This is a genomic window from Clostridium sp., assembly GCF_017888565.1.
Classification (GTDB): domain Bacteria; phylum Bacillota; class Clostridia; order Clostridiales; family Clostridiaceae; genus Clostridium.
Window position 1 is genome coordinate 1 of sequence record NZ_JAGHFX010000005.1, and the last position, 57,671, is coordinate 57,671.

The 57,671-nt window shown below is 28.0% G+C and carries 54 protein-coding genes (1 of these 54 running past the window's edge); 6 read left to right on the forward strand and 48 right to left on the reverse strand.

The window, feature by feature from the left end:
• The 31 genes from J7M87_RS01005 to J7M87_RS01155 form a co-directional block, all read right to left on the reverse strand.
• The coding region (locus J7M87_RS01005; RefSeq protein WP_291647792.1) for a flagellin at positions 1-769 on the reverse strand (769 nt) is incomplete at its 3' end.
• A gap of 167 nt (positions 770-936) precedes the next feature.
• A complete protein-coding gene (locus J7M87_RS01010; RefSeq protein WP_291647794.1) occupies positions 937-1,257 on the reverse strand; it encodes a flagellar protein FliT in 321 nt (106 codons plus the stop codon).
• A 12-nt stretch (positions 1,258-1,269) separates the two neighbouring features.
• On the reverse strand, positions 1,270-3,330 hold the full coding sequence (gene fliD, locus J7M87_RS01015; RefSeq protein ID WP_291647795.1) for a flagellar filament capping protein FliD: 2,061 nt from the start codon (positions 3,328-3,330) through the stop codon (positions 1,270-1,272).
• Positions 3,331-3,382: 52 nt separating this feature from the next.
• Positions 3,383-3,766, reverse strand: coding sequence for a flagellar export chaperone FliS (fliS, locus tag J7M87_RS01020; RefSeq protein WP_291647797.1), 384 nt, complete (start codon positions 3,764-3,766; stop codon positions 3,383-3,385).
• A gap of 14 nt (positions 3,767-3,780) precedes the next feature.
• Positions 3,781-4,071, reverse strand: coding sequence for a hypothetical protein (locus J7M87_RS01025; protein ID WP_291647799.1), 291 nt, complete (start codon positions 4,069-4,071; stop codon positions 3,781-3,783).
• A 14-nt stretch (positions 4,072-4,085) separates the two neighbouring features.
• Positions 4,086-4,436 (reverse strand): flagellar protein FlaG, encoded by a 351-nt coding sequence (locus J7M87_RS01030; protein ID WP_291647800.1) that lies wholly within the window; start codon positions 4,434-4,436, stop codon positions 4,086-4,088.
• A gap of 157 nt (positions 4,437-4,593) precedes the next feature.
• Positions 4,594-4,812 carry a carbon storage regulator CsrA gene (gene csrA, locus J7M87_RS01035; protein ID WP_035285103.1) on the reverse strand — a complete coding sequence of 73 codons (219 nt, stop codon included), beginning with the start codon at positions 4,810-4,812 and terminating at the stop codon, positions 4,594-4,596.
• A gap of 16 nt (positions 4,813-4,828) precedes the next feature.
• Complete coding sequence (gene fliW / locus J7M87_RS01040; RefSeq protein WP_291647804.1) at positions 4,829-5,251, reverse strand: flagellar assembly protein FliW; 423 nt, start codon at positions 5,249-5,251, stop codon at positions 4,829-4,831.
• 13 nt (positions 5,252-5,264) lie between these two features.
• Complete coding sequence (gene flgL, locus J7M87_RS01045; RefSeq protein WP_291647806.1) at positions 5,265-6,260, reverse strand: flagellar hook-associated protein FlgL; 996 nt, start codon at positions 6,258-6,260, stop codon at positions 5,265-5,267.
• A 13-nt stretch (positions 6,261-6,273) separates the two neighbouring features.
• Positions 6,274-8,109, reverse strand: a complete 1,836-nt coding sequence (flgK, locus tag J7M87_RS01050; protein ID WP_291647808.1) for a flagellar hook-associated protein FlgK — start codon at positions 8,107-8,109, stop codon at positions 6,274-6,276.
• 21 nt (positions 8,110-8,130) lie between these two features.
• Positions 8,131-8,541, reverse strand: a complete 411-nt coding sequence (gene flgN, locus J7M87_RS01055) for a flagellar export chaperone FlgN (protein WP_291647811.1) — start codon at positions 8,539-8,541, stop codon at positions 8,131-8,133.
• Between the two features lies 1 nt (position 8,542).
• Positions 8,543-8,818 (reverse strand): flagellar biosynthesis anti-sigma factor FlgM, encoded by a 276-nt coding sequence (locus J7M87_RS01060; protein WP_291647812.1) that lies wholly within the window; start codon positions 8,816-8,818, stop codon positions 8,543-8,545.
• 243 nt (positions 8,819-9,061) lie between these two features.
• Entirely contained in the window at positions 9,062-10,168 is a 1,107-nt protein-coding gene (fliY, locus tag J7M87_RS01065; protein ID WP_291647814.1) for a flagellar motor switch phosphatase FliY, read from the reverse strand.
• Positions 10,161-11,156 carry a flagellar motor switch protein FliM gene (gene fliM, locus J7M87_RS01070; protein ID WP_291647817.1) on the reverse strand — a complete coding sequence of 332 codons (996 nt, stop codon included), beginning with the start codon at positions 11,154-11,156 and terminating at the stop codon, positions 10,161-10,163. Before fliM ends, fliY begins: the two co-directional genes overlap by 8 nt.
• A gap of 16 nt (positions 11,157-11,172) precedes the next feature.
• Positions 11,173-11,571, reverse strand: a complete 399-nt coding sequence (locus tag J7M87_RS01075; RefSeq protein WP_291647819.1) for a chemotaxis protein CheW — start codon at positions 11,569-11,571, stop codon at positions 11,173-11,175.
• 22 nt (positions 11,572-11,593) lie between these two features.
• Positions 11,594-11,953: a response regulator gene (locus J7M87_RS01080; protein ID WP_291647822.1), complete on the reverse strand. Its 360-nt coding sequence runs from the start codon at positions 11,951-11,953 to the stop codon at positions 11,594-11,596.
• Between the two features lie 15 nt (positions 11,954-11,968).
• Positions 11,969-12,568, reverse strand: coding sequence for a chemotaxis protein CheC (locus J7M87_RS01085; RefSeq protein ID WP_291647824.1), 600 nt, complete (start codon positions 12,566-12,568; stop codon positions 11,969-11,971).
• A 14-nt stretch (positions 12,569-12,582) separates the two neighbouring features.
• Positions 12,583-14,616, reverse strand: coding sequence for a chemotaxis protein CheA (locus J7M87_RS01090; RefSeq protein WP_291647826.1), 2,034 nt, complete (start codon positions 14,614-14,616; stop codon positions 12,583-12,585).
• Positions 14,617-14,628: 12 nt separating this feature from the next.
• Positions 14,629-15,393 (reverse strand): protein-glutamate O-methyltransferase CheR, encoded by a 765-nt coding sequence (locus J7M87_RS01095; protein ID WP_291647828.1) that lies wholly within the window; start codon positions 15,391-15,393, stop codon positions 14,629-14,631.
• Positions 15,394-15,401: 8 nt separating this feature from the next.
• Entirely contained in the window at positions 15,402-15,992 is a 591-nt protein-coding gene (locus tag J7M87_RS01100) for a CheB methylesterase domain-containing protein (protein WP_291647830.1), read from the reverse strand.
• Positions 15,993-16,007: 15 nt separating this feature from the next.
• Positions 16,008-16,508 carry a chemotaxis protein CheD gene (locus tag J7M87_RS01105; RefSeq protein ID WP_291647832.1) on the reverse strand — a complete coding sequence of 167 codons (501 nt, stop codon included), beginning with the start codon at positions 16,506-16,508 and terminating at the stop codon, positions 16,008-16,010.
• Positions 16,505-16,957 (reverse strand): chemotaxis protein CheW, encoded by a 453-nt coding sequence (locus J7M87_RS01110; protein ID WP_291647834.1) that lies wholly within the window; start codon positions 16,955-16,957, stop codon positions 16,505-16,507. Before J7M87_RS01110 ends, J7M87_RS01105 begins: the two co-directional genes overlap by 4 nt.
• Before the next feature lie 7 nt (positions 16,958-16,964).
• On the reverse strand, positions 16,965-18,734 hold the full coding sequence (locus J7M87_RS01115) for a flagellar assembly protein A (protein ID WP_291647836.1): 1,770 nt from the start codon (positions 18,732-18,734) through the stop codon (positions 16,965-16,967).
• 114 nt (positions 18,735-18,848) lie between these two features.
• Positions 18,849-19,661, reverse strand: coding sequence for an aminotransferase class IV (locus J7M87_RS01120; RefSeq protein WP_291647838.1), 813 nt, complete (start codon positions 19,659-19,661; stop codon positions 18,849-18,851).
• Between the two features lie 15 nt (positions 19,662-19,676).
• Positions 19,677-20,315: an HAD-IB family hydrolase gene (locus J7M87_RS01125; RefSeq protein ID WP_291647840.1), complete on the reverse strand. Its 639-nt coding sequence runs from the start codon at positions 20,313-20,315 to the stop codon at positions 19,677-19,679.
• Positions 20,316-20,492: 177 nt separating this feature from the next.
• Positions 20,493-21,686, reverse strand: coding sequence for a pyridoxal phosphate-dependent aminotransferase (locus J7M87_RS01130; protein WP_291647842.1), 1,194 nt, complete (start codon positions 21,684-21,686; stop codon positions 20,493-20,495).
• A 14-nt stretch (positions 21,687-21,700) separates the two neighbouring features.
• Positions 21,701-22,525, reverse strand: coding sequence for a PHP domain-containing protein (locus J7M87_RS01135; RefSeq protein ID WP_291647844.1), 825 nt, complete (start codon positions 22,523-22,525; stop codon positions 21,701-21,703).
• A 262-nt stretch (positions 22,526-22,787) separates the two neighbouring features.
• Entirely contained in the window at positions 22,788-23,126 is a 339-nt protein-coding gene (locus tag J7M87_RS01140; RefSeq protein WP_291647846.1) for a DUF1292 domain-containing protein, read from the reverse strand.
• Positions 23,127-23,271: 145 nt separating this feature from the next.
• Entirely contained in the window at positions 23,272-26,784 is a 3,513-nt protein-coding gene (nifJ, locus tag J7M87_RS01145) for a pyruvate:ferredoxin (flavodoxin) oxidoreductase (RefSeq protein WP_291647848.1), read from the reverse strand.
• A gap of 173 nt (positions 26,785-26,957) precedes the next feature.
• The gene (locus J7M87_RS01150; RefSeq protein WP_291647850.1) at positions 26,958-27,383 is read right to left on the reverse strand and encodes a flavodoxin; all 426 of its coding nucleotides are present in this window, start codon (positions 27,381-27,383) and stop codon (positions 26,958-26,960) included.
• Between the two features lie 163 nt (positions 27,384-27,546).
• Positions 27,547-28,632: an undecaprenyldiphospho-muramoylpentapeptide beta-N-acetylglucosaminyltransferase gene (locus tag J7M87_RS01155; RefSeq protein WP_291647852.1), complete on the reverse strand. Its 1,086-nt coding sequence runs from the start codon at positions 28,630-28,632 to the stop codon at positions 27,547-27,549.
• A 304-nt stretch (positions 28,633-28,936) separates the two neighbouring features.
• On the opposite strand from J7M87_RS01155, the gene J7M87_RS01160 reads away from it, so the two are divergent.
• Positions 28,937-29,125, forward strand: coding sequence for an alpha/beta-type small acid-soluble spore protein (locus J7M87_RS01160; protein WP_291647854.1), 189 nt, complete (start codon positions 28,937-28,939; stop codon positions 29,123-29,125).
• A gap of 75 nt (positions 29,126-29,200) precedes the next feature.
• Here the strand turns inward: J7M87_RS01160 and recJ are convergent, their stop codons facing one another.
• The 10 genes from recJ to J7M87_RS01210 all read right to left on the reverse strand — a co-directional run bounded on the left by recJ (position 29,201) and on the right by J7M87_RS01210 (position 44,444).
• A complete protein-coding gene (gene recJ / locus J7M87_RS01165; RefSeq protein ID WP_291647856.1) occupies positions 29,201-30,982 on the reverse strand; it encodes a single-stranded-DNA-specific exonuclease RecJ in 1,782 nt (593 codons plus the stop codon).
• Positions 30,983-31,001: 19 nt separating this feature from the next.
• Positions 31,002-31,541: a DJ-1 family glyoxalase III gene (locus J7M87_RS01170; RefSeq protein ID WP_291647858.1), complete on the reverse strand. Its 540-nt coding sequence runs from the start codon at positions 31,539-31,541 to the stop codon at positions 31,002-31,004.
• 18 nt (positions 31,542-31,559) lie between these two features.
• A complete protein-coding gene (locus tag J7M87_RS01175; RefSeq protein ID WP_291647860.1) occupies positions 31,560-34,466 on the reverse strand; it encodes a DNA topoisomerase IV subunit A in 2,907 nt (968 codons plus the stop codon).
• 20 nt (positions 34,467-34,486) lie between these two features.
• Positions 34,487-36,436 (reverse strand): DNA topoisomerase IV subunit B, encoded by a 1,950-nt coding sequence (locus J7M87_RS01180; protein ID WP_291647862.1) that lies wholly within the window; start codon positions 36,434-36,436, stop codon positions 34,487-34,489.
• Between the two features lie 452 nt (positions 36,437-36,888).
• Positions 36,889-38,283, reverse strand: a complete 1,395-nt coding sequence (locus tag J7M87_RS01185) for a glycosyltransferase family 2 protein (RefSeq protein ID WP_291647864.1) — start codon at positions 38,281-38,283, stop codon at positions 36,889-36,891.
• Positions 38,284-38,830: 547 nt separating this feature from the next.
• Positions 38,831-40,177 (reverse strand): NADP-specific glutamate dehydrogenase, encoded by a 1,347-nt coding sequence (gene gdhA, locus J7M87_RS01190; RefSeq protein ID WP_291647866.1) that lies wholly within the window; start codon positions 40,175-40,177, stop codon positions 38,831-38,833.
• 263 nt (positions 40,178-40,440) lie between these two features.
• Positions 40,441-41,064, reverse strand: coding sequence for a hypothetical protein (locus tag J7M87_RS01195; protein ID WP_291647868.1), 624 nt, complete (start codon positions 41,062-41,064; stop codon positions 40,441-40,443).
• A gap of 90 nt (positions 41,065-41,154) precedes the next feature.
• A complete protein-coding gene (locus tag J7M87_RS01200) occupies positions 41,155-42,132 on the reverse strand; it encodes a rhomboid family intramembrane serine protease (protein ID WP_291647870.1) in 978 nt (325 codons plus the stop codon).
• 76 nt (positions 42,133-42,208) lie between these two features.
• Positions 42,209-44,011, reverse strand: a complete 1,803-nt coding sequence (gene pepF, locus J7M87_RS01205; RefSeq protein ID WP_291647871.1) for an oligoendopeptidase F — start codon at positions 44,009-44,011, stop codon at positions 42,209-42,211.
• 34 nt (positions 44,012-44,045) lie between these two features.
• Complete coding sequence (locus J7M87_RS01210; RefSeq protein ID WP_291647873.1) at positions 44,046-44,444, reverse strand: DUF6762 family protein; 399 nt, start codon at positions 44,442-44,444, stop codon at positions 44,046-44,048.
• 248 nt (positions 44,445-44,692) lie between these two features.
• Here J7M87_RS01210 and J7M87_RS01215 point away from each other — a divergent pair, with 248 nt between their 5' ends.
• Positions 44,693-45,364, forward strand: a complete 672-nt coding sequence (locus J7M87_RS01215) for a metal ABC transporter ATP-binding protein (protein ID WP_291647875.1) — start codon at positions 44,693-44,695, stop codon at positions 45,362-45,364.
• Positions 45,365-45,390: 26 nt separating this feature from the next.
• Entirely contained in the window at positions 45,391-46,188 is a 798-nt protein-coding gene (locus tag J7M87_RS01220) for a metal ABC transporter permease (protein WP_291647877.1), read from the forward strand.
• A gap of 102 nt (positions 46,189-46,290) precedes the next feature.
• Here J7M87_RS01220 and J7M87_RS01225 read toward each other — a convergent pair whose 3' ends face one another.
• Positions 46,291-46,701 carry a Fur family transcriptional regulator gene (locus J7M87_RS01225; protein WP_291647879.1) on the reverse strand — a complete coding sequence of 137 codons (411 nt, stop codon included), beginning with the start codon at positions 46,699-46,701 and terminating at the stop codon, positions 46,291-46,293.
• Positions 46,702-46,763: 62 nt separating this feature from the next.
• The gene (locus J7M87_RS01230) at positions 46,764-47,318 is read right to left on the reverse strand and encodes a manganese efflux pump (protein ID WP_291647881.1); all 555 of its coding nucleotides are present in this window, start codon (positions 47,316-47,318) and stop codon (positions 46,764-46,766) included.
• A gap of 189 nt (positions 47,319-47,507) precedes the next feature.
• On the opposite strand from J7M87_RS01230, the gene J7M87_RS01235 reads away from it, so the two are divergent.
• On the forward strand, positions 47,508-48,725 hold the full coding sequence (locus J7M87_RS01235) for a 6-phosphofructokinase (RefSeq protein ID WP_291647883.1): 1,218 nt from the start codon (positions 47,508-47,510) through the stop codon (positions 48,723-48,725).
• A gap of 390 nt (positions 48,726-49,115) precedes the next feature.
• Complete coding sequence (gene abc-f, locus J7M87_RS01240; RefSeq protein ID WP_291647885.1) at positions 49,116-51,035, forward strand: ribosomal protection-like ABC-F family protein; 1,920 nt, start codon at positions 49,116-49,118, stop codon at positions 51,033-51,035.
• 137 nt (positions 51,036-51,172) lie between these two features.
• Here abc-f and dut read toward each other — a convergent pair whose 3' ends face one another.
• The 4 genes from dut to J7M87_RS01260 form a co-directional block, all read right to left on the reverse strand.
• The gene (dut, locus tag J7M87_RS01245; RefSeq protein ID WP_291647887.1) at positions 51,173-51,613 is read right to left on the reverse strand and encodes a dUTP diphosphatase; all 441 of its coding nucleotides are present in this window, start codon (positions 51,611-51,613) and stop codon (positions 51,173-51,175) included.
• A 272-nt stretch (positions 51,614-51,885) separates the two neighbouring features.
• Positions 51,886-52,557, reverse strand: a complete 672-nt coding sequence (locus J7M87_RS01250; protein WP_291647889.1) for a prealbumin-like fold domain-containing protein — start codon at positions 52,555-52,557, stop codon at positions 51,886-51,888.
• A 96-nt stretch (positions 52,558-52,653) separates the two neighbouring features.
• Complete coding sequence (locus tag J7M87_RS01255; protein WP_291647891.1) at positions 52,654-54,885, reverse strand: bifunctional diguanylate cyclase/phosphodiesterase; 2,232 nt, start codon at positions 54,883-54,885, stop codon at positions 52,654-52,656.
• 167 nt (positions 54,886-55,052) lie between these two features.
• Complete coding sequence (locus tag J7M87_RS01260; RefSeq protein WP_291647892.1) at positions 55,053-56,330, reverse strand: solute carrier family 23 protein; 1,278 nt, start codon at positions 56,328-56,330, stop codon at positions 55,053-55,055.
• Between the two features lie 322 nt (positions 56,331-56,652).
• Between J7M87_RS01260 and J7M87_RS01265 the strand changes: the two genes are divergently transcribed.
• A complete protein-coding gene (locus J7M87_RS01265; RefSeq protein WP_291647894.1) occupies positions 56,653-57,399 on the forward strand; it encodes a polysaccharide deacetylase family protein in 747 nt (248 codons plus the stop codon).
• A gap of 57 nt (positions 57,400-57,456) precedes the next feature.
• Here J7M87_RS01265 and J7M87_RS01270 read toward each other — a convergent pair whose 3' ends face one another.
• Positions 57,457-57,671: the 3' portion of a tryptophan transporter gene (locus tag J7M87_RS01270; protein ID WP_291647922.1), read on the reverse strand. Its footprint extends 304 nt past the window's final position; the window shows 215 of its 519 coding nt (coding positions 305-519); its start codon lies beyond the right edge, outside the window; it ends in the stop codon at positions 57,457-57,459.

Here is a 57,671-nt window from a genome sequence, read left to right on the forward strand (position 1 = left end):
CAAGCATAGCTTGTGCAGCTTGTTGTAATATGTTGTTCTTAGAGAAATTCATCATTTCTTTAGCCATATCTACATCTCTTACTCTGCTTTCTGCTGCTGTTAAGTTTTCTGATGTATTATTTAAGTTACTTATAGTATGTTCTAATCTATTTTGTAGAGCTCCTAAGCTTGATCTATGAGTTGATACATTTTCTATTGCTGAATCTAAAGCATCTGTAAGATCATTTGCTTTAGTTGTAGTTGTAACATCTAAAGTTGTACCTACAACCTTTAATGCAGCAGCATCCATAGTCTTTAATGAAATAGATATTGTTTGTCCTGAATTTGCTCCAACTTGAATATTTACTGTTGAAGATCCTGCTAATATATCTTGTTTATTGAATTGAGTTTGTTTAGCTATTCTAGTTATTTCTGAAGATAATTGATCTAACTCAGTTTTTATAGCAGCTCTATCAACTGATACATTTGTATCATTAGCACCTTGTACTGAAAGTTCTCTCATTCTTTGAAGAATGTTGTGAGTTTCATTTAAAGCACCTTCTGCTGTTTGAATTAATGAGATACCATCTTGAGAGTTTCTTGACGCTTGATCTAATCCTCTGATTTGTCCTCTCATTTTTTCTGATATTGCAAGTCCTGCAGCATCATCACCAGCTCTGTTTATTCTTAAACCTGAGCTTAATTTTTCCATTGACTTTCCTGCTGAATTTGTGTTCATTCCCATGTTTCTATGTGCATTTAATGCATTCATATTGTGGTTAATTATCATTTTTTATTCCTCCTTGATTTTAACTTGACATCCTTGTCATTTAATTTTATATTTAGAACTCCTACCATTTTGGTGGATAAATTCTCTATATAGAGTTTAAGTTGCTTAAGCTTATATTATAAATATCGTATATATTTACATAACTTTATATATTTTTATAAACTTTTTTATATTTTTGTGCTAAAAAAACTATTTATTCTTCTATTTTTTTCATAGGCATTATTAGCATTTTTAATATTATGAAGATTTCTAATTTCTTCTTTAACTTTTAATTTTTGATCCTCTATTGAAATCTTCAACTTACTATCCAAATCTAATAATCCCTTTGATATATATAAATCCTTTATTTTTTCTTTATTTATATCCTGTTGATCAAATAATTTATATATTAATGCTTCTCTTTTATCCATCAATTCATCAATCGGCAATTCATTTCGTAAATTAGTTATTATATCTTCAGTTACTTTTTTATAATCATCTAATATCATATGTATCATCACTTAATTCATTCCTAATTGCTGCATAAGATAACTTTGTTGAGAATTATATTTATTCATAATTGTCTCTAAAGTTGCATATTTACTATATAAAGCTTGCTCTCTTCTAGAAAAATCCTTTTCCATGTCCTTCATCTTTTGCTCATATTTTTCGATTGATTTAGTCAGTTCATTAGTATAAGCAGTAGAAGACCCCTCTAATCCAGCTTTATTCATTAATGGAGAAGAAACAGTTACAGATTCTTTATATAGGATATCTTTAACTCTTTGCATTAATCCTGTTTGTGCATACTTTTTACTATCTGAAAGACCTTCTGTAGTTGGTTTCGCTTTTATAAATAAATTCATTACTTCTTCGGTATTTTCTTCTAATGCTTTAGTTAATTTATCTTCATCTATTGTAAATGTTCCATTTTTAGTTCCTTGATAATCTTCTGTTGGTTTTATCCCTATCTTTTCTAAATTTAAACCAGACCCTTCAACAAAAGTCCTCATAGCTTGCTTTAAACTATTTGAAATTCTTGTTAAATCTGAATCTCTATTCAGTTGTCCCTTTTCAACTTTTTCATTCCATAGCTTAACTTCACTTTCTGACATTTCGCTTTTTTGCTCTGATGTTAGAGGATCGAAATCTCTATTCCTTTTTTCCATAGTTAAAGTGTTTAATTTTTCAATTAAAGTATTATAGTCATTTATAAAAGTAACTAACTTATCCTTAATATCTGTGACCTTTGTTTTTCCATTAACAGTAATTCCTTCTGATGGTATTTCTCCAGAAAACTTAAAAGTTACTCCATCTAATGTCACTAAGTTAGAATTTCCAGTATGAGTATATACCCCACCCTTACTATCCTTAAATACAATTTCTGCATCTTTACCTACAGAAGGTTCAATTGCATTTCCTAATGATTTATCCTTATCCATTACACTAACATTGACATCATAATCAGCACCAAGTTTGTTTGATGTTATCACTATATTACCACCAGCATTTATACTAGCTGTAACATTAGTGTTTTGATCTTTTAGCACTTTATTTAAATGATTCAATATATCATTGCTATCATTTTTGCCTGTTAAATCAATCATATTTCCATTAACAGATATTTTCCTATCCTTGATTGAGTTAATATCTAATGTATTAGTAGTTGAAGTCGCATCTACTCCTTTTTCAAATGCTCCGCCTTGTCCATTTATAAATATTTCTGGATCATCAACTCCACTTCCTAAAACTGTGCTACTAAAAGTTATCTTTCCATTATCATCTACTTCAGCTGTTAAATTCTTATCTTTTATTTTAATTTGTAATAATTTCTCTATATCTGAATATAGAAGAGTATCATCAATATCTATAGTAATTTCTTCACCTTTTATAAATATTTTTCCACCAGTTGCTTTTAAAGCATTAATTGTAAAATCAGAGCCAGTTACAGTTGCCGCTGTAGCATTTATCCCTTTATTAACTATTCCTTCATTATTAAAAGTTCCTCCAATTGTAAAAGTACTATCTTTTCCTAATACTGTAGATTCAAATATAAAACCTTTTTTATTTTTTTCTTCTCCTTCTTCTGTTCCTGCAAAATCACTATATCTTACAGATACATTTATTCCAGCCTCCCTTAATTCTTTATTTAAATTTTCAGCCCTATCTTTTTCTGTATCTCCGTTTAATTTAAACTCCTTACCATTTATATTAATTTTATCATCCTTATTTATTCCAGTTGTCAAAACTGTTTTAGCAGCTTTTGCAGTAGTCCCAGTTATAGTATAACTTCCTGGCTTTGCATCACTATTTCCTGTAACTGTTATTACATTTTCATTAGAAGAAGTAAATTTAGTAGTTGCCCAATTCTTACTTAATAGCAAACTATCACTTTTTGTAACATCAAAATATTTATTATAAAACTCCCTAGAATCTTTAATAACTTCTCTATAAAGTTTTTGTTTTATTTCTAAAATTTCTTTATCTTGACCTTTTCTATCTATCTTTACTCTATAAGGCTTCATGGAATCCTTAACTATTTGATCCATATCCAAGCCTGTTGCTAAACCTGTTATTCTCACTTATACACCCCCGATTTACAATTAATAATTCTTTCATTTTTTCAATTTTCCATTACTTCATTCTTTTAGATATTTCATATGCTTCATGCCATGTATTTCTCACATCTTCAATAACTGGCATAAGCTCGTCCATCATAACTAAATCTTTTTTTAGGTTTACTTCAAATAATCTTGTTTTTATAAATTCATATACTTGATATATTTGTTTTGCCCACTCACCTGCATTTTGATCTAAGCTTATCATTAGTTCTGTAAATATATCTTGAACTTTAACTAGATTTTCATGACTTTTTTTAATGTCTTTACTAACTAAAGCCTCTCTTGCTATTTTTGCAAATTTTACAGCTCCATCTACTAACATTAATAGTAATTGTTCTTTTGATGCGTAGTTTACGCTATTATTTTTATACACATTTAATGCATTATTGCCATACATTTTATTGTTTCCTCCTACTTTTTAACATCTAAAAAGGTGCCATAACCTATTGCATTTAAGTTTTCTTCTTTTTCACTATGAAGACTTATAGTGGGCTTTTCTAACTTTGTAGCATCAACAGTAAACTTATTTTGCTCCATTTGTTTTCTTTCTTCTTTTACATATTCATTGAAAAACTTTTTCTTTTGCTTTTCGCTATCTTTATTAATTGCTATGCTAGATTTTCTATGAACCTTACCATCTTTTGTTTTTTCATAAACCTTTTTCCTAAGATCTGTATCTATTTTATTTAGTAAGAAATTCATAGCACTTCCCCCTATTAAGCTTTTTTATCTATTGAAACACCAACTAGCTCCATCATTTTGGCTACTAGATCTAGTATCTTCTTAGGCGGACACTCCATAATAACTTCTTTAGTATCTTCATTTATTATTTTTACCATTACATCTCCAAGCTTTTCATGAACTGAATATTCTGCATAGGTATGCTCATCTTTTAAAAACTCATTTAATTTATCTATTGCTTTTATTACATCTTCTTTTTTATAATTTTTATCTTTAGCACTTACAGCTTCTACTACATCCTTGTTTTCTGAAACTTGCTTTATTTCTGGATTTTTAACTGTACTTAGGTTAACTTGTCCTCCTTGACTTGCAACCTTCATTTCCATTTTTAAAACACCACCTTGTTAATAATGAAAGAATTAGGAATGAAAAAATTGTGGTTATAATTCAGCAGTGCTGAATTATTTGATTAATTTCTTCAAGTTATTTGAAAGATACTTCAAATAACTTTTCATTTTTTCATTTTTCACTATTTCATTTCTCTTATTTTTTTCCTAGCATTTTTAATAGTTCTATATTCATTTTTGTTGCTTCTTTATTTTCATTTTGAACTTCTTCATAAAGTTCTTTTCTTAAAATAGTCATTTCTTTAGGTGCTTTTATTGCTAGTTTTACGCTGCCATCTTCTATTTTTGAAATGGATATTTCTATATCGTCACCTATTAAAATAGACTCTCCTTTTTTTCTTGTTATGACTAACAAATTTAACACACCTTTCTTACTTAAATACTTTTTCTTTTATGTTATATATTTCTTTATCTGAAATATATTGTTCCCCTTTTTGTTTTTTTATATTTATTACTAAAGGTGCTTTTAAATTTGCCGTTATTTCTTCTGCTTTAGAGTTTAATGTCACAATTGAATATAACATTACATCTTCTGGATTTTCTAAATTTAAGCTTTTTATTACTTCATCATTTAGTTTTATTTCATACTTATCATTTATAAAAAATGGAGAAATAATTATAAATCCTAATTCTTTATCTTCTATTGATTGTAAAATTTTAAATGGACTTTCATTTCCAACTTCTTTTATTATATATTTTTTCAAGTCATCGAATCCTGGAACTCCTTTTTCGAAACATATTATTTCATTTTCTTCATATATCATTTTCCCATGTATTGGTGATATTAATTCCATATTATATCTTCTCCTATCTTAGGAAATCTAAAAGTGATGGTTGTATTATTTTTGCACTTACTTGAAGTGAAGCCATATATACACTTTGTGCAACTGTTGCTTCTATATTCTTTTCAGCAAAGTCTATATCTTCTGTTTGTGATAAGATATCTTTTAAATTAAAATTTTGTTCTTCATTTTGATCTCCAGCTGATTCCATTCTATTTTGCTTTGCACCAACCTCTGCTCTTATCTTTAAAAGATTAGATATAGTTTCATCCATAGTTTTTAGATTTTCATTTGTTACTTTTCCACTAATACTTGGATCTTCTGAATCTATGTTATTTGTTATTTCTTTTAATAAGCCCATAACATTAACATCTGCTCCATTTTTATCTTTAAATAATAATAAATCTGTAGCTGATACATTGTAATCCATAGTTACTCCTTGTGAAACCTCTATCGTAAGCTTTTTATTTATCATGTTTATTTGATTTTGTACTGATTCATCTAAATTATCTAGTTCTAAAACTTCTCCATTACTTCCACTAAGATGAATAGAATTGTTACCAGTAGTTATATCTTTATTAGTTCCTATTGGTTTTGTACTTCCTTTAGTACCTGCAAAAATATATTTACCGTCAAAACTACTATTTAGTATTTGAGCTATCTCATTTACTTTTTCGTTCATTTCATCTTTTATTGCTTTTTTCTCATCACTTCCATATGCAGCATTACCAGCTGAAACCATTAGTTCTCTAAATCTTTGAAAGCTGTTACCTAATTGCTCTAGAGCAGTATCAGTAGTATCTAACCAGTTTGTAGTATCTTTTATATTCTCATTATATTGAGTATTAGCTCCTATATCTCTATGTAGCTGCATACTTCTTGCAACCTTGAAAGGATTATCAGAAGGTCTTCTAATTTCCTTTCCTGAAGTAAGCTGATCATTTAGTTTTTTCATATAACCTTGATTTCTACCAAGATCTCTTAAAAAGCTTTTACTCATCATTTGATTAGTAATTCTCATTTACTTCCTCCCCCTATCTCTTTAGTCCATTTATTATAACCTCTAAAAGTTCATCAACAGTTGCTATTATTTTTGCATTTGCATTATAGGCATGTTGGAACTGCACAAGATTTGCCATTTCTTCATCTAATGAAACACCTGAAACTGAAGCTCTACTTTCTTCTATGCTATATAATAAATCTTCTTGGTTTATTACCATTCTTTGAGCTTCTTGTGCTTGAACTCCTAATCTATCAATCGTATCCTTAAAGTAAGAATCCATTTTCATCCCTGATGTACTATTTTCAATTTTCAATCCATTATTTATAAGTGAATTACCACCTTTACTATTATCAAACAAATCTTTTCTAGATATTACTGTTTCATTTATATCTTGAATTCTTATTAGTGAATCTCTAAGTTGTGCTATTGCTAATGCTCTTGATCCATCACTATCTCCATCCATATTATTTTCATGAGTATATGGAAATAAATCATCATGAGTCTTAGTTTTTATTTTCATTACATCTTCTAGAATCTCTTTATTTACAGATATATTCTTAGCAGTAATTCCAGATTCCCCCACTAAAGTTTCATCTAAATTACTTAAGATACCATTACTTTTATACCTAGCAACATCTTTATTAACAAAGAATGGCATAAAGTCTTTTTCTGCTCCAGCAGTATTACTTAACGGATCCTCCATACCACTATGTATAGCATTTACTGAAAAGGCTATTGATTTTGCTAATTTATTTAATTGATTCATATAATCTTCTATATCTTTTTGTACTGATACTAAACCATTAACACTACCATTTTCAGGTTTAAACATCATAAGTTCTGAATAACTTACAACATCCCCATCCTTTATTGGATATCCATCCCCTCTTGCTGCCTGTCCAGACTTGTCAGCCCATATTATTCTATTATCTTTAATTTCTTTAGCTTGCTCTGGTGTTATCCCTGTTACTTTTAATGTTTGCTTATTAGATTCACTATCCATATTACCATTTTTATAATATGTAACTATATATGTCTTTCCTGAAAAATCACTTGAATCTAATTCAACATCTGTTACATATGAAAATCTTGCAACATCCCCATTTGGACTTGAATTTACTAAAAGGGGTGCTTTCATACTTCCTGTTTCTGTTGGCTTTAAATCTATTCCATTAAATTCTCTTTTATCTACTTGTATTCCAAACTTATAACTTAATTGATCTAACAATAAATCTCTTTTATCCATTAAGTCATTTGGTGTGTTTCCAGAAACAGTTACGCTAATTATTTCTTGATTTACTCTATCTAATTGCTCTAAAATACTATTTACTTCTGTAACAGAACTTTTTAACATATCTTGAGCATTAACTTGTAAGCTTTCAAGCTTTGTATATGTTGCATTTAAAGCATCTGTCAAAGCTGCCGTTTGCTGAGCTACTACAGTTCTTGCATTAGAACTGTTTGGTTGCTTTGATAACTCTTGAAATGCATCAAAGAATTTTCCCATTAAAGTTGATATACCAGTTTCTGATGGTTCATTAAAAACGCTTTCTACTTCATATAAAAAATTATTTCTTATATCATATTTCCCTAAAACAGCACTTTCGCCTCTTACTTGATAATCTAAGAAATTATCTCTTACTCTTTCTATTGCTTGAATTTGTGCACCTGTTCCAAGTTGCCCTGCTTGTACAGATGAACCCATTGATGTTCCACCAAAAGGTCTACTTGTTTCTATTTTTGCTCTTTGCCTTGAATATCCAACAGTATTGGAATTTGCAATATTATGAGATGTTACATCTATACTTTTTTGTTGTACATTCATTCCTCTTTTTGCTATATTAAATGTTGAAAATAATCCTGACATTTATTCACCTCCAGCTTCTTATTATCTTTTTATGCTTCCATAAGAGTTATAGGTTGGTATATCCCTTTTAGGATTTATTAAATTCAAAAGTTTATTTGTAAAACTTAGTTGTTGCTTTATTAACAAATCATTTGTATCTTTTTGAAGAATCATTTCATTCAATAGATTTTGTATCCTTCTATATCCATTTTCTAATTCTTCATCTTTAGAATTTAGTATAACTTCTTTTATGGACTGATTTCCTAATAATCGTCTTCTTCTTACTTCAATTTCAGCTACCTCTTTATTCTTTTGTTTTATATCTTCTACTATTGCTTCCATTTTAAATATATCTTTAGCTATAATTAATTTATATTGTTCATCTAATAGAACTAATAATTCTTTTAACTCTTTTTCTTCATCATTAAGTACATCTTTCAAATTGTTTATCATACTATTCTTTTCCTCTCATAGCATCTAACATACTTTTAGCAATAAGTTTTGCATCATAAGTATATGTTCCGTTATAGATACTATTTTTAACTTCTAAAACTTTTTTTCTATTATCAAAGTTTTTATTATCTATTGAATAATCATTTAATATCTTTGCTTCTTCTGATAATTCAATTCTGTCATAGTTTTCTTTCTTTTCTAACCTTTCAATTTTATTAGAAGTTACTTTATTATAATAGTTAATTCCATTTGTATATCCTATACCTTTAATATTCATAATTTCCTCCTAATAATACTTCTTATATTTATTTATCGGAATTGTTATTTATAAGTTTAGACGTTAATTTAAAAATGTTAAATCTATATTTTATATAGATCTTTAATAAGACCTTAAGTATTTTAACAATATTAATATATTTATCTTTGGATTATCTTGAAATAAATAAAATGAAACCTATATATAAACTCTTTTCAAGTGTCTATTATATAAGTTCCATTTTAAAATACTTAATTTTATGTATTATTTAAGTGTCCTTATTCTGTCAGCTCCACTTACAATGCTCGTTATTCTAACTCCAAAGTTCTCATCAACAACAACAACTTCTCCATAAGCTATCTTCTTACCATTTATTAATACCTCTACTGGTTCTTCTGCAAGTTTATCTAACTCTATTAAAGATCCTGTACTTAAATCTAATATATCCTTAATACTCTTTTTAGTTCTTCCTAAAACAACTGAAACTTCTAATGGAACATCTAATATTAAACCTATATTTTTATGTGATTCTCCAACAACATCTTGTGATAGAGGCTCAAAAGTAGCTCCGTGAACTTCTACAGGTTTTTCCACAATATTTTTAACTGCTTTTTCTTCCACAGCATTCATAATAGTTTTTTCTTCTATCTTATATTCTTCTTTATAAATATCTGAAGAATCATAACTATCATCTATTTCATTTGCAACTTCTTGATCTTCACCCATCATTATTGAAACTATCTTCTTTGCAGTATTTATAGGAAGTATTTGCATCATATTTGATTGAAGTAATCCTTCTATAGTTAAATCAAAACAAACCTCAACTATAGGTTCATCTTCAGGAATAGTTTCTGATATATTTTCATTAATATCCTTCCAAATCTTTGATTTAGGAGGTGATATATTAACTTCCCTTGCAAACATAGTTGCCATAGAAGTTGCTGCTGAGCCTATCATTTGATTCATTGCTTCTTGAACTGCACTAACTTCGATTTCTGATAACTCAGATGTATCAACCTTTCCATCTCCACCCATCATAAGATTAGCAATTACAGCTGCATCTATAGTTTGCATTATTAATATGTTTCTCCCAGTTATTCCAGAAACATATTCAACATCTAATATTATATTAGGATAATCAAATCCATCCTTTATTTCTTTTAATGTTGTAACCTTAACTTTAGGGGTTGTTATGTTTACTTGCCTATTTATAAGTTGATAAAGAGCTGTTGAAGCTGACCCCATGGAAATATTCCCTATTTCACCTAACAGATCTTTCTCTATTTCTGATATTAACTCTGGTTTTATACTATCTGCACCGCCATTTAACAATGAATCTATTTCTTCTTGAGACAAAAACCCATTACTCATTCTCAATCACATCCTTATCTAAAATATCTAAAAGTTGTATTCCCATATTTTTGCCTATAATTCCTGGTTTAGCTATAAAGCATTCTTCATTTTCTACAAAAACCCTTACAGGATCACTGTATTGAGAATTTAGTACTAAGACATCTCCATTAACTAACTCTAAAAAATCATCAACAGTTATCTCTGTTTTTCCAAGTTCAACATGCATATCCACTTCTACAGGATTTAAACCCTTTTTAAGCTTTTCTCTTGCTTCATCCTCAAACTCTGATTCATCAGTCTTAAACCAATATTGAACAACAAGCTTGTCTAGTACCTTTTCTACACTTAGGTAAGGAATACATAAATTCATATATGTTGTACTTTTACCTAACTCTACTAAAAAGCTAAGCAAAGCAACAGGCTCATTTGGTGCTAAAGTTTGATTAGCCGATGGATTAGTTTCAAGACCTTCAAATTCTGGTTTTACTTCTAATATCCCATCCCAAGCTAAAATTAAAGACTTAATCATTTCTGAAGTTATATTTGATAATATATTTTTATCTATTTCTGAAAACTCTTTTGCCTTTTCATCTCTATCGCCTGTTCCTCCTAAAAGTATATCTAATATTTGAAATGAAAATTGTGGATTCATTTCAAGCAATATATTTCCTTGTAGTGGTGGCATCTTAAATATAGTAAGTATAGTGGGATTAGGAATAGAGTGAACAAACTCTTCATATGTTATCTGCTCCACACTTTGGATATCTACTTTAACATGCTTTCTAAGTTGACCTGAAAGGTAATTACTTATTATTCTTGCAAAAGCATCATGAACCATTTCTAAAGTCCTAATGTGATCCTTAGAAAATTTCTGAGGACTTCTGAAGTCATACTTTTTTATTTTATGTTTTTCTTCTTTTTCTTTTAGCTGTTCTGGTTCAACATCTCCTGTAGATAGGGCAGAAAGAAGAGCATCTATTTCACTCTGACTTAAAACCTCTGCCATTTCTCTCCCTCATTTCCTAGTAATTTAGTAGCTTTTCTATATCTATAACTGTTAGTAATCTTCCTTCTAAGTCAATTACTCCTCTTATATAAACTTCGGTATTATGCGTTTCTAATCTTTGAAGCTTATCTTCATCTATATCTATTACTTCTTCAACTTCGTCTACAGATATACCTATTTCTTCTTCATCAACCTTTAATATTATTATGTTATTTTGTTCTTTTTTTGATTCTATATTAAGCAATAGATTAACATCAACTAAAGACTTTATGCTACCTCTTAGATTTATTAAACCTTTTATATAATCTGGAGCTTTTGGCACCCTTGTTATAGTCATCATATCATTGATACTTAATATTTTATCTGTCTCTACTGCAAAATGTTCTTCTCCTAATTTAAATATTACAAATTGCATTTAACTTGCCTCCTAAATAGTTTTAACCAACTACCTTTCTTATTGCTTCTAATACTCTATCTGCTTGGAATGGCTTTACAATAAAATCTTTTGCACCAGATTTAATTGCATCCATAACCATTGATTGTTGTCCCATTGCTGAACACATTATTATCTTTGCTTCTGAATCGAATGATCTTATTTCTTTCACTGCTTCAATTCCATCCATATCTGGCATAGTTATATCCATTGTAACAACATCTGGCTTTTCCTTTTTATATAAATTTACTGCTTCTATACCATTACAAGCTTCACCTACTACTTCAAATCCATTTTTTTGTAGTATATCCTTTATCATCATTCGCATAAAAGCTGCATCATCCACTATTAAAACTTTTGTCATTTTAATCCCTCCAAATTATCTTATTCCTAATGATTCTAAAATTTTTTCTAACGATCCTGGAGCCGGAACAAAATAAAAATGACCTTCTATTTTGTTATCTCCTTCTCCTATAAATAATGTTTCTATATCTAAAACATACTCTTCATGCTGTCCTGTTTCAACAAATGTTGAAATAAGTATTGCACTTAGCATATCATTAGCTACTGCAGGTACAGAGGCGGTTGCCTTTAATCCTGTAAAATTTGCAATTGCATTCATAAAAGATGAGGATATAATATTCCCAATTTCACCTATAACTGAAATGCCCATTTCAGTAAAGGTTTTTTCATCTTTATAAGTCATTTTTGATATCATATTTAATGCTACGTCTTCTTCAAATATATAAAGAACACTTCCAGGAATATCATCAAGCACTTTCACCAATACAGCTACAACTTCATTTTCTTTGCAACTATTAAATAGCTCATCGAATTCTATTATGTTCATATTAGGAACTGACATATCAATCTTAGTTCCAAGTAACATTGACAAAGCCGTCGCTGAATTTCCTGCTCCTATATTAGAAACTTCCCTTAATGCATCCAATTGAAATGAAGTTAAATTCTTGTATTCCATAAAAATCCTCCCTTCTATATCAATGCCGCCACATCAAGAATTAATGTTACTAATCCATTTCCAAGTATTGTAGCTCCAATATATTCTTTTAAGGATCTTAAAGTCTTTCCTAAAGGCTTAATTACTATTTCTTGTTGACCGAATAATGAATCAACAAGTAATCCTACTGTTTTTTCTCCAATTTTTACTATAATAATAAATTTCTTTTTACTTTCTTTATTATCTATTCCAAGTCTTTCATTTAATCTTATAAGAGGTATAATACTATCTCTATAAACTATTACTTCCTCTCCATTTGTCTTTTTAACATTTTCTCCTTTATAGTCTATAACTCTATCTATAAATCCTAATGATATAGCAAGAGTTTCATTACCTACCTTAACTAAAAGGGCTTGTATTATTTGAAGTGTTAGAGGTAATTTTATAATAAAGCTTGATCCTTCTCCTTCTTTACTAACAACATCTACAGTACCTCCTAGTGATGAAATTTTTGTCTTAACAACATCCATTCCAACGCCTCTACCTGATATATCCGTAACCACAGTATTTGTGCTAAAACCTTGAGCAAATATTAAGTTTCTAATATCATTATTACTTAATCCCTCTGTATTTATTCCAACTTTTTCAGCTTTAGCTTTTACTTTTTCAAGATTTATTCCTGCCCCATCATCAGTAACCTTTATTAAAGCCTTAGTTCCTTCTTGATAAGCAACTAATTTTATTGTTCCAACAGGATCTTTTCCATTTGCAATTCTTTCTTCTTTACTTTCTATACCATGATCTGCAGCATTTCTTAAAAGATGTATTAATGGTTCTCCAATTTCATCTATAACAGTTCTATCTAATTCTGTTTCAGATCCTTCTATAATGAAATTTATCTCTTTTTTAAGTTCTACAGATAAATCTCTTATCATTCTAGGAAATCTATTAAATACTACTTCTAAAGGAAGCATTCTTATTTTCATAACTAAATCTTGAAGATCCGATGTAGTCCTCTCAACTTGCTCTAATGTTTCTATAAGTTCCTGAGATTTATCATTTATTACAATTTGCTCTAACCTAGTCCTATATATAACAAGCTCTGATACCATGTTCATAAGCTTATCTATTCTTTGTAAATCAACTCTAACTGATTGATGAGCTTTCTTATTATTATCTTTTTTCTTTTCTTGCTTTTCTACTTTATTGCTTGATATATTATCCTTTATGTGAATTTTCTCCAGCTCACTTACTATTTCATCTTGTACATTAATTTTCTCATCTTGATTAACATCTTCAATAGAAACATAAGATGTTACTACTTTTCTTACTTCTGAAATATTATTTGTTATTTCTTCAATTTCTTCTTTTGATTTAGTAGTTATTAAAACAAATATTAATTGTGTATCAAACTGCTCGTTTTCTATATCTTCTGTAGAAGGAAAAGATTTTAATATTTCCCCTTGTGTTTCAAGCTCTTGAACTATTAAAAACGCTCTCGCTGATTTTAATAATGTATCCTCTCTTAATGTTATTTCAACATTAACTCCATTAAATCCATTTTGCTTTGCTTGCTTTAAAACTGATAAATCATATTCATTTAATGCTATATTAATAAACTCTTTTGATACTTCATTATTTTTATCATTATTTTTTTCTGTTATTTCTTCTTGTTTATTTGTTGATACCTTTTCATTGCCAACGTTTTCCAAGGAATTCATTATATCTTCTATTTCAACTTCTTCGTCATTGCCTTCCTCTATATTGCTAACCATTCTTTCTAAAGTATCTAAACATTCAAATAAAACTGTAACGACATTTCTACTAACTTGTAACTTTCCCTCTCTAAACTTTGATAGCACGTCTTCCATCTTATGAGTTAACTCAGCTATATTACTAAATCCCATAGTTGCAGCCATACCCTTTATCGTATGTGCTACTCTAAATATTTCATTAACTTTATCTATATTATCAGGTTCTTGCTCTAAATCTAATAAAGCTTCATTTAAGGTTTGTAAGTTATCCATTGACTCTTCTAAAAACATTCCCATATATTGAGATACATCCATTTTATTCACCCCTTATACTCTTTTATAAATAAAAGTAGAAACTTTTTCTAATTCATACTCTTTATAGTTATAAATACTTTCTGTGGCTCCAACAAATAGAAGCCCACCTTTTTTTAAAGAGTTTGAAAAATTTTTAAATATCTCTTTTTTAACATCATTTTTAAAATATATTATTACATTCCTACATACTATCAAATCAAAATCTTTTTCATAATTATCTAAAATCAAGTCATGTTTTTTAAATATAACCATAGATTTTATCTTATCATTTATTATGTACTTATCTTTTTCTAATTTAAAATACTTTTTTTTATAATCTTCGCCTATATTTTTCATTTCTGCTTCTACAAATTCCCCAAGCTTTGCCCTTTTTAATATAGTATTATCTATATCAGTTGCAATTATAGTATTCCTTCCTATGGGATTTAGATCATTTAACATCATTGCAATACTATATGGCTCACAGCCTATGGAACATGCAGCACTCCAAATCTTCAACTTATCATTATGTAAAAGATAAGATTTCAAAGTTTTTTCTAATTCTTTGAATAATTCTGGATTTCTAAAAAATTCTGTAACATTTATAGTTATAAAATCTAAAAATCTTTGTCTTTCTTTATTATCAGATCGCAAAAGTTTTTTATAATCCTCTAATGATTTTATATCTATTCTTGACATTAAGCTTCCAATTCTTCTATTTAATTGTTCTTGCTTATATGCATTTAAATTAATATTGAACTCTCTATATATCCAATTGTGAAATTCCGTAAAGTCCATATATCCTCCTAAGTTGCATTAACTAAGCCTCTTATCTTTGCTGCAATATTGTTTATAGAAAGTACATAATCTACACATCCTGTTTCATAAGATACTTTAGGCATCCCATAAATAACAGAACTTTCTTCATCTTGTGCTATAGTTATGCCTTTATTCATTTTTACAACTACAGTTCCTTCTGCTCCATCTTTTCCCATACCTGTTAGTACAACAGATATTACTCTACTACCATATATAGTGGATGCTGATATAAATAATTTATCTACAGCAGGCCTCACTCCCCAGATTGGCGCCTCAGTATTAAGCTTTAAAATACCCAATTTTTGGACCACCATGTGAAATCCACCTGGAGCAATATATATTTTATTTTTCTCTATCTTCATTCCATCTTCAGCTTCTAAAACATTTAATGAGCATTTCTTATTTAACCTTTCAGCAAATGCTTTTGTAAATCCACTTGGCATATGCTGAACAACTAAAACAGATACATTTAAGTCTGTAGTTAATTCTGTAATTAATCTTTCTATGGCCTTTGGTCCACCCGTTGATGAACCTATTAAAATTATATCCCGCCTGTTATTTATGTCATTATGTATCAATAGTGCATCCACCCCCTATAGTCTTTTTAGACTATTCCCAATACTCTTAATTGTAACTGCACCATCTTCACTTTCTAAAATCATAGTTCTTCCTTTGTTTCCTCCTATATCTTCTCCTATTATCGGAATAGATATTTTTTTTATAGCTTCAATTGCAGCAACACTATTTCTTTTCCCTACATCACTAATTATCTTTTTATCAGGGAAATTAAACATTGATGCTCCACCTGCAATCTTAGCTACAATATTATCTTTTCTACATCCAAGAGATAGCATTTTTTCTAGTAAAGTTTGAACTCCTAAATCTGCATATTTAAAAGGATTTAATATATTCTTGAATTGTGTACTATCTGGCAACATTATGTGAACAAGTCCTGCGATTTTTTTTTCTTTATCATATAAGGCTATTCCAACACATGATCCAAGTCCCATAGTTATTAGTTTATCTGGGGCAGATACAATAGCTCCATCAGCTATGCCAACTCTAACCTCTTTTTTATCTTCCAATTTTGTCACCCCTGAAAAATACTCTCTTCTTCTTCTAATGTTAATATTTTTTCTAAATCTAACATTATAATTATACTATCATTTTTCTTTATTAACCCTTTTATATATTTCTTTGATATTAAAGTTGAAAGACTCTCTGGATTATTTATTTCCTCATCAAATATACTTAGAACTTCACTAACACTATCTACTGATATTCCAAATTTCCCTGTATCTCTTTTTACAACTATTATTTTCTTGTCTAAACTATTTTCTAATTTTAATTTAAATTTATTTACAAGATTTATAATAGGTAAAACTCCATTTTCATAGTTAATTACACCATCTAAAAAACTTGGTGAATCTGGTAAAATTGTCGGTTGCTCATAACCTAAAATTCTCTCTACTTCCATTATATCAGTAGCATAGAATTCATGACCTAGTTTAAAAACTAAAATTTTTATCTCCTTCATTTCCATTTTCCTCCTATAGAAGTAATTTATCTACAATTAAACTACCATCCTTATCTATATATGCATGTACATTTTTAGATGGCTTTTCTAAGATATATTTTTTATTTCCTATAATAAAAATAGTGTTGTGATATGCAACATCTACATTTATCTCTCCTTTTTTATCTACCTCTAACTTTGTAAATACGCCTGAATCACTTCCTACTATTGAAGCCTCAATTAATTTTCCTGCCTTCAAGTGACCCCCTCTACAGACAGAAGACTTAAGATAAAAATTAATATTACCAGATGAATTCAATTGACTAGTGAATAGTCCTTTTCCCATTATATTTATATCTCCTGTAACACTTATTTCAGATTCTTGAGCATACTCAATTGTTAGATCTGCTGTTGTTATAACATCCTTTTCTAAATCTTCTAACTCCTTAGCTATTTCATAAATTATATCTTCTATTTCATTAATATCTTTTATAGTGCTAGGAGCTGCTCCCATAAGTTTTCCCTTAACTAACTTTACAACAGTAGAGTCATAGCAATTATCTTGCATAGAATTAGAAATTATCTTAATACATGCTTTAGGAATATTTTTATATTTTGTCTCAATAAGCAACTTAATTATCATTCCATCTGTTATATTTTTATTAATCAAATTATTATCTTTTAGATATATAGAGCTTTTCAACAAAGATTCTAAATCTTCTTTAACCTCTTTTAATGTTTTAACTCTCTTTTCTTTAATTAAATCTGTTCCTCCAACTTCAACTACAGAATCAACTATATTCCCCATAATTTTAGATGTATCTTTTGCATCAACTAACCCATTAAATACTCCATCTTTTACATCAAGGCTGCCACCTGCAGTAACTTTCATACCTTCAGTTATCTTACCATTTATTTGTACACTTGATGGAAATCTAATATTTCCTGTTGAAATTTTAACGTCATCATTTAATACATATATAGGTTCAACATTTATAGTATTTTTACTAAAATATGGTCTTCCAGCAATAGTTGAAATTATTAAATTATCTTTTATCTTACATCCTTGTCCCGCCGAAAAATTACTTTTTTTCTTGGCCTTCCCTGGTATTTGTTGTGAAAAAACATTTTTTCCATCAACACCATTCTCTCCTTTTATAATCTCGGCTAAAACTTCGTTAGCTTTAACACTTGTTATAGAATTAAAATCCCTATAATCTACTTTTTCTGTATTTTTATCTATTTCTAATTTATTATTTGATTTAAAAAACACCTTTATTTGGTCTTCAATAGGAGGTTTCGCCTTTACACCCTGTGCTATCAATTTATTTTCAATATTTCTGTTAGACACTATCTTTTTTAAAGCATCATTATCTATACCATAAGATATACCCTTATCTTTCAATTCAGTAACTAACTCAGATTCCGTTATTATTGGCGGCTCTATTCCATCTTCTATTTCTACATCTAATGATAGAATATTACTTTCATTTGAATCTTTTAAATAATAAATTAATTCCTTCTTATAAGTAATTGAAATATAAGCTTCTGTTTTATCATCGTTAAATCTTACATCAATAAGACGTTGTCCTTTTTCTTTAAACTCTTTAAACTCTACAACATCTTCCTCTTTTACACTAGACTGATTAGTTACTTTTTCTCCATTTATATATAGTTCCCCATTTAAAGGCGGCGAAATGCTTGCATATTTCCCATTTCCAACTGGATTTTTAATTATTATTTTCTTATCCTTAACATAAATACTTCCATCAATGTTATTGATTTTCTCATAATTCTCTCCCATACCCCCGCACCCCTTTTACATAAATATGGTAATTAAATTACCAGTTTAATAATATCATAATTTAAATTTTTTTGAATATACACAAATCTCTTAAAAATATAAAAAATGATTATTTTATCTAAATTTATTAACGTATATTTTTATTTCTTCATCGAAGCTTTTAATTAATTTTTGCATTACTTTATTTTCAACATTAAAATTAATATTATCAACTTTAGAAATTGGTAATATTTTAGGTGATGTGCCCGATATAAACATTGCATCAATATTTTCTAACTGCTCAAAATTTATCTTTTTTTCTTCAAAACTTATACCTAAGCTTTTAGCTAATGATATAATCCTTCCTCTTGTAACTCCTGGTAAAACATCCTCTAATGGAGAAGTATATAATGTATCTTCTTTAATCATAAATATATTTGACTTACTTCCTTCAGTTATAAATCCATTTGAGTTTACAAGTATTGCTTCAAAAGCACTTGCTTTATTAATTTCGTCTGTTACTTTTTGTCTAAAGTTACTATCAATTACCTTTGCATTTGGATTTGTTCTTTCTCCATGATAAAGTATAGTTGCTACCCCATTTTTATACATATCTTTATTTGGATAACTATGCTTAACACTAAAAACTTTCATAGTATCACTTTGTATATCAAATGTAAGTTTAATATTTCCACACTCTATATTATTTGCTTCGATTAATCTTACTAGATAATCTTTTATTTTATCATATTTATAAGAAAATGTTTTTTCCATCAACCTAAAAGATGATTCTAATCTCTTTATATGCTCTTCATAAAATAATGGAACTCTATCTATAACTCGTATAACTTCATATATGATTCTATCTTTTTCTGTTGAATCACTTGTATAATTATCTATCCCCTCTAAATGTCCATCTTCTAAATAATATTTTGAAATAGCTTCCATAAGTAATTCCTCCCTTTATTTCCATCTTAACACTTCAAAACTATTTTTCTTTTTATAATTTATTAAATAAGCATTTCCAACTAAATCTAATAACGGCTTATCTGATAAGGAATCAGAAAACATATAAGAATTTTTAAAATCAACTTTGATATTTTCCTTTTCTAGAACTTCATTAAGCCTTCTTACTTTTTCTTCACCTTTACAATTTGCACCTTCCATTTTTCTTATAAACTTACCGCTATCTATAGTAAACTTTGTTCCTATAACCATATCTACTTCTTTTATAGCGTAAAACTCTCTTAAATAAAATTCTGGAGATGCAGATATTAAATATACTTTATACCCTTGACTTTTTAAATTTTTCATCATTTTTATAGCATCTTTATATAATATATTCTCTAAAACATCACTATAGAAATTTTTTACTAATATAGCTAAATCATTTTCATCTATACCATCTATAAATTTAAGAAAGCTCTCCTTTACTCTCTTTTCATCATAAACTTTTATAGAATACATAATTCCACTATATAAAGCTCTTGGAAGAAATTTAATATTTCTTATATCTTTTTTAATAACATATTTATATAATTGCATTAAGGTTTCTTTTTTAGTTATAGTATAGTCTACATCAAATATTGCTAATTTATCCATTATCATTCCTCCTAAGCTAATTCATTATTAATTATATACTATAATTTGCTATAGTTAAACAAATTAGTATCTGAATAGACTTAAATATAAAATAATATTATATTTATAATAATTATTATTTTATATAAAAAAATATTACCACAGGATTAGTGTAGTAATATTTATATTTTCCATCTATTAAACTAATTTTTTTAAATATTTTTCTAATCTATTTAATCCCTCTTCAATTATTTCCATCGATGTTGCATAAGATAATCTTATATAATTATCTAATCCAAAGGCAATTCCTGGTATTACTGCAACATTTTCTTCGTTTAATAAACTTTTTGAAAAATCTAAAGATGAATTAATTATATCTCCATTAAATTCCTTACCGAAATACTTTTCTATACATACCATTATATAAAAAGCACCTTTAGGCCTTATAATTGATAAACCCTGAATTTTATTAATTCTATTAATCATATAATTTCTTCTTTTTTCAAATTCTTTTATCATTATCTTTATGCTATCTTGTGGTCCATTTAATGCTTCAATTGCAGCATATTGAGATATAGAGTTTATATTTGATGTAACATGACTTTGAACACTACTCATTAACTTAGCAATTTCCTTACTAGATGCTGAATATCCTATTCTCCATCCTGTCATTGCATATGCTTTTGATAACCCATTAATAACTATGGTTCTTTCATAAGAATCTTTTGATATAGATGCTATACTAATATGTTTTTCATTATCATATATTAATTTTTCATATATTTCATCTGATACTATTAATAAATCATACTCCTTAGCTAGCTTTGCAATTTCAGTTAGTTCTTCTCTTGTATATATACTCCCTGTAGGATTATTGGGACTGTTGACCAATATAGCTTTTGTTTTACTTGTAATTAAATTTCTAAGTTCTTTTACTGAATATTTATAATCATTTTCCTTATTTGTATTTACAAATATCGGTACACCACCAGCTAACTTTACTAGTTCTGGATAGCTTACCCAATAAGGCGTAGGTATTATTACTTCATCACCTTCGTTTAGTATAGATAAAAAGGTGTTTGCCAAACTTTGCTTAGCTCCTGTAGATACTACTATCTGATCTACAGCATAATTTAATTCGTTATCTTTTTTTAATTTATTACAAATAGATTTTCTTAAATCTAAAATACCACTCGTAGGAGTATATTTGGTTTTTCCATCATTCATAGCTTTTATAGCAGATTCTATTATATTTTCTGGAGTATTAAAATCTGGCTCTCCTGCCCCAAAACTTACTACATCGATTCCTAATTCTTTTAATCCTTTTGCTTTTGCTGTAATTTCTAATGTTATTGATGGATTAATTTTCATTGCTTTATTAGATAAATCCATTTTGATACCCCCATTTACTTTTTATAATTTATCAATTTATTTAGTAAAGCTTCATTTATCCCATAGCTTCCTATTAAATTTTCATTATAACATTCTTTACCATGATAATCGCTTCCACCAGTTATAAATAATTTATATTTCTTACATATATTATAGAAACTGTTAGTTTGTTCTCTACTATGGCTAGGATGATATACTTCTACACCTCTTAGACCATAAAATTTAAGATCCTTAATTATGTTCTCAATTGCTAATCCTTTATATATCTGACCCGGATGAGCTAAAACTGCAATTCCACCTGAATTATTTACAACTTGTATAGCATCTTTATAATTAATTTTGAAACCTTTAACATATGCAGGCTTTCCTTTAACTAAAAAATTAGTAAAAGCAGCTTTATAACTATCAAAATATCCTTTTTTCACCATAGCATTAGCAACATGACTTCTTCCAATTACTGTAGAATTTAAATCAATAGCTAGCTCATCTAATGTTAAATGAATATTATTCTTATTTAACTTAAAAAGAATTTCTTCTATTCTTTCTATTCTTGCTTTATTTAATTTATTTACAGTTTCGTTTAAAGATTTATCTTTTATATCAATAAAATATCCTAATATATGAATTTCTAAATCATCATATTCAGTACTTAGTTCTATTCCAGATATAATATTTATGTCATTATAATTATTTTCAACTATATATTGTGAAGCTATTGAGTCATGATCTGTTATAGAAATACTTTTCACCCCTAGACTTTTTGCTTTATCCACAATTTCTTCTGGTGTCATACTACCATCTGAATAATTTGAATGAATATGTAAATCTGCATAGTTCATTTTAACACCTTATTTCTTAAGTATATATTTAAAATATATCATTATTAATATAAAATGACAATTAAAAAGTTAACATATTATTGCCTATTTCACCTTTTAATAAATTATATTATTCACTTGTTTCCTAAAATAGAAAAATGTGAAATAAGTCTATTATCAAAATAGAATTCCCTAAAATCATATTATAATATCTAAAATAATTCAAAACTTTTGTATTTTCTTATAAATAAAAGAAGTGCCAAATTTGGCACTTCTTTTATTATTACTCAGCTAAATCTTCGCTATAGAACTTTGATACTCTATCAAATTCTTCTTCTTCTGGAATTATTAATTCCCCATCTTCATTTGATCTAAATAAGTAAACTGAATCTTCATTTGGATCTTGAGCTAAAATATACTCATTTTCTTCAAATTCAAAAGCATCTATAATTGGACATGAAATAACATTTCCATTATCATCTTCTAAGTCTACAACAAAATGTTCGTGATGATCTTCTCCACAACCACATCCTTCATGATGTTCATGTTCATGTTCATGATCGTGACCGCATCCACATGCCTTTTCTTCTTCGTTGCATCCACATTTCTTTTCGTTATCCATTAAAATAATCCTCCTTCAATAGATTATGATTCTATTTAATTCTACCCTTAATTAGTAAAAATTAAAAGAAAAATATTAAATTATTTTTATTTTTTTGTTAATAATATAAAAAATGAGGAGCTTTATAGCTCCTCACCTATAAAAATTATTGTTGTTCTGCTAATCTCTTATAGTTTGCTAATCTTTCCATAGCATCCTTTTCTGTCTTTTCGAATAAAGCGTCAGCTGCTTCTGGGAATGCCTTAGCAAGTGATGCGTATCTTACTTCACCCATTAAGAATTCTCTGAAATCAGCTTTTGGTTCCTTAGAATCTAATGAGAATGGATTCTTAGTTCCAATTAAGCTTGGATTATATCTATATAATCCCCAATATCCGCATTCAACAGCTTTCTTAGCTTCGTCTTGGCTATTAGCCATACCATTCTTAATACCATGGCTTATACATGGAGCATAAGCAATGATTAATGATGGACCATCATAAGCTTCTGCTTCAGCTATTGCTTTAAGAGTTTGGTTCTTGTCAGCTCCCATAGAAATTTGAGCTACATATACATATCCATATGTCATAGCCATCATTCCTAGGTCTTTCTTCTTAGTTCTCTTTCCTGATGCAGCAAACTTAGCTATTGCAGCAGTTGGAGTTGATTTTGAAGATTGTCCACCAGTATTTGAGTATATTTCTGTATCAAATACAAGAACATTTACGTCTTCTCCTGAAGCAAGAACATGGTCTAATCCACCGTATCCGATGTCATATGCCCATCCGTCTCCTCCGAATATCCATTGAGATCTCTTAACTAGGAATTCCTTATCCTTTAAAATTTCTCTTGCATAATCAGCATCAACATTTTCTAAAGTAGCAAGAACTCTGTTAGCTCTATCTCTAGTTCCTTCTCCACTGTTCATGTGATCTAACCAGTCTTGAAGCACAGCTTTAACATCTTCTGAAGTTTCTATTTCTAAAGCCTTCTTCATGTTATCAGCTATTCTTTCTCTTATAGCCTTAACTCCTAAGTACATACCTAATCCAAATTCAGCATTATCTTCGAATAATGAGTTAGCCCAAGCTGGACCATGTCCTTCATTATTTACTGTATATGGAGTTGCAGGAACTGATCCACCCCAAATTGATGAACATCCAGTAGCATTAGCTATCATCATTCTATCACCAAATAATTGAGTTACAAGCTTAGCATATGGAGTTTCTCCACAACCAGCACAAGCTCCTGAGAACTCAAATAATGGTTGTTCAAATTGGCTACCCTTAACTGTATTCTTGTTCATTGGGTTCTTCTTAGGTGTAACATCTTTAACTGCATAATCCCAAGCTTCGATTTGTTCTTCTTGAGTGTCCATTGGTTTCATTATTAATGCTTTACCTGGTGCTGGACATACTTGAGCACAGTTTCCACAGCCTGTACAATCTAATGGAGTAACTCCAATTGTATAGAATGTTGGTTCTTCTGTCTTTAATGCCTTTGCAGGAACAATTTTCATTGATTCTGGCGCATTTTCTTTTTCATTTTCATTTAATAAGAATGGTCTTATAACAGCATGTGGACATACATATGCACATTGGTTACATTGGATACATTTATCTTGTTGCCATTCTGGAACATTGATAGCTATACCTCTCTTTTCATATGCAGCAGTACCTGCCATAAATGTACCATCTTCCATTCCATCAAATGCTGAAACTGGAAGGTCAAATCCTTTTTGAGCATTGATTGGTTCTACTATGTTCTTGATGAAAGCTGGAACTTCATTCTTATCTTCCTTAACTTCTTCAACAGCATCTTTCCAATCTGCTGGAACTTCTATTTTAACTATAGACTCAACACCCTTGTCTATAGCAGCATAGTTCATATTAACAACTTTTTCACCTTTTTTACCGTATGACTTAACTACAGCGTCTTTTAAGTATTTAACAGCATCTTCAACTGGAATGATGTTAGCAATCTTAAAGAATGCAGCTTGCATTATCATGTTGATTCTTCCACCAAGACCAATTTCTTGTGCTATCTTAACAGCATTTAAAGTATAGAAATCAATGTTGTTTTCTGCTATGAATTTCTTCATTGATGCTGGTAATTTTTCATTAACTTCTTCTGGAGTCCAGATTGTATTTAATAAGAACTTACCATTTTTCTTTAATCCTTCTAATACGTCATACTTGTAAACGTAAGCTTGGTTGTGACATGCTACGAAATCAGCTTTGTCAACTAAATATGGTGACTTAATTTGTTTCTTACCAAATCTTAAGTGAGATACTGTTATACCACCAGATTTCTTTGAATCATAAGAGAAATATCCTTGAGCATACATATCTGTATGGTCTCCAATGATCTTAATAGCACTCTTATTAGCACCAACTGTACCATCTGATCCTAATCCCCAGAACTTACATGCTTTAGTTCCTTCTGGAGTAGCATCGATATCACCAACTACTTCTAATGAAGTATTAGTTACGTCGTCAACAATTCCAATTGTAAATCCATCTTTTGGATTTTCTGATAATAAGTTAGCATATACAGAAGCTATATGTGCTGGATTTGGATCTTTTGAACCTAGTCCATATCTTCCTCCAACTATAACTGGAGCATTTTCTCTTCCATAGAATGCACTCTTAACATCTAAGTATAATGGTTCACCGATTGAACCTGGTTCTTTTGTTCTATCTAAAACAGCTATAGATTTTACTGTAGCTGGTATAACCTTTAATAATCTTTCTGTTGAGAATGGTCTGTAAAGTCTTACTTTAACAACCCCAACCTTTTCTCCTTTTGCATTTAAGTAGTCAACAGTTTCTTCAGCAACATCAGTTGATGAACCCATTGTAATTATTACTCTATCTGCATCTGGAGCTCCATAATAGTCGAAGCAGTGATATTCTCTTCCTGTTAACTTAGTTATTTCAGCCATGTAGCTTTCTACAACTTCTGGAATATCTTCGTAGAATCTATTTACTGACTCTCTAGTTTGGAAGTATATATCAGGATTTTGTGCAGTACCTCTTGTTACTGGATGATTTGGATTTAAAGCTCTCTTTCTGAAAGCATCTAAAGCATCATGATCAACTAATTTAGCTAATTCATCATATTCTAAAACTTCTATTTTTTGAATTTCGTGTGAAGTTCTGAATCCATCAAAGAAGTTCATAAATGGTATTCTAGTTTTTATTGAAGTTAAGTGAGCTACTGCTGATAAATCCATAACTTCTTGAACTGATCCTTCTGCAAGCATTGCAAAACCAGTTTGTCTTGCAGCCATAACGTCTTGATGGTCTCCAAATATACTTAATGAAGATGTTGCTAAAGCTCTTGCTGATACATGGAATACTGTTGGAAGCATTTCCCCAGCAATCTTGTACATATTTGGAATCATTAATAATAAACCTTGTGATGCTGTATATGTTGTTGTTAATGCACCTGCTTGTAAAGATCCATGAACTGCACCAGCTGCTCCTGCTTCTGATTGCATTTCCATAACCTTAACAGGTTGTCCGAATATGTTGTGTCTTCCTTGTGCTACCCATTCATCAACGTGCTCAGCCATTGGTGATGATGGTGTAATTGGGAAAATAGCAGCTACTTCTGTGAACGCATATGATATATGAGCCGCAGCCGTATTACCATCCATAGTTTTCATTTTTCTCATCGTGTTTGACCTCTCTTCCTTATATATAAAATTTTATAAATACGCTAAATACAGAAATTTAATACTGTATTCAATAGAAATAAATTATTGGTAAGAAAAGATTCAATCGCTTAATTACGTCTCCGTACCTAACCCCTAAGGTACTTACCTGAGTCTTTACCCCCTCAAAGAATTTATTTAGTTAATTCCTCACCAAGTTCTTTTGCTTTTAATAATTCTTCTTCGCTTGGTGATTCCTTAACGGCGATGTGTCCTACAACATTAAAGTCGTAATCATTCATACGTTGAACCCAATCAACCATGAACTTTCCATCATCCCATCCATATGATCCAAATAATACTATCTTCTTTTGTTTGTTCGGTAATAATTTGAATTGGTTGATAAATGGTTCCATTTCATGTTGTTCAATTCTATTATTATCCATTGATGGGCTTCCGAAAGCTACTGCATCGACTTCTGTTACATCTTCAACTGTTGCATCATAAACATATTTTATATTTACATCTGCATTGGCACACTTAGCACCTTCTGCAATTGAATTTGCAAGAACTTCTACGTTTCCTCCATTGCTCCAATAGATAATAGAAATTTTCTTCATAATTACATCACCTCATCCTTTGACTAAATTAAGTCACATTGCTGGATATATATTACCTGTATTTTTACTCACTATTTTATTATATAACACTATTTTTTTTTTGCAAGTTTTATACAAGCCATATTACTTCAATATATCCTTTTCAATTAAAAAAATTCTTATTTTACTTGTTTAACTCTATACTTTGGTTAATTACTCCTAAAATCGCATCTACACCATTAGTTATACCACTTTTTTTCATATTTTTTACTAAACCACTACTTTTTTCTTTTAACTCATTAATTTTTGTAAGTAACATTTCTTTATTTTCCATCATTTCATCTTCATCAAGGACTACTGAGTATCCTTCCTTCTCAAAAGATTTAGCATTTAATATTTGATCTCCTCTACTTATCTTTTTAGATAATGGAATTAAAAGAGTTGGTTTATTTAATGCTAGTAATTCAAATATAACATTAGCACCTGCCCTAGATATTACATAATCAGCTGCTTTTAATAAATGTGGAAGTTCATCTTTAACATACTCATATTGCACATATCCTTTTAAATTGTTTAGTTTTTTATCTAAGTTACCTTTTCCACATATATGAATAATATTAAAGCTTTTTAATAAGCTTTTAATATTTTTTCTTACTTCCTCATTAATACTTTTAGCACCTAAACTTCCTCCAATAATAAATAAAATTTCCTTATCATCATCAAAACTACATATCTGTTTTCCTTTAATTGCACTACCGCTTAAAATTTCTTTTCTTATTGGTGTTCCAGTTAATACGCCTTTACCTTCCTTTATATAATTTAAACTTTCTCTAAATGTAACACATAATTTTGAACAAAATGGTGCTGATAGCTTATTGGCTAAGCCTGGAGTTAAATCTGATTCATGTGATACAACCGGAATTTTCTTCATAGAGGCTGCTATTACAACTGGAACCGCAACAAATCCACCCTTAGAGAATATTATATCTGGTTTTTCTTTTTTAATAATTCTATTAGCTTCTACAACCCCCTTCATAACTTTAAAAGGATCTGTAAAATTTTTAATATCAAAATATCTTCTAAGCTTCCCTGACGAAATTTCATAATAAGGTATTTTAGCATCTTTTATTATTTCTTTTTCTATTCCATCTTTACTTCCTATGTATTTTATATCAAAGCCTTCTTCTTTTAATCTTGGTACTAATGCTAAATTAGGAGTAACATGGCCTGCTGTTCCTCCCCCAGTCATTATTATTTTATATTTACTCATTTAAACACCCCACTTATTTAATTGACAATTGATAATTTTGGAATAAAACTCTCAAACAGTTTTATATATTATAATTCAAAAAAGTCAAATTATTTTATAATCTATTTACTTTTAGCTATAATCTTTAATTGTTTTTTCTCCTTAAATAATATCATATTATTCAAAACAAATTAAATGTTATTTAATTTATTATAAAAAAATTATCTCTTCCACTATTATGTCCAATTACCTAAAGTTACATATCATATTTTTTTTAAATATACACAAGCTATAATTACAAAAGAGACAAGGAGGTGTAAAAATCATGGCAAGTAACAGAAGTTTAATACCAGAAGCAAAAAATGGATTAGCTAAATTCAAAAATGAAGTAGCTAACGAAATGGGAGTACCATTCTCTGATTACAATGGAGATTTATCTTCAAAACAATGCGGAAGTGTTGGTGGAGAAATGGTTAAAAGAATGGTAGAACAATATGAAAACGGATTAAAATAGTTTTCATATGTTAATTTAACCTAAATAAAAGGAGTTACCTTAACGTGATTTATATCATATTAAGGTAACTCCTTGTTAGTTTATTCTTATATTTTTTATCATAAGTTGAATGTTTCTTTTACCATTAAATTCATTAATATTAGGATAATAAATCAAATCTGCCTTTATATTTATATAACTACTGTCACAAGCTCTAATAAATTCTTCTTCCCCATATTTATTTATTACTTCTTCTTTAAAAGTTTCTAATTTATCAAAACTCACTCCATCTATATATAAAAATCTTCCATTAGATTCAAATTTAAATCTAAGCTTCAGAAAATTCTTTTCTTTTCCTAGTAACCATATTCTTTCTATATTAACATTTTTAACAGCAAATAAAGGACTAGAATTTCCTTTTCCATAAGGTCTTAAGCTTTCAATAATATTTATTAAGTCTTCACTTAGATAATTTAATCCAAGAGGTGAATCTATCTTAACAACTGGAATAATATCATCATCAGATAACTTACATATATTATTTAACTTATTTCTTAAAGGAATTATATTTTCTTCTTTAAGAGATAAACCTGCGGCCATTGGATGTCCACCAAACTTTTCTAAAAGCTCACTACATTTACTAAGCTCTTCAAATATGTTATATCCCTCTATTGACCTTGCAGATCCTTTAGGCATTTCCTTCCCTTTAGTTAAAACTATACAAGGCATATTATATCTTTCTTTTACTCTACCTGCCACTATTCCTGCAATACTTTCGTGTATAGTACCATCATATACAACTATTACTTTTTCTTCTTTCTTTTTTTCACTTTCTATTTTTTCAATAATTTTCTCAGAACTTTCTTTAGTTAGTTCTTGTCTTATTGTATTTAATTCACTTAATTGATTTGCCAAATCTTTAGCCTTATTAATATCTTCTGTTATTAATAATTCAACTGATAAATCTGCTGTTTCTAACCTTCCTGTAGCATTTATGCATGGACCAATTACGAAACCTAAATGATATTCTTCAATTTTTTTATCACTTAATCCAGTTGACTTTTTCAATTCTTGTACACCAAAGTTCTTTGTTTCATTTAATAACTCCAATCCCTTTTTAACAATAATTCTATTTTCATCAACTAAATCTACAACATCACAAACTGTTGCAATAGCAGCAAACTGTATTAAATCTAAAAACTTTTCTTCATCAATTTTAAACTCGTCATATAAACACTTAGAAAATTTTAGTGCTACTCCAGCTCCACAAAGTTTTTTAAATGGATATTGACAATCACTTCTCTTTGGATTTATTACAGCATCTGCACTAGGTATTGTTTCTTTTAATTCACCCTTATCATTTTCTCTAATTGGTATATCATGATGGTCAGTAATTACTATTTCCATACCAAGTTCTTTAGCTAAATCTACTTGCTCAAATGCAGATATACCATTATCACAAGTCAGAATTACTTCATACCCTTCTTCTTTTAGCTTTTTTATTCTTCCACTATGCATTCCATAGCCTTCATCTTCTCTATTTGGAATATAATAACTATAATTTGCTCCCACATTTTTTAATGCTTTGTAAAATATAGTCGTACTAATTACTCCATCACAATCGTAATCTCCATAAATAATTATTTTTTTATTATTTAAAATAGCATTTTTTATAATGCTTACTCCTTTTTCCATATCAGCCATTAGATATCCATCATAAAAATCATTTATTGTTCCATTTAAAAATCTATTAGCTTCTTCAAAAGTATCAATCCCTCTATTTGCAAGAAGTCTTAGTACTAATGGGTTTTCATTTATAGAATTAGAGAGCCTTAAAAAGCCCTCTTTTTTATTTACTAGTATCCAATTTTCTTTCATTTTTCCTCCTAAGACAAAACTATTTAAATAACATACCGCTCTTTATAGACTCTGCCTTATCTTTTGAAATTACTGATAATATTTCAAAAGCAAATGGAATTGCTGCAGCTGGTCCTTTGCCTGTTATCATTTTACCATCTACAACTACTAAATCTTCCTTATAATTGCTATTACCTATTTGGTCTTCAAAACCAGGATAACATGTCATACTTTTACCATCTGTTATTCCTGCTTTACCTAGAGCTATTGGTCCTGCACAAATTGCACAAATCCATTTATCTTTAGAATTAAACTCTCTTATTAACTCTATAACTCGTTCACTATCTCTTAAATTTTTAGCTCCTGGCATACCACCTGGTAAAACTAAAAAATCATATTTTTTTATTTCTTCATCCATTATATTTTTATCAGCTTTAACTATTATATTATGGGATGTTTTTACTTCTTTATCTTCTAATGAAAATGTATGACATTCTACTTCTGCTCTTCTTAGGATATCAACAACAGTTAAAGCTTCTAAAGTTTCAAACCCATTTGCTAATAAAATTGCTACTTTCATTCTACAATCCCTCCATAATTAAATAATTTCTTTTATTTCATCTTCTAAAGATATTGTCATTATGCTACTTCCTTTGCCTGCTCTATTCTGAAGCTTTATATCTTCAAGCTCAACTTCCTTCTTTTCTTTATTTTTAGAAACTAAAATTATTTTATCCGTAGATGTTAAGGCAACTTCCTTTGTATTATCTCTACTTTGTGTGCCTATTAAAGCACCATAAATTACTTCATCATTTTCTTTTAAACTTATTCCTGTAACTCCTGAAGCAACTTTCCCCATAGTATTTACATTTTCAGAAGAGAATTTTATCCCCATTGCCTTTTTAGTTATAATAAGCATCTCAACTTGGCACTCATCATATAATTCAACTGATATTAACTCATCATTTTCATATTTAAATTTATATGTTATTTGTGTTGAATAATTGCCATCAAACTCTGTTAAAGCAGTCTTTTTAACCATTCCTCTTCTTGTAAAGAAGTAAATAAATTTATTATCTTCAAAAGTTTTTAAAGAAAATACTTTTATTACTTTTTCATCTTTTTCTATATTATCTACAATTTTATTTAATGGTAATTCTCCCTTACTTACTCCAGATAATAAGAATGATGGTACTTTAAACACTTTCCCCTTATTCGTAAACATTAATACATTACTTAAGGAATCTGTATTTACTTTCAAATTATCATTTTTCTTAATACTGTTAAAGCCTTTTATGGTTCTTTTTGAAGTTATTCCTATAGAAAAATTAACAAACTCCATAGTTTCACTATATTCAACTTTTATTATTTCATCTTTATTTGATAAATCAAACATTATTGTCGGCAATATATTTCTAGGTAAATCTTCTATTTCAGGAATTTGTAGGCTAAATGATAATCCTTCTTTTGTTTCAAAGCTTATAAATTCTTTTACTTCTTCTTGATCTAATAATATAACATCTATAACTTCTTCAAAATCTTTAAGCTTTATAGCTTGTAATTTTGTATAGCTTGTTTGGAACTTATCTAATGCACTTCTCTTAATTCCACCTCTTGATGTTATAAATTGAATATATTTACTTGTTATAAATGAAGTTACTGAAGTTGCAAATATAATATTTTCTTCTTCAAGGTTTAAAGTTCTTATTATATTATCTGCTTTCTCACCTTTTTCTTTCCATTTACCTTCTGGAACATTTATACCTTTAGTCTGATACATATTTCCTTTGTTTGTAAATAAAAGAATGCTTTCCGTAGTATTAGATTTAAATAAGAACTTTAATTCATCACCTTCTCTATACTCAATATCTTCTGCCTTTGCATTAAGTCTATTAAATGTCTTTAGTGGTATTCTTTTTATAAATCCGTCCTTAGAAAGTGTTATCATAACATCTTCTACTACTATAAGCTCTTCAACATCTATTTTTGCTTCATTATCATCTTTAATAATAGATGTTTTTCTAGGATTTCTATATCTATCTGCTACTTCTTTTAATTCATTTTTTACTACTTTTAGAAGTTCTTTTTCTTCTGATAATATCTTTTTAAGTTTTTTTATAGTTTTTTCTAATTCAGCATATTCCTTTTGGAATACTTTTATCTCAAGTCCAGTTAATCTATATAACATCAATTCTAAGATTGCTTCTGCTTGTATTTCTGTAAATCCAAATTTACTTATAAGATTTACTCCTGCATCTTTCTTAGATTTAGATTCTCTTATTGTTTTAATAATTTCATCTAAAACATCTATTGCTTTAATAAACCCTTCAACTATATGAAATCTTTTTTCTGCAATAGCTAATTCTTTTATAGTTCTTCTTGTTACTATTTCCTTTTGATGGTTTACATAATGCTTTATTATAGTTTTTATCCCCATTGTTTGAGGTTTTCCATCTGCCAGAGCTACCATATTAAAGCTTAAATTACATTGAAGATCTGTTCTTTTAAATAAATATTTTAAAACCTTATCTGCTACTTCTTCATCGGCAGCTTTTCTTAACTCTATAACAGCTCTTACTCCACTCCTATCTGATTCATCTCTAATATCAACTATTGATTCTAGCGCCTTAGAATGTCTTTTATCTCCAGTCATTTCAGATATAGTTTGAAGAAGTTTTGCTTTATTTCTTCTAAAAGGAAACTCCGTTATTACTATTCCAACTCTTCCATTTTCAAGTCTTTCAATATTAGTTTTAGCTCTTAAAGTTACCTTACCTTCTCCAGTTTCATAGGCTGAAAGAATAGAATTTTCTCCTATTAATATTCCACCAGTAGGTAAGTCTGGTCCCTTTACATAATTCATAAGTTCTTTAGTGGTTATTTCTGAATTATCTATATATGCTAGTACTCCATCCGTAACTTCTCCTAAATTATGAGGAGGAATATTAGTCGCAAGGCCTACCGCAATTCCAAATGTACCATTAACTAAAAGATTAGGATATCTACTTGGAAGCACCTTTGGTTCCATTTCACTATCAGAATAGTTTGGCACCATATCAACAGTATCTTTATCTATATCTCTAAGCATCTCCATAGCAATTGGAGCAAGTCTTGCTTCTGTATATCTCATAGCTGCTGCTCCATCACCATCCATAGAGCCCCAGTTACCATGACCATCTATAAGTGTTTCTCTAGTTGAGAAATTTTGAGCCATTATAACCATCGCATCATAAACTGATGTATCACCATGTGGATGATATTTACCTAAAATATCTCCAACTATTCTCGCAGACTTATAATAAGGTCTATCTGGAAATGCTTTTAGCTGATATGCTCCATATAATATTCTTCTATGAACTGGTTTTAATCCATCCCTAACATCAGGCAATGCTCTATCCTTTGCAACTTCAATAGCATAGGGCAAATAGTTATCAGGCATTGCCTCCTCTAAAGGGACTCTAATTATATTATTATCCCTTGGTATATCATTAACTTTCTTCGCCATATTTTTTCTCCATCCTATAATTAAAATTCTCCATATTTATACATATAAGTTTTTCTTGGTTCAACTATATCCCCCATAAGTAGAGAAACCATTTTTTCAGCTTTAGCAGCATCTTCAATAGTTACTTGAAGTAAAGTTCTTGTTTCTGGATTTAATGTAGTTTGCCATAACTGATCTGGATTCATTTCACCAAGTCCTTTATATCTTTGTATAAGTGCACCTTTACCAATTTCTTTCTTTACATTTTCAAGTTCTTCATCACTATAAGCATACTTATGAACTTCTTTTCCTTTTACTGATTTATATACTTTATATAGTGGTGGTTGTGCTAAATATAAGTGTCCATTTGCTATTAAAGGTCTCATATATCTATATATGTATGTCATCCATAAAGTTCTTATATGGTATCCATCTACATCAGCATCACTCATTATTATTATTTTATCATACTTCAAATCTTCTTCTTTATAGTTATCTAAAGTTCCTGTTCCTAAAGCTGTATTAAATATTTTTAATTCCTCTGAAGCTAAAACATTTTCTAGCTTTTGTTTTTCCGTATTCATTATCTTACCTTTTGAAGGCATTATAGTTTGGAATCTTCTATCTCTTGCTTGTTTTGCAGAACCACCAGCTGAATCTCCCTCAACTACTATAAATTCATTTACTGTATTATCTTTTAAAGTACAAACAGCTACTTTACCTGCAAGTGGCGCAGCACCTTTTCCTACCTTTTTCTTTTCAGCTTCGTTTATTTTTTTAATCTTTTCTCTTCTTTGAGCTGCTTGAAGTGCATTATTTATAAGCATAGTTGCAACTTCTTTATTATCTTCTATCCATTCACTAAACTTAGTATATGCTAAATCATTCATCATAGTATATGCTTCAGTACTACCTAGTTTAGTCTTTGTTTGACCTTCAAACATAGGATTAGTTATTTTAATCCTTACTATAGCAGTCATACCTTCTCTTAAATCGTCGCCTTCAAAATCCTTATCCTTTTCCTTCACAAGTCCAAGTTTTTTAGCACCTTCTTTAAAAGCTCTAGTCATTCCTGTTTTAAATCCTGTTTCATGAGTCCCTGCTTCTGTAGTAGGAATATTATTAACGTAACTAGCTATATTTTCTGTTGATGAATCTGTAAATTGAACACACAATTCACCAAACATTTGTATATTATTAACTACCCTTTCTCCTTCAAAATAAATTGGAACTTGATGGAGTATAGTCTTACTTTCATTTAAATATTCTATAAAATCTAAAAGTCCTCTTTCAGAATAGTATTCTTTTCTAAATTCTTCTTCTTTCCTTAAATCTATTAATTCTAGATGTATTCCTTTATTTTGAAATGCTAATTCCTGTAATCTTTCATCTATTACATCAACTTTAAAGTCAACACTCGAAAAAACTTCTTTATCTGGCATAAAAGTAACTTTAGTACCTGTGTCTTTAGTTTTTCCAACTATCTCAAGCTTAGTTACAGGTGTACCTGGCATTTCTCTCTTTAGCTCTTTATCATAAGCATATTCAAACCTTTGCTTATATATATTCCCATTTTGATGTACTTCAACCTCTAACCATGATGATAAAGCATTCACAACAGCTGCTCCTACACCATGTAATCCACCAGAAGTTTTATAGTTTTTATTATTAAACTTTCCCCCAGTATGTAGTTCTGTAAAAACCATCTCTACTCCTGATTTCTTTTTAGTTGGATGGATACCTGTTGGAATTCCCCTTCCATTATCGATAACAGTAATACTTCTATCTTTATTTATTACAATTGTTGCTTTATCACCATACCCATTAGATATTTCATCTATGGAATTATCTAAAACTTCCCAAACACAATGATGCAATCCCTTTGTTCCTGTAGATCCTATATACATCCCCGGTCTTATTCTAACTGGCTCTAGTTTTTCTAAGGAAGTTAAATCAGTAACATCATATCCTTTCATTAAATCTTCGTTCATACAAACCTCCAAAATCACTATTAATACGTCAAACCAAGATCATTTAATTAGTTTAACCATACATATTCAATATATATATGATTCAATTATTAATCTAAATAATTAAAGTAATTGTATATTAAATAATCAACATACTTATTTGAGAAAAATTTAAATTGAAATCATATATACCAATATTTTTTATATAAGTTACTAAAATATTTACTTTATTTTATAATGCCAATTGCTTATATAATTTATTTAAATTTTAAAGCTTTATTCTAACCTATATAATCTTTTTAATTTTATCATAATTAACTTATAAATAAAAATATAAATCTTTATAGCAAAAAAGTCAAACAAACGTTCGTAAAAGAATTAAAAATTTTAAAATTAAATATATTTATACTCTTCTTTACATATTTAAAGAGCTGTTATAAAACTATTTTTGTAGTTTTATAACAGCTCTTTCATTACTGAACATCACAAATTTCTATATTCCTAACATGCTTAGTTGGATTCCATTCCTTATTATTCTTTCTTATTATACCTTCTATTGTAATTGGTATCCATGTTAATGTATATAATGAATATAATAAGAATCTAAAGAATAAAATAAGCTTCTTTTTACCTAAGAATAATGCTGTAGCTAATAAGAATGCTAAATTATAAACTATGTCTATCAATAAAACTGTTGCATAATTTTCCGCCTTTGTAGCAAATATAGGTAATATAATTACACTTAAAGAATAGAATATAAGCATTGCAAAAAGTCCAGGTGATATTTTTTTATCTAATCTCATAATTAAAGGAGTAATTAAAAATTGCATAATACCAATAACCTTAAAGAAAACATCTCCTGTTAAATAACTAATTAAAAATATATTAAGTCCTTCTGGGCTCATGCCTTGAATAAAGCTTAGTACTGCTGATATACCAATCATTAAAGTAAAGAACGGCTGTATAACATATAGAGCACAATCTAAAACAAACCATTTTCTTTCTTTAATACCTTTCTTAATAAGTTTAATAAAATATCTAGATGCTACATCTGTAAATCCTTGCATCCATCTTCTTCTTTGTACCCATGATTGTTTTAACGTTAATGGTTTTTCATCGTAAATTATTGCATCATGAGCCCAACCTACTTTTTCGCCATTTAAAACTAATTTACAACTAAACTCTAAGTCTTCAGTTAAGCATGTAGCTCCCCAACCAAACTTCTTTAAAATATCTGTGTCTATAGCAAATCCTGTTCCACCAATTTGATTTGATAGTCCAACATTTGCTCTTGCTAATTGATACATTCTATTTTGTGTCCAAAATGCTATTGAATAAGAAGTAGCTATCCATGAGTCATTAGGATTTTTGCTATCTATATAGCCTTGTACTACTTTATAACCTTCTAACATCTTTGAATTTATTTCTTTACACCAATTTTTTGACACTAAATTATCAGCATCAAATACTGCAACTGCATCATATTTCTTCTGCATTTTGAATATTTTATCAAACATCCATTCTAATGCATATCCTTTACCCTTTTGCTCTTTATTGAATCTCTCATAAACATAGACTCCATATTTTCTTGCTATTTTTGCAGTGTTATCATCACAATTATCTGCAATAACAAAAACATCAAAAAGCTCTCTCGGGTAATCCTGATTCAGCATACTTTCTATTAACTTTCCAATAACAACTTCCTCATTATGAGCTGCAACAATCATTGCAAACTTCTTTGTAGGTGTATAATTCTTCTTTTCAGCTTTTCTTTTTAATCCAAAAAAAGCTAGTATAAAATAATACATCATTATTGCAAAGACAACAATCTGAAATACGCCTGTCACAGTAAAAATAACTTCTTCCATTACATCCACTCCTATAAACAAAGGAAAATTTCCTTATATTACTATTTTTGAACATTATCTTTGACATCTTTATTAAATATATTCTAATAGGGGTAAAAAATCAAGTGTAGAAATCTTAAAAATTCATTAATATTATATTACCCCTACGTGCTTCAATTAATAATCTAAGTAATCAAAACTATAAATATATTAAAAAGCTAATATATTTATTTAGTATGTTATAAAAATCATAGTTATATATTGTTAATTATATATATGAGTTGCTAAAATAATAACTCTATTTATATATTTTAATTACTTTCAGTTTATCAAATATCAAATAATTATTTATATATGTTATTTTATCCTATATAAATAAAGATATAATTAATATGCTTATGTAATAATTCCCTAATTTTTTACCCTAAATAAATATATTGTTTATATATCACTTTTATTAATAAAATTTATACTAATAAAATATAAAAGTCACTTAGATATAAGTATTAACTTAAAACTAAGTGACTCCTTATTAATAATCTTCAAATAGGGGTTTCTATTTTTGAGATTATACGATTCCTTGAGCTAACATAGCATCTGCAACCTTCTCAAATCCAGCTATATTTGCTCCCATTAATATATTTCCCGGCTCTCCATACTTTTCTGCAGCACTTTTAGAGTTCTTATATATGTTTTTCATAATGTCTTTAAGTTTTGAATCAACCTCTTCAAAACTCCAAGCTAATCTCATGCTATTTTGAGACATTTCTAAAGCAGAGCATGCAACTCCACCTGCATTAGCAGCTTTTGCTGGTCCAAACATAACTCCTGATTTTTGAAGTAATTCAATTGCATCTAAATCTGTTGGCATGTTAGCACCTTCTGAAACAACTTTTACTCCATTTGAAATTAATATTTCTGCCGATTTTCTATCTAATTCTCCTTGTGTTGCGCAAGGAAGTGCAATATCACACTTAATTTTCCAAATCTCCCCAACCCCTTCTACATACTTAGCATTTGGATTAGATTCTAAATATTCTTTTATTCTACCTCTTCTTACTTCTTTAATTTCTTTAACTATATCTAAATTTATTCCATTTTCATCATAAATATATCCATTTGAATCACTTAAAGCTACAACCTTAGCCCCTAACTCTGTTGCTTTTTCGCAAGCATATATAGCAACATTACCTGAGCCTGATATAACCACAGTTTTATCTTTAAAACTTAAGTTATTATCATTTAGCATTTCTTCAGTAAAATATACTAACCCATAACCTGTAGCTTCTTTTCTAGCTAAACTTCCACCGTAAGTTAAGCCTTTTCCAGTTAAAACCCCTTGATCATTTGCATTTCTAATTTTCTTATAATATCCATACATGTATCCTATTTCTCTAGCACCAACTCCAATATCTCCAGCTGGTACATCTGTATCAAGGCCTATATGCTTACATAATTCTGTCATAAAACTTTGACAAAATCTCATTACTTCTCTATCAGATTTTCCTTTAGGGTCAAAATCTGATCCACCCTTACCCCCACCTATAGGTAAGCCTGTTAAAGAATTTTTAAATATTTGTTCGAAACCTAAAAACTTTATTATACTTTGATTTACAGATGGATGGAATCTTAATCCACCTTTATAAGGTCCAATTGCACTATTAAATTGTACTCTAAATCCTCTATTAATTTGAACCCTTCCTTCATCATCTATCCATGGCACTCTAAAAAATATTTGTCTTTCAGGTTCAACAATTCTTTCTAATATTCCTTCTTCTATGTATTCAGGATGCTTGTCGAATACTGGCACTAAAGAACTAAGTACTTCTTTAATTGCTGCTAAAAACTCTTTTTCGCCATTATTTCTTTTTTCTACTTCAGTAATAACTTTATTAACATATTCTCTTCCTAACATCGGCCCCAACTCCTTTAATTTCCAATAATATATATAATACATTATTGGAGTATTTTTTACTATATTTTTCTTTAATATTCCATAAAATTATTGATTTAATAATTTTATACACAGCTATATATTATTTTAAAAATTTGAAAACATTTAAAAATCATTATATAAATTTTATTATGTAGAGTTTTTAAAGTAACTTTATAAAGATTACTTTTAAAAAATAATCTTTATAATCTATACTTAATTTATATTAATTTATTTAATATAAATTATTTTCTACTTTTTTCTACATCGTCTATTATATATTTTATTATTTTTATATCTTTCCCTTTACTATACATATATATAGGAATAGCTGTTATTATTCCAACTACAGTTCCAGAAATTATATCCCACATAGTATCGTTTAAACTGCCATTTTGAGCCTTAAGTCCAAATAATGAATCTGTTGTAAACTCCCATATCTCCCATGCTCCTGCTGCTGCTGTTGCAAATAGTATAACAAATATAACTGAAATTAAAGGATTCATTTCTTTTCTTGATTTTTCATTAGTTAAATATAAAAATAAAACATATCCAATTATAGCTAGTATAGCGCCAGATAATAAATGCAAGAATTTATCATAATTAGTTATTGAATAAAAGTTCCAGACACTTGCTAAATACATTGATAAAAATATAAAACTCATGTTCATATAATATATAATTCTAGACCCTTTAAGAAAGCTCTTTATATATAATAAATATGCTCCTACTATAGTTACAAAGGTAAGTCCTATTCTAAAAAGTTTTTCTACATCTCTTATTGCAAAACAGTATATAGCAGTTATTATTAATACTAAAGTAAAAATAGCTGCTAATATAAATTCATTTCTATTTTTTTTATTTGTCAATTACATCACTCCTAGAATTTAATACCAATAATTATACAACAAATTTTAAAACTTATTTTTAATTTATAAATATTGTTTACTAAATATTAACTAATTAATCTTAAGATTTTTATTTTTAAATAATATTAAAGAAGTTAGTGCTCCAATAATTAATCCGCCTAAATGAGCAAAATTATCTATATTCGGAATAGTTATACCTATAATAACATTCAATACTATAGTTTCTAATATATTCTTCAAATATTGCTTTCCAATTTTATCTCTTTCTTTTAATCCAAATATAAGCATTGCTCCTAAAAGTCCAAATATTGCTCCTGATGCACCTACAGATATACTATTAGGCTTAAATAAATAACTCACCACAGATCCACCTAAAGCCGATATAATATAAATTGCTATATATCTTTTATTCCCATATACAGCTTCGACTTCTCTTCCTATAATACTAAGAGCACTCATATTAAAGAAAATATGTATTATTCCACCATGTAAAAAAGCAGATGTTAATAATCTATATATTTCCCCACTATTGATTAAGACATTAACTTTTGCACCCATTTGAATTAGAGTATAAATATCTATATCAATTAAATTTCGTGATTTAATAACTTCGACTAAATATAATAGAATATTTAAAATAATTATTGTATATGTAACTTTATATTCTTTAAAGCTTATCTTTCTTTTACTATCTATATTTACTATATAATCTATAATTGGAATAAATGCTTTAGATCCATTACTACAATATATTATTCTTCTTTCTTTTAAAGAAAAAATTAATTTATTATAATTACTTTCTCCATAATTTATATATTCTCCAGAAGTTAGAATTATTAAGTTTAATATAAATGGCTTGTTTAATGATTTTGCTAAATATTCTCTTGCTTCATTAAAGTCAACTTCTTCATCTGAATCCTTCACTACTATAACCCCAACCATTACTTCATCTAAATCTAATAAACCTATCCATTTATTTTTATTATGAAAATTACTATAATAATCTCTCATAAAGAATTTTAATTCCTTAGTTATTGAATTAAAAAATACTTTTTCAAACTTCTCCACATATATCCCCCTATCATTTAAATAGTAATAAGCAATTGGTAATTAGTTTACCAATTGCTTATCAAATATTAATAATTTAATTAATTTCTTTATCAAGCATATCTAAAAGTTCATTAAACCTCTCTATAGTTGCTTCTAAAGGTTTTGAAGTAGTCATATCAACTCCAGCTTTCTTTAAAATTTCTATTGGATAATTGCTACCTCCACTCTTTAAAAATTCTATATACTTAGGAACTGCATCTTCTTTTCCTTCCAGTATTGATTTTGCAAAAGCTGATGCTGCAGCATACCCAGTAGCATATTGATAAACATAGAAATCAGAATAAAAATGTGGTATTCTTGCCCACTCAATATTAATTTCTTCATCAACTATCATATCTGGTCCAAAGTATTTAACATTTAAGTCATGCCATGTTTTATTATAATCTTCAGCTGTTAAAGGTATTCCCTTTTCTAAACTTTCATGTGTATATAATTCAAATTCTGCAAACATAAGCTGTCTAAATACAGTTGTTCTTATTTGCTCTAATTCTTGATTTATTAAATACAACTTTTTCTTCTTATCAGTTTCTTTATTTATTAAGTGATGTATTAAAAGTGCTTCATTAGTAGTTGATGCTACTTCTGCACAAAACAGAGTGTATCCTGCATAAATATATGGTTGCTCTTTTCTTGAATAATAAGAATGAATAGAGTGACCCATTTCATGGGCTAAAGTGGATACATCATGTAACTCATAATTATAGTTTAATAAAACATATGGAATTGTTTTATATCCACCCCAAGAATAAGCTCCTCCTCTTTTACCCTTGTTTTGATATATATCTATCCAGCCTTCTTCAACTCCACTTTTAAAAATATTTAAATATTCATCTCCTAATGGTTTTAACCCTTCTAAAACCATATCTACAGCATTATTAAATTCTATATGTTCTTTTGGTATTTCAATAACTGGAACATATAAATCATACATATGCATTTCATTTAATCCTAGTAGCTGCTTCTTCAATGCTACATACCTATGAAGAGAATTTAAATTTTCATCTATAGTTTTTACAGAATTCTTATAAACTTCTAGAGGTATATCATTTGGCTTTAATGAAGCTTCTAGTGCAGAGTTATATTTTCTAACTTTTGCACTAAAATTAAAGTTCTTTATTGAACTTGTTAATGTAGTTGCAAAAGTATTTTCTAAATCTTTATATGACTTAAATAATGTTTTAAATGCTTCTTCTCTTACTTTTCTATCTTTACTTTTTATAAATCCTGAATAATTCCCTTCAGTTAACTCTACTTTTTCACCATCTTCATCAACTATGTTTCCAAATTTCATATCCGCATTTGTAAGCATATTGTGAATTGAATCTGGAGCGTCTAAACAATCTGAAACTTGTGCTAATAATTCTTCTTGCTCTTTACTTAAAATATGAGGTTTTTCTTTTAGTATATCTTCAAACATAAATGAATACATCTTTAATTTTTCATTACTGTTTATAGCATTTCTTATAAAATTATCTTCTAATGACAATATTTCTGGTACAAAATATGCTGTATATGATGCAAATTCAGCCATATAAGAATCTACCTTATTCATCATAGCTTGATATTTAGGATTAGAAGTATCTTCATCACATTTTAAATGAGCATATACATATACTATTTCAGCCTTTATTCCTAAATCCACATATTTATTCAAGTAAGCTAAAATATTTTCTTCATCATTTAACTTTCCTTCAAAATCTTTAAGTGATGGAGCCTCTTTTTTTAATTCTTCAAATGTTTTCTCCCACTCCTCATCAGTTGAAAATATTTTATTTACCTTCCACTTATATTTATCTTCGATTTCTTCTCTTTTTTTCAATCCCTTTGATTCACTCATATTTTTTTGCCTAATCTTTTTTAGGCCCTCCCTTCTAATTATATTCTTCTTCTTTTCCTACAATATCCTTAAAAACATTTTCCATAGAATCTTCAATTAATTCTACACATCTTGTTATTCTTTCCTTCATAACCTCATAATCATCTACATATTTAAATTTTATTAAAAATGTAGGATTATATTCATCTAACATATCCTCAATTTCAAATTCTTCTTTTATAAAGGCATCATAATTAAAAACATCGTATATTGCTGAGTATTCCCATTCTTCTACATCTTTATTTGTATCAAAATATAAATTTACAACTTCGTTAACAACAAAAAGTTTTTTTACATATAAAGCTCCCTCTGAAACTTGAAAACTCCCAAGCTCCTTAGTTATAAATCCCGTATCTTTATCCTTTTCCATTAATACTAAACTTGAAAAATCCATGTATATTCCTCCAAAATCTTTACTTTAGTTTTAATAACTTACCTATATTATATGTTTTATTCATAATATAAATCAACAGAATAAAATAATTAAGAAATGAAATACTGAAAGTAAACTGCTTTACATTTTAAATTTGTGTCAATAATACAAATAACAAGTAAATCAATAATATATTTAAAGTTATTGTTGCAAACCATTCGCATTTTCATATATAATAATTCTAGACTATTTAGGAGATGATTTTTTTTATGATTAATATAAAAGATTTATGTTTTTCATATTCCAATAAGCCACCATATTTACTTAAAGATATAAACTTAAATATACCTCAAGGTATATATTTATCTATAGTTGGTGAAAATGGAAGTTGTAAAACAACACTAATAAAACTAATACTAGGTTTATTAAAACCAACATCTGGTTCAATTGAAGTTCAATCAAATTCTATTGGATATGTTCCACAAAGATTAGATTCTTTTAACTCACAATTTCCTATTACAGTAAAAGAAGTTTTATCTTGTCATAAAAAAGGCTTGAAAAATAATAATATAAATATTTCTTCTATGCTTGAAACTGTAAATATGAAAGATTATGAAGCAAGACTTTTAGGAATGCTATCAGGTGGACAACAGCAAAGAGTTCTTATTGCTAGAGCCTTAATGGGAAATCCAGATATTATTATTCTCGATGAACCTTCTACTGGTGTTGATGAAGCAAATCAAATTGAAATATACAATATTTTAAAGAAACTAAATCAAGTGGATAAAAAGACTATTATATCAATAGAACATAATATAGATATTGCTTTAAATAATTCGACTCATATACTTAAAGTTGATAATGGAAATATTACATTATTTACAGTTGATGAATATAAAAATTTTAGAAATAATAATTTAAAGTTAAATGATGCTATTTAAGTTTATGATCAAGAAAGGTAGATTATATGTTTCAATTAGATTTTATGCAAAATGCCTTTATGGCTGGCTTTATAATATCAATACTTTGTCCTTTCATAGGACTTTTTTTAGTGCTTAGACGCTACTCAATGATTGGTGATACATTATCACATTCCTCTTTTGCTGGAGTTGCTATAGGATTAGTTATAGGGGTTAATCCTATTATAACAGCATTTTTATTTACGACTATTTGCGCAATAATTATTGAATTATTAAGAGAATACTATAAAAAATATGCTGAACTTGTTATGTCCTTAGTTTTAACCTTTAGCTTAGGTATAGCAATAATACTTATAAGTAGTGGAAAAGCTTCTGCTAAAGTTAATTCTTTTTTATTTGGTAGTATTCTTACTGTTTCTACTCAAGATATATTTATGATATTAATTGTAGGAATAATATGCTTAATAGCACTTATTTTTTTATATAATAAACTTATTTATATTACCTTTGATGAAGAAGGTGCAAAAACTGCTGGGATAAAAGTAAAATTAATAAACTATATTTTTACTATATTAGTTGGTGCAACTATTTCAATGTCTATAAGAATAATGGGGATACTTGTAATTTCCTCTATAATGATTGTTCCTGTTGCTACTGCAATGCAATTAAAAAAAGGATTTAAAACAACATTATTATATTCAATATTTTTTGGAATGTTTGATATTTTGATGGGATTATTTTTATCGTATTATATAAATAGTGCTCCAGGAGGTACTATTGCAATTACTTCAGTATTTACTTTAATTATAGTAATAATATTAGATAAATTTTTAAATTTTAAATAACATTTAAATTTAGATTATAAAAGGGATATCTTCATATGAAAATATCCCTTTTATAATTTAATTGCTATTAACCTTTATTTATTTCATAATTAATATTAATGTCTATTTGTTCTTTTTACATTGATCACAAATACCATTAAGTTCTAACTTGTGTTCTGTTAAGCTAAATCCCACCTTAGCCTTTATAGCTTCTTCTATTTCTTCCATGGGACAAGGTATTTCAACACACTTATGACAGACATCACATTTTAAAGTGTGTTTATGACTTTCTTTTTTAAATATATATATTGCAGGTCCATCTATATTTATTTTTTTAATTATATCTTTTTCTTCAAGTAACTCTAGTGTTCTATATATAGTGCTAAGATTTAAATTTTCATTTTGCTTTTTACATTCACAATATATATTTTCTGCTGATAGCCCTTTATCTGAAGACTCTATTATATTTAAAATTGAAATTCTTCCTGCTGTTATTCTAATTCCATTTTCTTTTAAATAATTTTCCCAGCTCATTTTATTCTCCTAACGTTCTAATCTTTATATAATTATAACACTATTACTCTACATATTAAATATTAAAAAAATATCATTTTAAGTCCTAGTACTAATAGTATTATTCCTCCTAATAAATCGGCATATTTGCATATAAAATCAACTCTCCTAGCATATCTACACATAAAAAATCCAATTGTACATATAAGTAATGTTATTAATCCTACCAAAATAGCATCAACAAATAATAATATTTCATTAACTTCATGAAATGCAGTAAATCCAACTACTAAAGCATCAATACTAACTGACATACCTAAAATTATATACATTGACTTTCTTATTAAAACTGACTCATCATTATTATTTTTTTTAAATGCTTCTAGTATCATTATGAATCCTATTAAAGCTATTATAACTCCGCCTATAAAATTAGGTATAGCAACTATATATGTATCAAAAAACCTTCCACCTACCCCGCCTAAAAATATAAATAAAAATTGAAAGAAAGCAAATGAAACGATAAACCACATTTTATTTCTTCTTTTTAATAAAGGATTTATCCCTAAACTTATACTAAGTCCAAGCGCATCCATTGCCATAGCTATTCCTATTAAAATCACTTCTTTTAATCCCATTTTATAGAAAACCCTCCAAATTATATAATTCTACTCTATATATAATTATAAAGTATAGTATTTATGTATTATTTTTTTTAAATAAGTACTTTTAATAAGACAAATTTTATTGTATATTATTAAATAGAGTATATGATATTTGATAAAGTATATCATATTTTGTAGTTTTATATAAAGGAGAGTAACTTAATGGCGAATTGTATAATTGCTCAATCTGGAGGTCCAACATCTGTTATTAACTCAAGTGTAGTAGGCTTACTACATGCAAATAAGGATTTAGGTGCATTTGATAAAGTATATGCAGGTCTAAATGGGATAGAAGGTATATTAAATGGAAATATAATCGAATTATCTTCCTTTACTGATGATGAAATAAATACATTTAGATACACACCATCTTCTGGTTTAGGTTCTTGTAGATATAAAATGAAAAATTTAGAAGAATCAAGTGAAGAATATGACAAACTTTTAGACATATTAAAGATTAATGATATAAAAGCCTTCTTTTATGTAGGTGGAAATGATTCTATGGATACTATTGCTAAGCTAGGTAAATATGCAAGTAAAACTGGAATAGATATAAAGTTTATTGGTATTCCAAAAACAATAGATAATGATTTAATGCACACTGATCATACTCCTGGGTTTGGTAGTGCCGCAAAATTCATTGCAACAACTGCACTTGAAACATATCTAGATTCATCAGTTTATATAAATAACGGAATATTTATTTTAGAGACAATGGGTAGAGATACAGGTTGGTTAGCTGCTTCTTCTTGTATTGCAAGAATAAATGGCGAGCCTGTTGCAGATTTTATATATTTACCTGAAGTTGCTTTTGAAATAGAAAAATTTCTTTTAGATGTTAGAAAAAGATTCCAAGAAAAAAATAAAGTTTTTATAGTTGTTTCAGAAGGTATAAGAAATTCTGAGGGAAAATTTATAACTGAAGTTGAAAAACAATCTCATGATAAATTTGGACATGCACAATTAGGTGGCGTTGGTTCTTACTTAAAGAACTTAATAATCCAGTCTGGTATAACATCTAGAGTTAAATCTTTAGAATTAGGCGTATTACAAAGATGTGCAATCCATTGCGCTTCAGATGTTGATTTAAAGGAAGCTTTTGAAGCTGGATACTCTGCATTAAAATTTGCACTTGAAGGGCATAGTGGATATATGGTTGCTATAAAAAGAGATTCAAGCACACCTTATTCTACTTCTCATTTCCTTGTAGAAGCAGACAAGATAGCTAATAATGTTAAATACTTTCCTATAGATTTAATTAATGATGAAGGAAATCATATAAAAGAAGAAGCTTTAGACTACTTCTTACCTCTTATTTCTGGAACTCCTTCATTAGTTATAGATAATCATTTACCTAAATTTAAAACTATATCCAAATAATAAAAATGGAAGTTCTAATTCGAGCTTCCATTTTTGTGCATATATAAATAATAGATAAAAGTTCTATTTAAGTTTAAAAACATCCTTAAGTAAGTAAAATCAATGGTTTAAAAGAGGCTCACGAAACGTGAGCCTCTTTATAAAAATAAGAGATTAGCTTTTTTAAGGCAATAAAGATTATTTGAAATTTATAAATTTTATATTAAATATATTTCTAAGACTTCTCCTTTTTCTTATATACATATGACATTATTTTAATACTATTAAGAACTAAACATAAAAGTTTACGTATTTGATTAGCTTAACACCTTAGAGTATAATAAAATTGGAATTATAGAAATTTATAAATTTAAATATATTTGATATATAAGATAAGCGTAGGAGGAAAAAATGATAGTTTTAAGTTGCAAAGATATATCGAAAAGTTACGGAATAAGAGATGTACTAAAAGATATCACCTTTTCAATCAATGAAGGTGATAAAGTTGGAATTATTGGTGGAAATGGAGAAGGAAAATCAACCTTATTTAAAATAATATCTAAAGAATTATCACAGGATTCTGGTGAAATATTTATAGATAAAAATAGGACTATAGGATATTTAACTCAGCATGTTGATTTAGATTTAAATAATACTATATATGATGAAATGAACTTAGTATTTAAAGATCTTCGTAATATTGAAGATAGATTACATTCGTTAGAGATAAAAATGGCTGAACCTTATAATGAGGATAATGCAGCTTATCACGAAAAAATTATAAAAGATTACACTACCCTTCAAGATTTATATTCTCATAAAGGTGGTTACACATATAAAGGTGAAATATCTAGAGTATTAAAAGGTCTTGGTTTTCTAGAAGAAGATTTTGATAAAACAATAAGTACTCTTAGTGGTGGACAAAAAACTAGGGTTTCACTTTGTAAACTATTATTAAAAAATCCAGATATAATTTTACTTGATGAGCCAACCAACCATCTTGATTTAGAAGCTATAGAATGGCTTGAAGAATATTTAAAAAATTATAAAGGAACTGTTTTAGTAATATCACATGATAGATTTTTCTTAGATGCTGTTACAAACAATACCTTTGAAGTCATTAATGGTCATGTTAATTGTTACAATGTTCCTTATACTAAATTTATTGATCAAAGAAAGAAAAACTATGAAACTCAGCTTAAAGCTTATAATCTTCAGCAAGCTGAAATTAAAAGACAAGAAGCAATAATAGAAAAATTTAGAAGCTTTAACAGAGAGAAAAGCATAAGAGCTGCTGAAAGTAGAGAAAAAGCCTTAGAAAAGATGGAGAGACTAGATGCTCCTGATAAAGAAAAGGAAGCTTCTAAAATTCAATTTGAAACTTCTGTAAAAAGCGGTCATGATGTTCTTCATATTGAAAACCTAGCTAAAAGCTATGGAGATAATAAGCTTTTTTCAAATCTTAACTTAGATCTTAAAAGAGGAGAAAAAGTAGCATTGATTGGAGAAAATGGTCGTGGTAAAACAACTCTCTTTAAAATTATTTTAGATAATTTAAATCCGGATAGTGGTAAAGTTATTCTTGGAACAAACGTAAATGTTGGATATTATGATCAAGAACAATCTGATTTAAATCTAGATAAGGCTATTCTAGATGAAGTATGGGATGAATTCCCTAATTTAACCACATCTAAATTAAGAGGTGCATTAGCATCATTCTTATTTACTGGAGATGATGTATTTAAAATAATCAACACTCTTAGTGGTGGAGAAAAATGTAGGATCAATTTATTAAAACTTATGTTATCTAGATCTAATTTATTATTATTAGATGAACCAACAAACCATCTTGATATAATGTCTAGAGAAGCTCTTGAAGATGCACTATTAAGTTATGATGGTACATTAATGGTTATATCTCATGATAGATACTTCCTAAATAAAGTAATTAATAGAATACTAGAACTTAACGAAAATGGCATTAAAGAATTTTTAGGAAACTATAGTTATTATCAAGAAAAGAAAATTAATCCTAATAGATTTGAGGTTTTAGAAGAACTATCAAATGGAAAAACTAAAACTCAATTAAAAGATGAAAAAAAGAAAAAAAGAGAACTTGAAAAAGAAGAAAAAGCTCTAAAGCTAAAAATAAAGAAAATAGAAGATTATATCTCTATCGGGGAAGAAAAGTTATTATCACTACAAGAAGAACTTTGCCTTGAAGAAATTTATTCTAACCCTTCTGAAAGCGAAAGAGTTAATAAGGAAATAAAAGATTTAGAAGAAAAAATCGCTAGCCTCTACGAAGAATGGGAGAATTTATCCAATTAAATTTACTTTGTGAAATTTATAGCTGAATTATAAGAATTAATGAGGAGATATAAGTATATTTTTATAAATTAATTTATTTTAAATGGGGATGCCTTGTGGCATCCCCTTAATTTTTATTTGATCTCATGTAAGCTTTTTTATCTTTTTCCCGTTGACCCAAAGCCGCCTTCTGCTCTTTCAGTCTCACTTAACTCTTCCACTTCATCAACTTCGACATACCATACTGGTTTTACTACCATTTGCGCAATCTTCATACCTTTTTCAACAATAAAGCTTTCCTTCCCATGATTTATTAATACTACCCCTACTTCACCTCTATATCCTTCATCTATAGTTCCTGGTGTATTTAAAACGGTAATCCCATGCTTTAATGCTAATCCACTTCTAGGTCTGACCTGCGCTTCAGTTTGAGGCGGTAACTCTATCTTTATTCCAGTCTTAATCAATGCTGTTTCAGATGGATTAATTTTAACCTCTTCTACTGAATATAAATCTAGCCCAGCATCTCCTTCATGTGCATAATTAGGTATTATAGCTTCATTATGTATTTTTTGAACTTTTAATTTTAACTTATTCATTTGTATTCCTCCAATAAAAATATTACCTTTATTGTAACAAGTAATTCTTATTTATGTCTATACTTATTATATTCAAAATAAAAAGAGGCTGTATAAACAGCCCTTTAATGTAAAATTTAAAATCTTTTTATATTTCATAATGAAGTATTTAAACTTATAGTATTTTAAAACTACTGTAAGCAATTCTATTCTCCATTATTCAATTCTATATTTTACATTTTTAATTGCGCGATAGCTCATATTATAAGTGTAGAAATAATTTTTATTCCATTCTATCTTCTATAATACGTTGGTTTTATTTTATTTACTACACATACACTTGCTGATTTATTATTTTTATCTATAGTAACTTCATTCCAAGTATAGTATGAAGGCTTTTCAAAAAACCTTCTATCTACTATTGATATAACCCTATAACATCCATTTTCTAAATTATCAAATACTACTTTTCCATTTGAATCAGTGAATTTTGAATCATGCAATTTAGGAGATATCCCATTCAATAAATATAAATTTATCCTTGCCCCCTTAAGTTCTACTCCATCTCTACTTGCTAACCTTGATGTGATTTCAATCCTACCCTTTTCCTCAACTACATTGTAATCATTAAAGTTATTTTGTGAGTTAAATTTTAAGTTATCTTGTAAGCTATCTTGTGAGATACCTTGTAATTTATCTTCTATATTTGAATATAGTCTATCATAAGGATTTTCATATTTTTCCTCACTCAAAACTTGCTCACTAAAATCACTTTCTATTATTTCTTCATCTTCTTGATTATTGCATATGTTGTCTCTATTAATAGATCTTGTAGAATTATTCTCTCCAACTTCCCCATCAACTTGAATAAATAAATTCAAATTTCCGTTTTCATCTACAGTATATTGATCTTCATTATTATTATTTTCATCACTATGATATTGATCGTCAATAACTATTTTCATATATACCTCCAAAGCATAATATAGTTACATAATATGATTCACCTATTATTTTGGTGATAAAATAATAAAAAAAAGTGTCAAAAGACACTCTTTAACTTAAATAGAAATCATTTTTATAGCTTCATTAAATTCAACAGGTTTACTAAAATAATATCCTTGAATAACATCACAACTAATTTTCTTTAAGAAATCCAGTTGTTCTTTAGTTTCAACTCCTTCTGCAACTACTAATAGACTTAAGTAGTGTGAAAGTTCAACAATACTATTTATTATATACTCACTTTTTTCTTCTATAACTATTCCGTCTATAAAACTTTTATCTATCTTTAATACATCTATAGGTAGGGTTCTTAAATAACTTAATGATGAATATCCTGTTCCAAAATCATCTAATGCCAATGAAACTCCTAGCCCTTTTAGCTTCTCTAATGTATTTATATTTTTTTCTGCTGATTTCATTATTATACTTTCTGTAATTTCAAACTCTATATATTCAGCACTTAAATCATAAAACTTTAATGATTCAGATATAAATGAAACTATATCTTCATCCCTAATTTGAACCTCTGACAAATTAATAGCCATTTTAAACTTCTTGGCAGTTCTTAATGTTAATTCCTTACATTTCCTGAAACTTTCGTTTATTATGTATTTTCCTATAGGTATTATAAGACCTGAACTCTCTGCAATTGGTATAAACTCACTTGGTGATACTAATCCTAAGGACTTACTATTCCACCTTACAAGAGATTCAAAACCTATAACCTCTTCTGTATCTACTTTAATCTTAGGCTGATATAGCATTTTAATTTCACTATTATCCACAGCCACTCTTAATCCCTTTTCTATATCAAATTCTCTATTTAGAATTTCTAATATTTTTATGTCAAAAAACTCATATCTATTTTTTCCATTAACTTTTGCAAGATACATAGCCATATCTGCTCTTTTTAATAAAATCGGCATATCGCCTCCATCTATTGGATAAACACTTACTCCTATACTTAATGTACAAAAAATTTCTTTATCATTTATTATTATTGGATCACTTAACTTTTTTATTATATTATCTAAAATATATTTAATTTGATTTTTTCCTTGTATATTATATTGTACTATTATAAATTCATCTCCTCCATATCTAGCAAAAAGAGAATCTTTTATTTTCATATTATTTATAATTTTTGTAAATTCAATTAAAAGTAAATCTCCTGCATCATGACCATATGTATCATTAACATATTTGAAATTATCTAAATCTAAAAAAATAAATGCTATTTTTTCATTAGGATGATTATTTATATGATTTGTAATTTCTCTTACAAAAAACCTTCTATTTGGAATTCCTGTAACTTCATCATTGAAGCTTAAATAATTAATTTCAATTTCTCTTTCCTTCCTATCTGTTATATCTGAAAGAGCTCCATGAATAAATAAATCTCCATTCCTTTCTAATGTCTTTTTCCCTTTACTTTGAATCCATACAACCCTATTATCCTTGCTTAATATTCTATACTCTATAGAATAAAATTCATCTTTTTTTGAATTTAAAACCTTAGTTATTTGCTTATTATATGTGGCAATATCATCTTCTACTATAAATTTTTGCCAACTTTTGTCTGAGATTAGTACGTCTCCTTCTCCTTTTATTTCTAAATACTCTCTAATACTATAATCAATTGATATGATATTTTGATTAACATTCCACCAAAATGCAATGTCTTTAGAACCCTCTACAGCTAATCTATTCTTATTTTCTATAACCTTATTCATATTCTCTATTCTTTTTCTTTCAGTTATATCTATAATAAGTCCAGATAAATAAAAAATATTATTTCTTATTTTCCCATTTCCTTGCACTTTAATTAATAGCTTTTCTCCTGAAGAATTTATTATAGATGATTCTAAAATAAAGTTATCTAATATTCTATTATGTATAATGTTTTCAATGAAAATTTTTATATCTTCTCTTTCATCTTCAACAATAAATGAAAACCATTCATCAAAACTCTCTATGTCCTTACTAATTTTTAAGATATCTCGCATTTTTTTAGACATATATAATTTATTATTTTCACTATTCCATTCCCAAATTGCACCTTCTAATGCATCTATAGCCATTCTATATCTTCTCTTGTTTGAATTTGCTAATTTATATAGCTTCTCATATTTTTTATTTATATAAATTAATCTAATCATTAACAATAAAATAATAAAGAACATGATAAGTAATAATGAAATTGCACTATCAAAATTACTTTTAATTATTAATATAATTAAAAGTAAACTAGCAAATATGAAAATACTATTATTTTTTCTTTTTTTCATGATTATCACCAGTACCTTTTCCTTAAAATTACATTCTAATAATTATATATTTTATCATATTCTTCCACATATTAACATAATTTAACCTTGTTAAAATTAAAAAAATAGACGAACGTAAATATATCAACTTACCTTCGCCTATTTTATTATTTTATTATTTTATTATTTTATTTAAATATTTTTGTTAATACTATATTTAATGTAACACCTACAAGTGCTGACAAACTTAAACCAGATATACTTACAGTTTCTGTTATACTTATTCCTATAGCCTTTGGCATAAATAATCCTGATAATCCTATAAATATAATTGTTATCATAACTATAATATTCTTTATATTAAACTTTACACCTTCATTCTTAATTGTATTTACTCCAACTAAAGCTATCATTGAAAATAACATTATGCTTATTCCCCCCATAACTGATGAAGGTATTGTTCTAATTGCAGCTCCAAACTTATCTATAAAACTTAATATTATTGCAAAAACTGCTGTTAATCTTAATATTGATGGATCATAATTTTTAGTTATTGCTAATACACCTGTATTTTCTCCATATGTTGTATTTGCAGGTCCACCTATAAGTGAAGCTGTCATAGTAGCAAGTCCATCACCTAACAAAGTTCTATTTAAACCTGGATCTTCAATAAAATTCTTTCCTACTATAGTACCATTAGTTGTTATATCGCCTATATGTTCCATAAAAACAGCAAGTATAACTGGAACTACTATCATTATTGCTCCCGCATCAAACTTTGGTAAAGTAAACTTTGGCGCTGCTATAAAACTTGCATTTTGAATTGCAGTTATATCAACTTGTCCTAATACTAAACTTAATGTATATCCAACTATTACTGCAATTATTATTGATAACTGTGATACAAATCCTTTTGTAAATCTTTTTATGCATAAAGCTAGTCCTAATGTTAGTATAGCTATTGTTAGTGATTTTCCTGAACCTGCTTCGCCAGCTATAAATGAATTTACTCCAGCCATATCTAAAGCTGTTGGAATAAGATTTACACCTATAACTATTATCATAGGGCCAACAACTTGTGCTGGTAAAATACTTCTTATTTTAGATACGCCTATTTTTTTTATTATAAATGAAACTACAACATAAATTAATCCTGCTACAAACATTCCACCTTGGGCATATCTTAAATCACCATATTGAGTTGCAACCACACCAATTACTGGAATAAATGCAAATGAAGATCCTAAGAACGCAGGTACTTTTCCTTTAGTGCATAGATGAAATATAAGAGTTCCTACTCCAGCTGAAAACAAAGCAACTGATGGATCTAATCCTGTTATTATAGGTACTAAAACAGTTGCTCCAAACATTGCTATTAAGTGTTGAAGACCTAAAACACTTTTTATTAAACCTTTTTTAATATTACTTAAAGTATTAACCTCTTTTGTCTCTACATATTGTGCCATTTAATGACCTCCCTATTTTTATTAATAAGGAGAAATTCTTATTTCTCCTTTTCTAGCCTCTCTGGACTAATTTTAAAAGGTATTTTTGCATAAAAAAAACTTCTCTATAAATTTCCAGAGAAGTTATAATAATTCCACAATAATTTTACTTCTTTTGAGCCTCTCTGGACTAATTTAAAGAATGAATTTTCTTTTTTTTAAATTATATCACTCATCTATTATTATTTCAATATAAATTTCAATTTCCATATAATAAACATTGTATTCTTTGAATTCTTGGGAATACTAGTACTAGCATAATAATCTTTAGGAGGATACTTATATGAAATTAAAAAATTTTAGAAAGAAGTTAACTACACTTTCTATGGCTATTTTATTATCTTTCTCTTTTATAACTAATATACAAGCTATAGAAAATAATGAAGATTCATCTAAAGATAGTGTACAGGAAAAGGTTGTCTATCTTACTTTTGATGATGGTCCTGGAGGAAAAGTTACACTTCAAGTTTTAGATACACTAAAATCAGAAAATGTTCCAGCTACTTTTTTTGTTATTGGCTGTCAAATCAAAGGACAAGAGGATACTATTTTAAGAATAAAAAATGAAGGGCATAGTATTGGACTTCATAGTTTCTCTCATAATAGAAATAAGTTATATTGTGGAAACGACGGCTTTTTAGATGAGATGAAACAAGAGCAAGAAACTTTATATGAAGTTACTGGAGAAAGATATAATATTCTAAGATTTCCATTTGGATGTAATAATAATTCTTATAAATTGACACAAAAATTAGTAGATACATTACATGAAAATAATTTTAAAATATATGATTGGAATACTGATAGTGGTGATGGTGCAAATCATAACTTAGCTCCTGAAAGCATAATGAAGAAAGCATGCAAAAACCAAGATAAAGATGTAGTTGTAATTTTAATGCATTGCACATATATAAATAAAAATTCAGCTAAAGCCTTACCTTCCATAATTAAATATTATAAAGATAATGGATATACTTTTAAAGCCATAGATGAAAATACTCCAGAGTTATATAAAGTAATGAAGAAATAATTTTTTAGGAGCTGTTTCAAAACAGCTCCATTAAAAATTTAAAATTATTAATATTCTTTATTTGCTTATTAATACCCCAGTGGCTTTTAATGCTATTCCAATAGCTTTATATAATATCATACCTAAGAATATATTCATTATTGCAGCAGGTATAACAACAATACTAATTAAGCTTACTAATGAACCAGGTAAACCTACTAATAAACTTGCAGATCCTAAAAATACTAATCCGCTTAATATAGTTCCTAAACTTAAAGCTATTATCATTTTTA

What these genes read in the sequence shown, in the direction of transcription:
- nifJ (WP_291647848.1), bottom strand. Translation starts at nt 26,784, where the DNA reads ATGAGAAAAATGAAAACTATGGATGGTAATACGGCTGCGGCTCATATA.
- J7M87_RS01095 (WP_291647828.1), bottom strand. Translation starts at nt 15,393, where the DNA reads ATGGACTTTACGGAATTTCACAATTGGATATATAGAGAGTTCAATATT.
- J7M87_RS01150 (WP_291647850.1), bottom strand. Translation starts at nt 27,383, where the DNA reads ATGAAGAAAATTTCTATTATCTATTGGAGCAATGGAGGAAACGTAGAA.
- J7M87_RS01130 (WP_291647842.1), bottom strand. Translation starts at nt 21,686, where the DNA reads ATGGATTTATCTAATAAAGCAATGAAAATTAATCCATCAATAACATTA.
- J7M87_RS01085 (WP_291647824.1), bottom strand. Translation starts at nt 12,568, where the DNA reads ATGGAATACAAGAATTTAACTTCATTTCAATTGGATGCATTAAGGGAA.
- J7M87_RS01175 (WP_291647860.1), bottom strand. Translation starts at nt 34,466, where the DNA reads ATGGCGAAGAAAGTTAATGATATACCAAGGGATAATAATATAATTAGA.
- J7M87_RS01060 (WP_291647812.1), bottom strand. Translation starts at nt 8,818, where the DNA reads ATGAATATTAAAGGTATAGGATATACAAATGGAATTAACTATTATAAT.
- J7M87_RS01225 (WP_291647879.1), bottom strand. Translation starts at nt 46,701, where the DNA reads ATGAGCTGGGAAAATTATTTAAAAGAAAATGGAATTAGAATAACAGCA.
- abc-f (WP_291647885.1), top strand. Translation starts at nt 49,116, where the DNA reads ATGATAGTTTTAAGTTGCAAAGATATATCGAAAAGTTACGGAATAAGA.
- J7M87_RS01030 (WP_291647800.1), bottom strand. Translation starts at nt 4,436, where the DNA reads ATGGAAATGAAGGTTGCAAGTCAAGGAGGACAAGTTAACCTAAGTACA.
- J7M87_RS01125 (WP_291647840.1), bottom strand. Translation starts at nt 20,315, where the DNA reads ATGGATAAATTAGCAATATTTGATGTAGACTATACTATAACTAAAAAA.
- flgL (WP_291647806.1), bottom strand. Translation starts at nt 6,260, where the DNA reads ATGAGAATTACTAATCAAATGATGAGTAAAAGCTTTTTAAGAGATCTT.
- J7M87_RS01075 (WP_291647819.1), bottom strand. Translation starts at nt 11,571, where the DNA reads ATGCAATTTGTAATATTTAAATTAGGAGAAGAACATTTTGCAGTAGAG.
- J7M87_RS01135 (WP_291647844.1), bottom strand. Translation starts at nt 22,525, where the DNA reads ATGAACTATGCAGATTTACATATTCATTCAAATTATTCAGATGGTAGT.
- J7M87_RS01235 (WP_291647883.1), top strand. Translation starts at nt 47,508, where the DNA reads ATGGCGAATTGTATAATTGCTCAATCTGGAGGTCCAACATCTGTTATT.
- flgN (WP_291647811.1), bottom strand. Translation starts at nt 8,541, where the DNA reads ATGATAAACAATTTGAAAGATGTACTTAATGATGAAGAAAAAGAGTTA.
- J7M87_RS01250 (WP_291647889.1), bottom strand. Translation starts at nt 52,557, where the DNA reads ATGAAAATAGTTATTGACGATCAATATCATAGTGATGAAAATAATAAT.
- J7M87_RS01170 (WP_291647858.1), bottom strand. Translation starts at nt 31,541, where the DNA reads ATGAAAGTAGCAATTTTATTAGCAAATGGGTTTGAAACTTTAGAAGCT.
- fliY (WP_291647814.1), bottom strand. Translation starts at nt 10,168, where the DNA reads ATGAGTAATGGGTTTTTGTCTCAAGAAGAAATAGATTCATTGTTAAAT.
- recJ (WP_291647856.1), bottom strand. Translation starts at nt 30,982, where the DNA reads ATGAAAGAAAATTGGATACTAGTAAATAAAAAAGAGGGCTTTTTAAGG.
- J7M87_RS01110 (WP_291647834.1), bottom strand. Translation starts at nt 16,957, where the DNA reads ATGGAAATGAAGGAGATAAAAATTTTAGTTTTTAAACTAGGTCATGAA.
- fliS (WP_291647797.1), bottom strand. Translation starts at nt 3,766, where the DNA reads ATGTATGGCAATAATGCATTAAATGTGTATAAAAATAATAGCGTAAAC.
- J7M87_RS01255 (WP_291647891.1), bottom strand. Translation starts at nt 54,885, where the DNA reads ATGAAAAAAAGAAAAAATAATAGTATTTTCATATTTGCTAGTTTACTT.
- fliW (WP_291647804.1), bottom strand. Translation starts at nt 5,251, where the DNA reads ATGGAATTAATATCACCAATACATGGGAAAATGATATATGAAGAAAAT.
- J7M87_RS01115 (WP_291647836.1), bottom strand. Translation starts at nt 18,734, where the DNA reads ATGGGAGAGAATTATGAGAAAATCAATAACATTGATGGAAGTATTTAT.
- J7M87_RS01210 (WP_291647873.1), bottom strand. Translation starts at nt 44,444, where the DNA reads ATGGATTTTTCAAGTTTAGTATTAATGGAAAAGGATAAAGATACGGGA.
- J7M87_RS01010 (WP_291647794.1), bottom strand. Translation starts at nt 1,257, where the DNA reads ATGATATTAGATGATTATAAAAAAGTAACTGAAGATATAATAACTAAT.
- J7M87_RS01160 (WP_291647854.1), top strand. Translation starts at nt 28,937, where the DNA reads ATGGCAAGTAACAGAAGTTTAATACCAGAAGCAAAAAATGGATTAGCT.
- pepF (WP_291647871.1), bottom strand. Translation starts at nt 44,011, where the DNA reads ATGAGTGAATCAAAGGGATTGAAAAAAAGAGAAGAAATCGAAGATAAA.
- J7M87_RS01215 (WP_291647875.1), top strand. Translation starts at nt 44,693, where the DNA reads ATGATTAATATAAAAGATTTATGTTTTTCATATTCCAATAAGCCACCA.
- J7M87_RS01230 (WP_291647881.1), bottom strand. Translation starts at nt 47,318, where the DNA reads ATGGGATTAAAAGAAGTGATTTTAATAGGAATAGCTATGGCAATGGAT.
- gdhA (WP_291647866.1), bottom strand. Translation starts at nt 40,177, where the DNA reads ATGTTAGGAAGAGAATATGTTAATAAAGTTATTACTGAAGTAGAAAAA.
- J7M87_RS01140 (WP_291647846.1), bottom strand. Translation starts at nt 23,126, where the DNA reads ATGGATAACGAAAAGAAATGTGGATGCAACGAAGAAGAAAAGGCATGT.
- J7M87_RS01260 (WP_291647892.1), bottom strand. Translation starts at nt 56,330, where the DNA reads ATGGCACAATATGTAGAGACAAAAGAGGTTAATACTTTAAGTAATATT.
- fliM (WP_291647817.1), bottom strand. Translation starts at nt 11,156, where the DNA reads ATGGCAGAGGTTTTAAGTCAGAGTGAAATAGATGCTCTTCTTTCTGCC.
- flgK (WP_291647808.1), bottom strand. Translation starts at nt 8,109, where the DNA reads ATGTCAGGATTATTTTCAACATTTAATATAGCAAAAAGAGGAATGAAT.
- J7M87_RS01025 (WP_291647799.1), bottom strand. Translation starts at nt 4,071, where the DNA reads ATGAATTTCTTACTAAATAAAATAGATACAGATCTTAGGAAAAAGGTT.
- J7M87_RS01185 (WP_291647864.1), bottom strand. Translation starts at nt 38,283, where the DNA reads ATGGAAGAAGTTATTTTTACTGTGACAGGCGTATTTCAGATTGTTGTC.
- J7M87_RS01080 (WP_291647822.1), bottom strand. Translation starts at nt 11,953, where the DNA reads ATGACAAAAGTTTTAATAGTGGATGATGCAGCTTTTATGCGAATGATG.
- J7M87_RS01180 (WP_291647862.1), bottom strand. Translation starts at nt 36,436, where the DNA reads ATGAACGAAGATTTAATGAAAGGATATGATGTTACTGATTTAACTTCC.
- J7M87_RS01120 (WP_291647838.1), bottom strand. Translation starts at nt 19,661, where the DNA reads ATGGAAGCTATTTCAAAATATTATTTAGAAGATGGACATTTAGAGGGG.
- J7M87_RS01265 (WP_291647894.1), top strand. Translation starts at nt 56,653, where the DNA reads ATGAAATTAAAAAATTTTAGAAAGAAGTTAACTACACTTTCTATGGCT.
- J7M87_RS01155 (WP_291647852.1), bottom strand. Translation starts at nt 28,632, where the DNA reads ATGAGTAAATATAAAATAATAATGACTGGGGGAGGAACAGCAGGCCAT.
- J7M87_RS01090 (WP_291647826.1), bottom strand. Translation starts at nt 14,616, where the DNA reads ATGGATGTATCTCAATATATGGGAATGTTTTTAGAAGAGTCAATGGAT.
- J7M87_RS01220 (WP_291647877.1), top strand. Translation starts at nt 45,391, where the DNA reads ATGTTTCAATTAGATTTTATGCAAAATGCCTTTATGGCTGGCTTTATA.
- dut (WP_291647887.1), bottom strand. Translation starts at nt 51,613, where the DNA reads ATGAATAAGTTAAAATTAAAAGTTCAAAAAATACATAATGAAGCTATA.